Origin of the sequence: Bacillus sp. MUM 116 (assembly GCF_001866655.1) — a bacterium.
GTDB lineage: Bacteria > Bacillota > Bacilli > Bacillales > Cytobacillaceae > Neobacillus.
This window is the reverse complement of the sequence record NZ_MLYR01000021.1, coordinates 57,672-115,342: the sequence shown is the minus strand read 5'-3', so window position 1 is coordinate 115,342 and position 57,671 is coordinate 57,672. Positions and strand designations below refer to the sequence as shown.

57 protein-coding genes (2 of these 57 cut by a window edge) are annotated in these 57,671 nt (G+C 44.0%); 4 read left to right on the top strand and 53 right to left on the bottom strand.

What is annotated here, in order from left to right; translation table 11 throughout:
• Window positions 1-61: the beginning of a mechanosensitive ion channel gene (locus BIV60_RS06580; RefSeq protein ID WP_071354953.1), read on the bottom strand. Its footprint begins 1,430 nt before the window's first position; 61 of the gene's 1,491 nt are visible here — the first part of the coding sequence; its start codon is at window positions 59-61; its stop codon lies off the left edge, out of view.
• 140 nt (window positions 62-201) lie between these two features.
• On the opposite strand from BIV60_RS06580, the gene BIV60_RS06575 reads away from it, so the two are divergent.
• Window positions 202-372 (top strand): CsbD family protein, encoded by a 171-nt coding sequence (locus tag BIV60_RS06575; protein WP_071354929.1) that lies wholly within the window; start codon window positions 202-204, stop codon window positions 370-372.
• Between the two features lie 310 nt (window positions 373-682).
• On the opposite strand, the gene nuoN is transcribed toward BIV60_RS06575, so the two are convergent.
• From nuoN to BIV60_RS06520, 11 genes are all read right to left on the bottom strand, one after another.
• Window positions 683-2,194 carry an NADH-quinone oxidoreductase subunit NuoN gene (nuoN, locus tag BIV60_RS06570; protein ID WP_071354928.1) on the bottom strand — a complete coding sequence of 504 codons (1,512 nt, stop codon included), beginning with the start codon at window positions 2,192-2,194 and terminating at the stop codon, window positions 683-685.
• A 6-nt stretch (window positions 2,195-2,200) separates the two neighbouring features.
• Window positions 2,201-3,712: an NADH-quinone oxidoreductase subunit M gene (locus tag BIV60_RS06565; protein WP_071354927.1), complete on the bottom strand. Its 1,512-nt coding sequence runs from the start codon at window positions 3,710-3,712 to the stop codon at window positions 2,201-2,203.
• The gene (nuoL, locus tag BIV60_RS06560) at window positions 3,709-5,580 is read right to left on the bottom strand and encodes an NADH-quinone oxidoreductase subunit L (protein WP_071354926.1); all 1,872 of its coding nucleotides are present in this window, start codon (window positions 5,578-5,580) and stop codon (window positions 3,709-3,711) included. The genes BIV60_RS06565 and nuoL overlap by 4 nt, the downstream gene beginning before the upstream one ends.
• A gap of 169 nt (window positions 5,581-5,749) precedes the next feature.
• Window positions 5,750-6,064, bottom strand: coding sequence for an NADH-quinone oxidoreductase subunit NuoK (gene nuoK / locus BIV60_RS06555; protein WP_071354925.1), 315 nt, complete (start codon window positions 6,062-6,064; stop codon window positions 5,750-5,752).
• Entirely contained in the window at window positions 6,061-6,579 is a 519-nt protein-coding gene (locus BIV60_RS06550; protein WP_071354924.1) for an NADH-quinone oxidoreductase subunit J, read from the bottom strand. The genes nuoK and BIV60_RS06550 overlap by 4 nt, the downstream gene beginning before the upstream one ends.
• Window positions 6,576-6,995, bottom strand: a complete 420-nt coding sequence (gene nuoI, locus BIV60_RS06545) for an NADH-quinone oxidoreductase subunit NuoI (RefSeq protein WP_071354923.1) — start codon at window positions 6,993-6,995, stop codon at window positions 6,576-6,578. Before nuoI ends, BIV60_RS06550 begins: the two co-directional genes overlap by 4 nt.
• 104 nt (window positions 6,996-7,099) lie before the next feature.
• Entirely contained in the window at window positions 7,100-8,104 is a 1,005-nt protein-coding gene (gene nuoH / locus BIV60_RS06540) for an NADH-quinone oxidoreductase subunit NuoH (protein ID WP_071354922.1), read from the bottom strand.
• Window positions 8,104-9,204 (bottom strand): NADH-quinone oxidoreductase subunit D, encoded by a 1,101-nt coding sequence (locus BIV60_RS06535; RefSeq protein ID WP_071354921.1) that lies wholly within the window; start codon window positions 9,202-9,204, stop codon window positions 8,104-8,106. Before BIV60_RS06535 ends, nuoH begins: the two co-directional genes overlap by 1 nt.
• A 3-nt stretch (window positions 9,205-9,207) precedes the next feature.
• On the bottom strand, window positions 9,208-10,443 hold the full coding sequence (locus tag BIV60_RS06530; protein WP_071354920.1) for an NADH-quinone oxidoreductase subunit C: 1,236 nt from the start codon (window positions 10,441-10,443) through the stop codon (window positions 9,208-9,210).
• Window positions 10,444-10,446: 3 nt separating this feature from the next.
• Entirely contained in the window at window positions 10,447-10,959 is a 513-nt protein-coding gene (locus BIV60_RS06525) for a NuoB/complex I 20 kDa subunit family protein (RefSeq protein ID WP_026572696.1), read from the bottom strand.
• On the bottom strand, window positions 10,950-11,324 hold the full coding sequence (locus BIV60_RS06520) for an NADH-quinone oxidoreductase subunit A (RefSeq protein ID WP_071354919.1): 375 nt from the start codon (window positions 11,322-11,324) through the stop codon (window positions 10,950-10,952). Before BIV60_RS06520 ends, BIV60_RS06525 begins: the two co-directional genes overlap by 10 nt.
• A gap of 380 nt (window positions 11,325-11,704) precedes the next feature.
• Between BIV60_RS06520 and BIV60_RS29070 the strand changes: the two genes are divergently transcribed.
• Complete coding sequence (locus tag BIV60_RS29070; RefSeq protein WP_141770414.1) at window positions 11,705-12,061, top strand: hypothetical protein; 357 nt, start codon at window positions 11,705-11,707, stop codon at window positions 12,059-12,061.
• Between the two features lie 53 nt (window positions 12,062-12,114).
• On the opposite strand, the gene BIV60_RS06515 is transcribed toward BIV60_RS29070, so the two are convergent.
• From BIV60_RS06515 to BIV60_RS06365, 31 genes are all read right to left on the bottom strand, one after another.
• Window positions 12,115-12,519: a F0F1 ATP synthase subunit epsilon gene (locus BIV60_RS06515; protein ID WP_071354918.1), complete on the bottom strand. Its 405-nt coding sequence runs from the start codon at window positions 12,517-12,519 to the stop codon at window positions 12,115-12,117.
• A 21-nt stretch (window positions 12,520-12,540) separates the two neighbouring features.
• Complete coding sequence (atpD, locus tag BIV60_RS06510) at window positions 12,541-13,941, bottom strand: F0F1 ATP synthase subunit beta (RefSeq protein ID WP_071354917.1); 1,401 nt, start codon at window positions 13,939-13,941, stop codon at window positions 12,541-12,543.
• Window positions 13,942-14,116: 175 nt separating this feature from the next.
• Window positions 14,117-14,974 carry an ATP synthase F1 subunit gamma gene (atpG, locus tag BIV60_RS06505; RefSeq protein WP_071354916.1) on the bottom strand — a complete coding sequence of 286 codons (858 nt, stop codon included), beginning with the start codon at window positions 14,972-14,974 and terminating at the stop codon, window positions 14,117-14,119.
• Between the two features lie 48 nt (window positions 14,975-15,022).
• Window positions 15,023-16,531, bottom strand: coding sequence for a F0F1 ATP synthase subunit alpha (gene atpA / locus BIV60_RS06500; RefSeq protein WP_071354915.1), 1,509 nt, complete (start codon window positions 16,529-16,531; stop codon window positions 15,023-15,025).
• 210 nt (window positions 16,532-16,741) lie between these two features.
• Window positions 16,742-17,278: a F0F1 ATP synthase subunit delta gene (locus BIV60_RS06495; RefSeq protein ID WP_071354914.1), complete on the bottom strand. Its 537-nt coding sequence runs from the start codon at window positions 17,276-17,278 to the stop codon at window positions 16,742-16,744.
• Window positions 17,275-17,802 (bottom strand): F0F1 ATP synthase subunit B, encoded by a 528-nt coding sequence (locus tag BIV60_RS06490; RefSeq protein WP_071354952.1) that lies wholly within the window; start codon window positions 17,800-17,802, stop codon window positions 17,275-17,277. Before BIV60_RS06490 ends, BIV60_RS06495 begins: the two co-directional genes overlap by 4 nt.
• A gap of 119 nt (window positions 17,803-17,921) precedes the next feature.
• A complete protein-coding gene (gene atpE / locus BIV60_RS06485) occupies window positions 17,922-18,134 on the bottom strand; it encodes a F0F1 ATP synthase subunit C (protein ID WP_026572680.1) in 213 nt (70 codons plus the stop codon).
• Between the two features lie 49 nt (window positions 18,135-18,183).
• On the bottom strand, window positions 18,184-18,897 hold the full coding sequence (atpB, locus tag BIV60_RS06480; RefSeq protein ID WP_071354913.1) for a F0F1 ATP synthase subunit A: 714 nt from the start codon (window positions 18,895-18,897) through the stop codon (window positions 18,184-18,186).
• Window positions 18,898-18,917: 20 nt separating this feature from the next.
• A complete protein-coding gene (locus BIV60_RS06475; protein WP_071354912.1) occupies window positions 18,918-19,295 on the bottom strand; it encodes an ATP synthase subunit I in 378 nt (125 codons plus the stop codon).
• Window positions 19,296-19,297: 2 nt separating this feature from the next.
• Window positions 19,298-19,522 (bottom strand): AtpZ/AtpI family protein, encoded by a 225-nt coding sequence (locus BIV60_RS06470; protein WP_071354911.1) that lies wholly within the window; start codon window positions 19,520-19,522, stop codon window positions 19,298-19,300.
• Window positions 19,523-19,883: 361 nt separating this feature from the next.
• Window positions 19,884-22,076, bottom strand: a complete 2,193-nt coding sequence (locus BIV60_RS06465) for a S8 family serine peptidase (RefSeq protein ID WP_071354910.1) — start codon at window positions 22,074-22,076, stop codon at window positions 19,884-19,886.
• A gap of 588 nt (window positions 22,077-22,664) precedes the next feature.
• The gene (gene upp, locus BIV60_RS06460) at window positions 22,665-23,294 is read right to left on the bottom strand and encodes a uracil phosphoribosyltransferase (protein ID WP_071354909.1); all 630 of its coding nucleotides are present in this window, start codon (window positions 23,292-23,294) and stop codon (window positions 22,665-22,667) included.
• A 119-nt stretch (window positions 23,295-23,413) separates the two neighbouring features.
• Window positions 23,414-24,655 carry a serine hydroxymethyltransferase gene (gene glyA / locus BIV60_RS06455; RefSeq protein ID WP_071354908.1) on the bottom strand — a complete coding sequence of 414 codons (1,242 nt, stop codon included), beginning with the start codon at window positions 24,653-24,655 and terminating at the stop codon, window positions 23,414-23,416.
• A gap of 147 nt (window positions 24,656-24,802) precedes the next feature.
• Window positions 24,803-25,369 carry a TIGR01440 family protein gene (locus BIV60_RS06450; RefSeq protein WP_071354907.1) on the bottom strand — a complete coding sequence of 189 codons (567 nt, stop codon included), beginning with the start codon at window positions 25,367-25,369 and terminating at the stop codon, window positions 24,803-24,805.
• A gap of 27 nt (window positions 25,370-25,396) precedes the next feature.
• On the bottom strand, window positions 25,397-25,843 hold the full coding sequence (gene rpiB, locus BIV60_RS06445) for a ribose 5-phosphate isomerase B (RefSeq protein WP_071354906.1): 447 nt from the start codon (window positions 25,841-25,843) through the stop codon (window positions 25,397-25,399).
• A 112-nt stretch (window positions 25,844-25,955) separates the two neighbouring features.
• The gene (locus BIV60_RS06440; RefSeq protein WP_071354905.1) at window positions 25,956-26,402 is read right to left on the bottom strand and encodes a low molecular weight protein arginine phosphatase; all 447 of its coding nucleotides are present in this window, start codon (window positions 26,400-26,402) and stop codon (window positions 25,956-25,958) included.
• Between the two features lie 47 nt (window positions 26,403-26,449).
• Window positions 26,450-27,007: a manganese efflux pump MntP gene (locus BIV60_RS06435; RefSeq protein ID WP_071354904.1), complete on the bottom strand. Its 558-nt coding sequence runs from the start codon at window positions 27,005-27,007 to the stop codon at window positions 26,450-26,452.
• A gap of 417 nt (window positions 27,008-27,424) precedes the next feature.
• Complete coding sequence (locus tag BIV60_RS06430) at window positions 27,425-28,480, bottom strand: L-threonylcarbamoyladenylate synthase (RefSeq protein ID WP_071354903.1); 1,056 nt, start codon at window positions 28,478-28,480, stop codon at window positions 27,425-27,427.
• A 185-nt stretch (window positions 28,481-28,665) separates the two neighbouring features.
• The gene (locus BIV60_RS06425; protein WP_071354902.1) at window positions 28,666-29,112 is read right to left on the bottom strand and encodes a GNAT family N-acetyltransferase; all 447 of its coding nucleotides are present in this window, start codon (window positions 29,110-29,112) and stop codon (window positions 28,666-28,668) included.
• A 224-nt stretch (window positions 29,113-29,336) separates the two neighbouring features.
• Window positions 29,337-30,368: a stage II sporulation protein R gene (gene spoIIR / locus BIV60_RS30850; protein ID WP_071354901.1), complete on the bottom strand. Its 1,032-nt coding sequence runs from the start codon at window positions 30,366-30,368 to the stop codon at window positions 29,337-29,339.
• 94 nt (window positions 30,369-30,462) lie between these two features.
• Entirely contained in the window at window positions 30,463-31,317 is an 855-nt protein-coding gene (gene prmC / locus BIV60_RS06415; protein WP_071354900.1) for a peptide chain release factor N(5)-glutamine methyltransferase, read from the bottom strand.
• Window positions 31,310-32,383 (bottom strand): peptide chain release factor 1, encoded by a 1,074-nt coding sequence (gene prfA, locus BIV60_RS06410; RefSeq protein WP_071354899.1) that lies wholly within the window; start codon window positions 32,381-32,383, stop codon window positions 31,310-31,312. Before prfA ends, prmC begins: the two co-directional genes overlap by 8 nt.
• Window positions 32,384-32,953: 570 nt before the next feature.
• A complete protein-coding gene (locus BIV60_RS06405; RefSeq protein WP_071354898.1) occupies window positions 32,954-33,400 on the bottom strand; it encodes a hypothetical protein in 447 nt (148 codons plus the stop codon).
• A 201-nt stretch (window positions 33,401-33,601) separates the two neighbouring features.
• Entirely contained in the window at window positions 33,602-34,216 is a 615-nt protein-coding gene (locus BIV60_RS06400) for a thymidine kinase (RefSeq protein WP_071354897.1), read from the bottom strand.
• Window positions 34,217-34,320: 104 nt separating this feature from the next.
• Window positions 34,321-34,536 (bottom strand): 50S ribosomal protein L31, encoded by a 216-nt coding sequence (rpmE, locus tag BIV60_RS06395; RefSeq protein ID WP_071354896.1) that lies wholly within the window; start codon window positions 34,534-34,536, stop codon window positions 34,321-34,323.
• Between the two features lie 410 nt (window positions 34,537-34,946).
• A complete protein-coding gene (gene rho / locus BIV60_RS06390; RefSeq protein ID WP_071354895.1) occupies window positions 34,947-36,212 on the bottom strand; it encodes a transcription termination factor Rho in 1,266 nt (421 codons plus the stop codon).
• Between the two features lie 285 nt (window positions 36,213-36,497).
• A complete protein-coding gene (gene glpX, locus BIV60_RS06385; protein ID WP_071354894.1) occupies window positions 36,498-37,460 on the bottom strand; it encodes a class II fructose-bisphosphatase in 963 nt (320 codons plus the stop codon).
• An 82-nt stretch (window positions 37,461-37,542) separates the two neighbouring features.
• On the bottom strand, window positions 37,543-38,829 hold the full coding sequence (locus BIV60_RS06380) for a UDP-N-acetylglucosamine 1-carboxyvinyltransferase (protein ID WP_071354893.1): 1,287 nt from the start codon (window positions 38,827-38,829) through the stop codon (window positions 37,543-37,545).
• A gap of 194 nt (window positions 38,830-39,023) precedes the next feature.
• Window positions 39,024-39,674 carry a fructose-6-phosphate aldolase gene (gene fsa / locus BIV60_RS06375; RefSeq protein ID WP_071354951.1) on the bottom strand — a complete coding sequence of 217 codons (651 nt, stop codon included), beginning with the start codon at window positions 39,672-39,674 and terminating at the stop codon, window positions 39,024-39,026.
• Window positions 39,675-39,822: 148 nt separating this feature from the next.
• Window positions 39,823-40,677, bottom strand: coding sequence for a class II fructose-bisphosphate aldolase (locus tag BIV60_RS06370; RefSeq protein WP_071354892.1), 855 nt, complete (start codon window positions 40,675-40,677; stop codon window positions 39,823-39,825).
• Between the two features lie 233 nt (window positions 40,678-40,910).
• Window positions 40,911-41,282, bottom strand: a complete 372-nt coding sequence (locus tag BIV60_RS06365; protein WP_071354891.1) for a response regulator — start codon at window positions 41,280-41,282, stop codon at window positions 40,911-40,913.
• Window positions 41,283-41,547: 265 nt separating this feature from the next.
• On the opposite strand from BIV60_RS06365, the gene BIV60_RS06360 reads away from it, so the two are divergent.
• The gene (locus tag BIV60_RS06360) at window positions 41,548-42,069 is read left to right on the top strand and encodes a DUF2529 domain-containing protein (protein ID WP_071354890.1); all 522 of its coding nucleotides are present in this window, start codon (window positions 41,548-41,550) and stop codon (window positions 42,067-42,069) included.
• Between the two features lie 258 nt (window positions 42,070-42,327).
• On the opposite strand, the gene BIV60_RS06355 is transcribed toward BIV60_RS06360, so the two are convergent.
• From BIV60_RS06355 to BIV60_RS06310, 10 genes are all read right to left on the bottom strand, one after another.
• The gene (locus BIV60_RS06355) at window positions 42,328-43,920 is read right to left on the bottom strand and encodes a CTP synthase (RefSeq protein ID WP_071354889.1); all 1,593 of its coding nucleotides are present in this window, start codon (window positions 43,918-43,920) and stop codon (window positions 42,328-42,330) included.
• Between the two features lie 250 nt (window positions 43,921-44,170).
• The gene (gene rpoE, locus BIV60_RS06350) at window positions 44,171-44,728 is read right to left on the bottom strand and encodes a DNA-directed RNA polymerase subunit delta (RefSeq protein ID WP_071354888.1); all 558 of its coding nucleotides are present in this window, start codon (window positions 44,726-44,728) and stop codon (window positions 44,171-44,173) included.
• A gap of 234 nt (window positions 44,729-44,962) precedes the next feature.
• A complete protein-coding gene (locus BIV60_RS06345) occupies window positions 44,963-45,172 on the bottom strand; it encodes a hypothetical protein (protein ID WP_071354887.1) in 210 nt (69 codons plus the stop codon).
• A 204-nt stretch (window positions 45,173-45,376) separates the two neighbouring features.
• Window positions 45,377-48,637: a fused isobutyryl-CoA mutase/GTPase IcmF gene (icmF, locus tag BIV60_RS06340; protein ID WP_071354886.1), complete on the bottom strand. Its 3,261-nt coding sequence runs from the start codon at window positions 48,635-48,637 to the stop codon at window positions 45,377-45,379.
• A gap of 11 nt (window positions 48,638-48,648) precedes the next feature.
• On the bottom strand, window positions 48,649-49,269 hold the full coding sequence (locus tag BIV60_RS06335; RefSeq protein WP_071354885.1) for a TetR/AcrR family transcriptional regulator: 621 nt from the start codon (window positions 49,267-49,269) through the stop codon (window positions 48,649-48,651).
• A gap of 129 nt (window positions 49,270-49,398) precedes the next feature.
• The gene (locus BIV60_RS06330) at window positions 49,399-50,538 is read right to left on the bottom strand and encodes an acyl-CoA dehydrogenase (protein WP_071354884.1); all 1,140 of its coding nucleotides are present in this window, start codon (window positions 50,536-50,538) and stop codon (window positions 49,399-49,401) included.
• Between the two features lie 211 nt (window positions 50,539-50,749).
• Entirely contained in the window at window positions 50,750-51,880 is a 1,131-nt protein-coding gene (locus BIV60_RS06325; RefSeq protein WP_071354883.1) for an acyl-CoA dehydrogenase, read from the bottom strand.
• A 99-nt stretch (window positions 51,881-51,979) separates the two neighbouring features.
• Window positions 51,980-52,831 carry a 3-hydroxybutyryl-CoA dehydrogenase gene (locus tag BIV60_RS06320; protein WP_071354882.1) on the bottom strand — a complete coding sequence of 284 codons (852 nt, stop codon included), beginning with the start codon at window positions 52,829-52,831 and terminating at the stop codon, window positions 51,980-51,982.
• Between the two features lie 139 nt (window positions 52,832-52,970).
• Window positions 52,971-54,158: an acetyl-CoA C-acetyltransferase gene (locus BIV60_RS06315; RefSeq protein WP_071354881.1), complete on the bottom strand. Its 1,188-nt coding sequence runs from the start codon at window positions 54,156-54,158 to the stop codon at window positions 52,971-52,973.
• Between the two features lie 435 nt (window positions 54,159-54,593).
• The gene (locus BIV60_RS06310) at window positions 54,594-56,705 is read right to left on the bottom strand and encodes a (Fe-S)-binding protein (protein ID WP_071354880.1); all 2,112 of its coding nucleotides are present in this window, start codon (window positions 56,703-56,705) and stop codon (window positions 54,594-54,596) included.
• Window positions 56,706-56,898: 193 nt separating this feature from the next.
• On the opposite strand from BIV60_RS06310, the gene cls reads away from it, so the two are divergent.
• On the top strand, window positions 56,899-57,671 hold the 5' portion of the coding sequence (cls, locus tag BIV60_RS06305) for a cardiolipin synthase (RefSeq protein WP_071354879.1). Its footprint extends 430 nt past the window's final position; 773 of the gene's 1,203 nt are visible here — the first part of the coding sequence; its start codon is at window positions 56,899-56,901; its stop codon lies beyond the right edge, outside the window.

The window sequence follows — 57,671 nt, the reverse complement described above, 5'->3', positions numbered from 1 at the left end:
ATAGATTCGGAATTTGTTGGAGGTAATAAGACCAGCCATTCATCATTTGATTCAGATTCATTTTTCCATCTCCTTTTCTCACGTTTGCTTGGTTATGTACTACCCGTGATGGATTGTTTTCAAACATAATCGAAAAAAGGTTTACCCCCTTTTCCAAGCGGGTACTACCTAATCGAAACCAATTATAAGGAGGCAGGTAATATGAATAACGAAAAACTAAAAGGCAGTCTGGATAAGGTAAAAGGGGAAGTAAAAGAGCAATGGGGAAAATTAACCGATGACCACTCAAAAGAAGCGGAAGGAAAAATGGATAAGGTAAAAGGGAAATTGAAAGAAGGCTATGGTAAGGTAAAAGATGAATTAAAGCGTTAAAGTGAGAAAGAGGCCCGCACACAAGCGGGCCTCTTTCCTTTTTTTACCTAGCAATCATGCTTAGACTTCGAGAATTGTCCAGCTCCAGCACCTCGCCCCTCGTGGGGAAAAATGAACAGCTTTTTTCCTAGGTTGCTTCGGCCTCGACGATGAAGTCAAAGAACGACTTCACCGAAGGGCCTAAAGCCTTGGCTACAGAAAGCTAACGCTTTCTGTACGTATTTAGTGCGACTAAGTCTCTGGCTTCGCTAACGCTTGCCAACCGACTAGTCTTACTATATCGGGGCTGATCAAGGCGCTTCCGCTTTTCTTACTGCAAAAAGTCTGCAAATTGATTAAAGTGGTTGTGCAGGAAGTCTAATGCCAAGTTTGGCGCAACTCCGAATAGCACTGATGCCACAACTGCGACAATTAAGACAACTAAGATTCCAAATGGAACATTGAACTTGCTTTCGTCAGCAGCTGGACGGAAGAACATTTGCGTCATGACACCGAAATAGTAGAAATAAGATACAACCGTCGTCGCAATCATGATTGACGCCAGCACATAGTGTGACTGTCCCGCAAACGTTCCGATAAAGATATTCAACTTACCGATAAAACCGGCTGTTCCAGGGAAACCAGCTAAAGAAACAAGCAAAATTCCCATCGCAACCGCTAATACCGGTGACCGGCGGTATAGTCCAGCGTAATCGGCAATCTTCTCTGTTCCTGTTTTTTCTGAAACCAATTGGATTACGGCAAAGGCGCCAAGGTTCATGAACAAATATGCTAATAGATAGAACCAGATGGCATCAAACATGATGAAGTTCATCGATGCAAAGGCCACAAGGATGTAACCGGCATGGGCAATACTTGAGTAAGCAAACATTCTTTTGATATTCGTTTGTTTCAAGGCAACGACGTTACCGATGATCATCGTAGCAGCAGCTATAAAGCTGATATAATCCTGCATTTTAAATAAAATCGGTGCAGAACCAGGGCCTTCCGACGCGGCGACGCCGAATACCGATAACAGAATGCGGATGACGATCACGAAACCGGCCGTTTTTGAAACAACGCTCAAAAACGCAGTAACTGGTGTTGGTGCTCCTTGATAAACGTCTGGTGCCCACATATGGTACGGAGCGGCAGCAAGCTTAAAGGATAAACCAACGAAAATCATCAAAAATGCCAGGCCAAGCAAATACACATGCTGGCTGTCGGCAAGACTTTGCAATTGTCCGGCGATGGAGAGCAGGTTCGTTGTACCGGTCAAACCGTACACATAGCTCATCCCGAACAAGGTAATCGCAGAAGAAATACTGCCGTTAATGACGTATTTCATCGCTGATTCATTCGAGCCGGCATGGCGTTTGCGAATCCCTGCTAATATATAAGAAGAAATCGAAAGCACTTCCAGCCCGACAAATAGGGTAATTAAGTCTCCGCTTGAAGTCATGAACATCGCACCAAGCAAAGCTGTTAAGAACAGATAATAAAACTCGCCTTGATATTGTTTCATGCCGTCCTTTGGTTCATAGCTGATGGCTAAGAACATAACGAGCATAGAACCAACAAGAAGAAGAACCTTAAAGGCCTTTCCAAAGCCGTCGAGACGGAAGGTATCTTGTAAAATAGAAACCGTTCCCTGGTCAATCATTCCAAGAACTGAAATCAACGCGGCAAAAATCCCGGCAATGCCAATCCAGCCTAGAATTCTGCGGTCCTGATTTTTTGGCATAAATAAATCCAGAAGGGTTAGGACGGCAGCAACCCCGACGATGATGAATTCCGGTGTCATAGCGCCCCAGTTAAATGATTCCAATGCTTTGATGTCCATCCTTCATCACCCTCCTATCCCAAGCAGTATAGTTTCAAGTGTGGCATGAAGTGGTGAGCTTAAAACACTTGGATATACACCGATTAACACGATTAAAAACGTTAAAACAACTACTGGTACAAGTTCCGCACCTTTTAAATCAACAACACCGGTGAATTCACGGTGTGCCTGGCCGTACGTAATGCCTAGCACGGCACGAAGTAAATAAACGGCGGTCATGATAATTCCGATTGTTCCAACGGCAGCGATGACCGGCATTTCTTTGAACAAGCCAAGGAACGCCATGAATTCGCTGACGAAACCAGACATACCTGGAAGTCCGAGTGAGGCTAGACCACCGGCAAGCAAGAATCCTGCAGCTCGCGGCATCCCCTTTGCCATCCCGCCAAGGTTTTCGATTAAAGATGTGTTTGTACGCTCGTAGAACACACCCACTAGGAAGAACAATAGAGCCGAAATCAAGCCGTGGGATACCACTTGGAAAATCGCTCCTTGAATGCCCGCTTCATTCATGGCAGCAAGACCGATTAATACAATACCCATGTGGGAAATCGAAGAATAGGCCAACACCATTTTGAAGTCGGATTGAATGAACGCCAAGAAGGCACCATATAAAAGATTGATAACCCCAAGGATGGCCAGCATAACAGCAAGCTTATCAAACTGTGCCGGAAAGATTCCCATTCCAAAACGGATTAAACCGTACGCACCGATTTTTAGTAGAATACCAGAGTGAATCATAACCACTGAAGGTGGTGCTTGTACGTGCACACGCAGCATCCAGCTATGCAATGGGAAAATCGGTAATTTTACCCCAAAGGCAATGAGCAAGGCAATAAACAAGCCCATCTTCAGGTCGCCCGAAATCGGACCTCCTTTGACATTGACAATATGCTGTAATTGCTCAATATTTGTTGTTCCCGTTTTGGAAAACAAGATCATGATAGCAATTAATAATACGGCTGATCCCAATCCGTTGTAGATTAAGAAACTGTATGCCGCTTTTTCTTTTTCAAAATAACCCCATTTTCCGATTAAGAAGAACGTTGGAATTAACGTTACCTCGAAGAAGATAAAGAACAAAATTAAGTTTTCTGCTGTAAACACGCCGAGCATGCCAATTTCTAAAAGAAGGAACAGCATGAAATAGCCTTTCCACTCTTTTTTCACAAATTGAGCCGCGCCAATCGCTGACAGCGTCGCAATTACGGCCGTTAAGACGACTAATAACAGCTGGAAACCGCCGATGGCAAGCTCGTATCTTACGGTTAACAGGTCTCTTGCCGCACCGGTCAAGTTCCCGAATTTAATCCATGGAACCGATACGGAAAAATCCGCCAGGTTTTTACCTGCTTGATAATGTAAATAAATGGCCAGTGCCAGAAGCAAGGCTGGCAAGGTTGCCAAGAAACCAACTGCTTTAATAGCCTTTTCCGCTGTCTTTGGCATGAAAGCTAAGACCACAATCCCTAGTAACGGGGAGAATACTAGGAGCGAAAGAACAGATGTCAGATTCATTTTAAGTACCCCCCTGTTAATGCGAAGATGACAGCGAGAACGGCAAGACCCACGAAGGCAACCGCGCCATAGGTTTGAACCTGTCCGGTTTGCATTTTTGAACCGGATGCCCCAAGTCCTTGAACAAACCCGACAACACCCTTCACAATTCCTTCGACAATGAATACGTCAATGAAACGTAAGAAGTAACTAATTCCGGTTACAACGGCAACCACTGTCATTTGATAAAACTCGTCGATGTAATATTTGTTTAACAAAATCGTATGCAGCGTATCACCGCTTCCACTCAACCAGTTACGTGATAGGGAACGTTTGCCGTAGATGAGCCATGCAAGGTAAATTCCAAGCAAGGAGACAACAGTTGCGGCAATCATGATCCACACTGGTGCTTTTACATGAGCATGTGCTGCCAATGCTTCGTTTCCATCTACTAACCAATCGCCAAAGAATTCACCGAACCATGGAGTGTTGACATAACCAGCAACGACCGCTAACACACCAAGAATGATCATTGGGATGGTCATATTCGATGCTGATTCATGAACATGCTTTTGCTCGCCTCGCGCTTCACCGGTAAACACCATGAAGAACAGGCGGAACATGTAGAAGGCTGTAAAGAATGCCGCTATTAACGCCAACACGAAAAGGATTGGATGGCCGCCTTCCCATGCGGATGCTAAAATTTCATCTTTACTGAAGAAACCTGATAAAAGCGGAAACCCGCTGATCGCAAGTGTTCCGATTAAGAATAATGGTCCAGTCAGACGAAGCTTTTTCCAAAGTCCGCCCATTTCCTCGATATTCTGCGTATGCACCGCATGGATGACACTGCCTGCTGCAAGGAACAAGAGTGCTTTAAAGAATGCATGCGTCATTAAGTGGAATACCCCGGCAACATAGCCGGCAGAACCAAGGGCAAGCATCATGTAGCCAAGCTGGCTGACCGTTGAATACGCTAAAACTCGTTTAATATCTGTTTGCACAAGACCAATGCTTGCGGCAAAAATCGCTGTAATCCCGCCGATGACGGCAATAACCATTAATGCTGTTTTACTCGCCAAGAACAATGGGAATAGTGCAGCAACCAAGTAGACCCCGGCTGCAACCATTGTGGCAGCGTGGATTAAAGCTGAAACTGGTGTCGGGCCTTCCATCGCATCAGGCAGCCACGTATGGAGCGGGAACTGACCTGATTTACCGACAGCTCCGATAAAGATTAAGATGGCTGTCAAGGTAATCATCGATTGTGGAACGGCACCGTTTCCGATGGCGGCGAAAATTTCACTATATTCAAAGCTTTTTGTTTCCCAGAATAGCAAGATCATTCCGATTAAAAGACCAACATCCCCGATACGGGTCATGATAAAGGCCTTTTTCGCAGCAGCCCTTGCCTCTTCTTTGTAAAAATAGAATCCGATTAAGAGGAAGGAACCGACCCCGACAAGCTCCCAGAAAATATAGGTTTGCAAAAGATTTGGTGAAATCACGAGACCAAGCATTGCAAACGTAAAGAGCCCTAAATAGGCATAGAATACGTGGAACCGCTCATCGCCATGCATGTACCCTTTGGAGTACGTATGTACTAAGCAACTTACGAGCGATACAATTACTAGCATTAATGCATTTAATTGGTTCACTTCAAAGCCCGCTGTTAAATGAAGATCTCCTATCGTCAGCCAGTCTGCCTTCGTTACATAGGTTGGCTCTGTGAAGCGTTCAAAGAGCACTAACACCGAATAAACAAGCGATGCCAATGTGAGCAGAATTCCCACATATGCACTCGCTTCCTTCAGGCGCTTCCCGAATAGAAGCAGGAGCAAAAACGATAATAGCGGGAAAAGCGGTATGAGCCATGCATTTTCCATCAATATCACGATCCCCTTTTTTAAACGCGCTACCGCTGTTTGATTGTTAAATTGCGCGTCAGATTGGGCCCGCTAAATATAGCAGGTCATGTAAAGGTGCGGCCCTGCCGTTCACCCTACTAGAGCAGGTTGAAAAATTCTACCTGCGCTATTCATCACAAAATGTTTAAAACTAATTTTTCAATTTATTCATTTCGTCAATATTCACCGTCTTCTTGTTGTTGTAAAGCGAAATGAGGATGGCTAATCCGACCGCTGCTTCTGCTGCGGCTACGCAAATCGCAAATAGGGCAAAGATTTGTCCGGTGATGGACGGTGTTAAGCCATATTTACTGAAGGTAACCAGGTTAATATTAACCGCATTCAGCATTAATTCAATCGAGATTAGGACAATCACGGTGTTGCGTTTTGTTAAGGCACCGTACAAGCCGATGCAGAACAGAATCAGCGCAAGGGCCAGGAAGGCTGAAGCAGGAATTGAACTCATTCGTCGTCCGCCTCCTTCTTGTCTTTTTTCGCTAAAACAATTGCCCCGACCAGTGCCACCAATAATAAAACAGAGGTTAATTCAAACGGAATCACCCATTTGGAGTAAAGAGCTTTACCGATTTGCATCGTGTTATTTTCATGCAAAGTGGTCGGAACTTGTTCAATGTTAAAGTTATAGATGCCAATGTAGACGGTAAAGGCAAATCCGATAACTCCCAAGAACAAGAGAAACTTTCGGAGTCTGCCCGTTTTCGGTTCACTTTCGTCATCATGCTTCGTTAACATGATTCCAAAAAGCATGATGATGGTAATCGCACCTGAATATATCAGGATTTGCACAGCTGCGACGAATTCTGCCGAAAGCAAGACATAGATGCCGGCAATGGCCACGAAAGTGAAGATGAGGGCAACAACCATGTGCACGACCTTATTCAGGTTTAAAAGGAGCACACCGCCGATGACCGCCACCAAGGCAAGACCCATAAATGCGAGAAACTCGCCTGAAAATGTCATGGTTTATTCACCTGCCGTATGTTTTCGTCGTTCTCATCCAACCATTCGAGGTTTTTAAATAACGCGTCCCTGCTGTATTCCGCAAGTTCGAAGTTATTGGTCATAATAATCGCTTCGGTCGGACAGACCTCTGTACATAAATCGCAAAGGATGCAAATCTCGAAATTAATATCGTACGTATCGATGATTTTCCCTTTTTTCGTTGGATCCGGATGTTTTTTACCGACTAAATCAATACATTCGGTCGGGCAAATGTTCATGCACTGGTTACAAACGATGCATTTTTCCGGATAAAATTTTTGAATGCCGCGGAACCGGTCTGGCAGTGGCAGCGGCTTTTTCGGATAGTCATACGTGACCTTTTCTTTTGTTAACTGTTTTAGGGTATATTTCAAGCCTTTTGCTAATCCAAGCACGTTTTTCACCCCTCTTACTATTTTAAAGTTTGACTTGCAGTCTCTCGTGTGGAAGTCAAGGTATCAGACATCGTAAGTCGCGTCAATAAGAACTAAGTTCCTTTTTAAAAAAATAAGGTTTTGATTAAGGCGGTTAGGAAGATGTTTGCCAAGGATATTGGCAGTAATACTTTCCAGCCCATTTCCATTAAGTGGTCAGCGCGCAAACGCGGGAATGCGACGCGGAACCAGATGTAGATGAATAGGACAACCGCGAATTTTAATGAGAACCATATCGCACCCGGGATAAATCCGAGGAAGTGGAATGGTGGCAGCCACCCGCCAAGGAAAATAACCACGATTAGGGATGTCATGGCGAATAGGTATACATACTCGGCAAGCATAAAGAATGCCCAGCGGAACCCGGAGTATTCGACATGATATCCGGCAACTAGTTCTGATTCGGATTCCGGAAGGTCAAATGGTGTCCGGTTTAATTCTGCGACGGATGCTATTAAAAACACGATAAACGCAATTGGCTGCAATAGAATGAACCAGCCATGGCTTTGTTGATGCACGATATCGTTTAAGTTTAAGCTGCCGGTGATCAGGATGATTCCGAGTACCGACATTACAAGCGGAACTTCGTATGAAATCATTTGCGCAGCCGCACGCATGGCTCCAAGGAGTGCGTATTTGTTGTTGGATGCCCAGCCTCCGGTTACGACGCCGAGTGTAGTTAATCCGGAAACGGCGATATAGTAAAGCAATCCAACACCGATATCGGCAAATTGAAATTTGTCAGTAAACGGAATGGTTGCGAGCACCATGAATGATGGTGCAAAAGCAATCACCGGTGCCAGGATAAATAATGGCCGGTCCGCAAGTTTTGGAATAATATCTTCTTTTAATAAAAGCTTCAAGACGTCAGCAACGGTTTGCAAGAGTCCAAAGCGGCCGCCGACTTGGTTTGGACCGTGGCGGAGCTGCATGTACCCCATAACCTTACGTTCTGCCAAGATTCCGTAGGTAACGAACCCGAGAACGACTAAAAGTAAAATGACTCCAAGTAAAAAGAAAATCAGAAAGTTGTATAATCCAGGACTTGATTGGAGCAAATTGTTGATCATTAGCCGTCAACCTCCCCAAGGACAATATCTATGCCCCCTAAAATCGCGATGAGGTTTGCGATATTTTCTCCCTTTAATAGTTTTGAGAGAATTTGCAGATTGTAGAAGGATGGCCTTCTGAACTTGAGACGATACGGCTCTTTTTTACCATCACTGCTAATATAAACGCCAATCTCTCCGCGTGGTGCTTCGATTCTGACAAATGCTTCGCCTTTTGGCGCTTTGATGATTTTAGGCACTTTTGCAAGAATTTCTCCTTCTTGAGGGAATTGCTCGCAGGCCTGTTCGACAATTTTCAATGATTCTTCAATTTCCTTCAGGCGGAGCTGGTAGCGTGCCCAGACATCGCCGCCTTCAAGGGTCGGAACATCAAAATCAAAACGGTCGTAAATCGAATAGGGTTCGTCCTTGCGCAGATCCCATTTCACGCCGGTACAGCGAAGGTTTACGCCGCTGAGCGAGTAATTCAGTGCATCATCTTTTGTGTATGTTCCAACGCCTTTGACACGGCTTAGGAAAATTTCATTTCCGGTCACAAGGTCATGATAGCCTTTTACCTGTTCCCGCATGTAAGGGACAAAGTCTTTAACCCTCTCTACCCAGCCTTCCGGCGCATCCCATTTGACGCCGCCGACACGCATATAGTTAAACGTTAAGCGGGCCCCGGATAATTCATTTAGGAAATTCAGAATCATTTCCCGGTCGCGGAAAGCGTATAGGAATGGACTGACGGCCCCCATATCGAGGAGGAATGTGCCCCACCACAGGATGTGGCTGGAAATCCGTCCTAGTTCCATTGCCAGAATCCTTAAGTATTCAGCCCGGTCCGGTACATTAATTCCCATCATCGTTTCGACTGCATGGCAGAGAACATAGTTGTTCGTCATCGCCGCTACATAGTCCAAGCGGTCTGTATAGGGAATGATTTGGGTGTATTGCAGGTTTTCAGCTAATTTTTCGGTTCCGCGGTGCAAGTAGCCGATGACAGGGTTTGCCTCGGTGATGATTTCCCCGTCGATTTTTACGACAAGCCGGAATACTCCGTGCGTACTTGGATGCTGAGGACCTACGTTTAACATCATTTCTTCTGTTCTGATCATTGGCTATACCTCCACATCGTACGGCTCATAATCTTTTCTAAGTGGATGGCCAACCCAATCTTCTCCGAGCATGATCCGGCGTAAATTCGGATGTCCTGTAAACTTAATTCCGAGCAAATCATAAGCTTCACATTCTGGCCATTCCGCACCGGCCCAGAGTGGTGTTACGGACTCGATTGTTGGTTCATCTCGGTCAATTTTCACTTTCATAGCGACGGATTGACGGTTTTTATATGAATAAAGGTGAGCATAAACTTCCATATGTGTTTCATAATCGGTTCCATGAATCTCGGATAAATAATCGAACCCTAACAATTCATTGTATTTTAAAAACTGCGCCAGTTTATAGTAGGATTCACGCTTTACCACGAGGGTTGGAACATCTTTAGACAATTTATTAATATAAGAATCTTCTAAAACATCGGAGCCCAGATTCTCTTCAATGGCTTTTCGATACTTATCCAAGAATGGCTGATTTGGTGATGATTCTTCTGCAGCCGGTACTGGTGCAGCATCGCCTGTTTTTCCTGCTGCTTTCGCCTTCGCGGCTGCAGCTGCGGCGGCCTTTGCTTTAGCGGCTGCAATCGCCTTTGCTTTTTCATCATCACCCGTCGGGGCTTCTGCTCCGCCAGCTAACTCAGCTGCTTTTCGCTTCGCTGCTGCCGCAGCCTTGGCTTTTGCCACTGCCGCGGCTTTTTTCTTCGCTAGATCGTCTGTATCGCTTGCCGCTATGTCTTCTGCTGGCTCTTCTGCGATTCCTTCTCTTTGCTTTTTCGCGAGCGCTGCGGCTTTCGCTTTTGCAGCTGCTGCCGCTTTTTTCTTCGCTAGATCGTCTGTATCGCTTGCCGCTATGTCTTCTGCTGGCTCTTCTGCGATTCCTTCTCTTTGCTTTTTCGCGAGCGCTGCAGCTTTCGCTTTTGCTGCCGCTGCTGCTTTTTTCTTCGCTAGATCGTCTGTATCGCTTGCCGCTATGTCTTCTGCTGGCTCTTCTGCGATTCCTTCTCTTTGCTTTTTCGCGAGCGCTGCGGCTTTCGCTTTTGCTGCCGCTGCCGCTTTTTTCTTCGTTAGATCGTCAGCATCGCTTGCTGGTGTTGGCTCAGCTGGTTTTGCCTCCGGCTTAGATTCTTCCTTTGCTGGGGCTTCACCTGCGGCCTTTGCCTGCTTTTTCGCTAGTGCCGCGGCCTTCGCCTTTTCAGCGGCTTCTCGTTTTAATTGTTCGAGATCCTTTTCCCCGCTCATTGATTACATCACCTTCTTCCCAGTCTTCGCTTCGTAACGAATCTTTTCCTTTAACTTATTGATTCCATAAATTAAAGCAGCAGGGTTTGGAGGGCATCCTGGAATGTATACATCGACCGGGACAATTTGGTCTACACCTTTTACAACGGAATAAGATTTAACGTACGGTCCACCTGCTGTCGCACATGAACCCATCGCAATCACCCATTTTGGTTCCGGCATTTGGTCATATAAACGGCGAAGAATCGGTGCCATCTTTTTTGTCACAGTCCCCGATACAATCATACAGTCCGATTGCCTCGGTGATGTCCGGAAGAATGATCCAAAACGGTCTAAGTCGTAGTGGGAGGAACCTACGGCCATCATTTCAATCGCACAACAAGCCAGACCAAATGTCAGCGGGTAGATTGAATTGCTTCTGGCCCACGCTTTCACTTGCTCCAGTGTTGTCATAAACACATTCCTTTGTAATTCTTCCATTTCCTGAGGCGATACGTTGTCAAGTTTTAGGTCCATTTTAACACCTTCTTCTTCCAAGCATAGACTAGGCCAATTAGAAGCATAATAACGAAAATTAACATTTCGATTAATGCGAAAATGCCCAGTTTATCATAGGCGACAGCCCATGGATATAAAAACACGGTTTCTACATCAAAAATAACAAACATTAGGGCAAAAATATAATAGCGGACATTGAACTGTACACGTGAATCGTGAAATGGCTCAACACCGCTCTCATATGTGGTATTCTTTGCATCACTTGGTGCATGAGGACGCAAAAGCTTACCCAAATATAGTGCCACTACTGGCAGCAATACCCCGAGACATAGAAACACAAAAACAATCAGATAGTTATTCTGATATACATTTAGAAGTTCCATGCCTATCCCCTCCAATGTTGAAAATTTTCTTACTAGTAAATATTTGTAACCGAATACATTATAGCATTGATATATACTGGTGTCGACAAGCCCTTGGATTTAAAATGGAAATATCAAAAAATTAATTTCATTCTAATAATTCTATTGTACTCTTGGTACATCATGCTATTAAGCTCCGATTATTCGACAACAACACCTATTTAACTACAAAACCACCAGACTGTCAGTGAGGTTTGTCATTAATTGTTCAACTTCTTCTGTAAAAATCTAAGCTTGTAATACATTTCACTAATACAATCATATTCTTGTTCGATGATTTCATGCCCTTAATAGTAGAAATGGGTAGAAAGGGGGTGGTGAAATTCGGGAGTTAGGAGTGAGTGTATAATCTGGCCGGGGTTCGTTTATCTTCCGGCTTTTTGATTTTACCTTCCAGTTTTGCTGATTTACCCTCCACTTTAGGTAAAATACCTTCCTCTTTAAATAAATTAAAGCTAAAATTCCAGAATTCCCTCTTGCTCAGGCGGCTTACTATATCAAAGTTTCCATTTTTAGTAATTTCCGTTCGTCATGAACCCTCGCTTTTAAGTTTACCCTCCGGTTTTTTCCTTTTACTTTCCACTTTCAAGAGTTTACATTCCGGTTCCTCCCTTTTACCTTCCACTTTCCCTTATATACCCACCGCTTTCATCAAAATACCCACAAATTCCCCGCCAACCACCACTAACACCCCATAAACACACCAAAAAAACCCCTCCAAAAAGGAGGGGTTCTTATCTAAATAACAATATTATCTTTTTTCCGATACGGCGAGGCGGTTGATGGCACGTTGAAGAGCTAGTTCAGCACGTTTGAAATCTAAATGTTCCTGCTGTGCTTGTTGAAGACGCTGTTCAGCGCGTTCCTTCGCCCTTAGGGCACGATCAACATCAATATCGGCTGCGTTTTCCGCTGCTTGAGCTAAAATCGTTACTTGATCCGGACGAACTTCTAAAAATCCGCCGCTGACCGCAACAAGCTCCGTTGAGCCGCCTTTTTTCAGACGAACAGAACCGATTTCAAGCGGAGCAACCAATGGAATGTGGCCAGGTAAAATGCCGAGTTCGCCACTTTTAGCTTTTGTACTAACCATTTCCACTTCTGATTCATACACCGGGCCATCGGGAGTAACAACATTGACTTTAATCGTCTTCATTTTTTACCCTCCTGGCTGGAATTAGACCTCTACGCCCATGCGTTTAGCAGACTCAACCACTTCTTCGATGCGGCCGACAAGACGGAATGCATCTTCTGGAAGGTGGTCATATTTACCGTCAAGGATTTCTTTGAATCCTTTAACTGTTTCTTTAACCGGCACATAAGATCCAGGTTGGCCAGTGAACTGTTCTGCAACGTGGAAGTTTTGTGATAAGAAGAACTGGACACGACGCGCACGAGCTACGATCAACTTATCATCATCAGAAAGTTCGTCCATACCCAAGATCGCGATGATATCCTGTAATTCACGGTAACGCTGCAATGTTTGCTGTACTTGACGAGCTACATTGTAGTGCTCTTCGCCAACGATTTCAGGTGACAATGCACGAGAAGTCGATGCAAGCGGGTCCACCGCAGGGTAGATACCCATTTCAGAAAGCTTACGCTCAAGGTTTGTCGTTGCATCCAAGTGAGCGAAAGTTGTAGCCGGAGCCGGGTCAGTATAGTCATCGGCTGGTACGTAAATCGCTTGGATCGAAGTAACGGAACCTTTTGTTGTTGAAGTGATACGTTCTTGTAATTTACCCATTTCAGTCGCAAGTGTCGGCTGGTAACCAACGGCAGATGGCATACGGCCAAGTAGCGCAGAAACCTCAGAACCTGCTTGCGTGAAACGGAAAATGTTATCGATGAACAATAACACGTCTTGTCCTTGCTCATCACGGAAATATTCAGCCATTGTCAAACCAGTCAAGGCAACACGCATACGTGCACCAGGAGGCTCGTTCATTTGTCCGAATACCATCGCCGTTTGCTTGATAACGCCGGAATCCGTCATTTCATGGAAAAGGTCGTTCCCTTCACGAGTACGCTCCCCTACACCAGCGAAAACGGAAATACCGCTGTGCTCTTGGGCGATGTTATTGATTAATTCCTGGATTAATACGGTTTTACCTACACCGGCACCACCGAATAGACCGATCTTACCACCCTTAATATATGGAGCAAGAAGGTCAACTACCTTAATACCAGTCTCTAAGATTTCAACCTCAGTTGAAAGATTTTCATAAGTTGGAGCTTCGCGGTGAATCGGATCACGGCGGGCACCTGCCGGAATTTCATCCTTAAGGTCAATTACTTCACCCAATACGTTAAATACACGGCCAAGAGTTGGTTCCCCAACTGGTACAGAAATCGGTGCACCACTATCCAATACTTCCAAACCACGGGTTAACCCGTCAGTGGAAGCCATTGCAATCGTACGAACTGTATCATCACCTAAATGAAGGGCTACTTCAAGGGTTAGGTTGACTGATTCAGAATTAATTTTCAATGCATTATAGATCTCAGGCAATTGACCGTTTTCAAACTTAACGTCAACAACCGGACCCATAACCTGAACAATGCGTCCCTTGTTCATCATTTTCCCTCCTTACTTACTTTTTTGATTCAAAGCCCCTTTTTTTAAAAAGGAACCTAATGAATCACACCGAACTTTTATTTCGGCCTGAAACTTGTTCACAGCAACAAATCAAGATCCATCAGTGAAAACAAGTCACAGACACGAAATAAAGTTCATTTTTAAAAAATACGTGCTATTCTAATGCCGCCGCACCGCCGACGATTTCGGTTATTTCTTGGGTAATCGCTGCCTGGCGGGCACGGTTATACATAAGTGTATAGTTGCGAATTAATTCTTTTGCATTATCGGTTGCATTCTTCATTGCCGTCATCCGGGCAGCATGCTCACTGGCTTTGCTGTCTAACAGCGCGCCATAGATTAGGCTCTCGGCATATTGCGGCAGGAGAACTTCAAGAATTTCTTCGGCAGACGGCTCGAATTCATACGAAATCAGCTTGCCAGTCGGTTTAATTTCCGAAAGCGGCAACAGCTTCTTTTCGGTTACTTCTTGCGAAATTGCACTTATATAATGATTGTAATATAGGTAAATTTCATCAAATGTACCATCAGCAAACATGCCAACTGTGCTTGATGCAATATCTTTAATGTCTGCAAATGAAGGTTGGTCTGAAACACCAATGATTTCAAGTGCTACATTAATGCCGCGTTTCACGAAGAAGTCACGGGCAACACGACCGATCGCAATAATCGCAAATTCGTCATTGGACTTATGATTTTGTTGGATGGTTTGGTTTACACGTCTTAAGACGTTACTGTTAAACGCACCCGCAAGACCACGGTCAGATGACATTACGATATAGCCTGTCTTCTTAACAGGACGTGCCTGCAGCATTGGGTGATTTATCCCTTTACTGCCAATCGCAATCGCTGCGGTTACCTCTTGGATTTTTTCCATATAAGGGACGAATGATTTTGCATTCATCACCCCGCGGTTCCATTTCGCAGCAGAGGTCATTTCCATTGCTTTGGTAATTTGACTCGTCTTTTTCGTCGAATTTATACGAGTTTTTATATCGCGTAATGATGCCATTTTAAGTTCTCACCACCCTCATTAAAAGTGTTCAATGTTAGCCATTAATTACTCGGAAACTGCAAACGTCTTTTTGAAGGCGTTGATCGCAGATGCCCAATCGTCATCAGAAGGAAGATCCTTCGTTTTCGTAATATGGTCTAACAACTCTTTCTTGTTGTGGTCTAACCATGTTAAGAATTCAGCTTCGAAACGGCGGATATCTTGTAATGGGATATCATCCAAGAAGCCGCGTGTTAATGCATATAGAATCGCTACTTGTTTTTCAACAGAAAGCGGCTTGTTCAAGTCTTGTTTTAGCACCTCAACGGTACGTGCACCACGATTCAGCTTCGCTTGGGTCGCTTTATCAAGGTCAGAACCGAATTGAGCAAATGCTTCTAACTCACGGTATGAAGCAAGGTCAAGACGCAGTGTACCTGCAACCTTCTTCATCGCTTTGATCTGTGCCGAACCACCTACACGGGATACGGATAGACCTGCGTTGATCGCTGGGCGAACACCGGAGAAAAATAGGTCTGATTGTAAGAAAATTTGTCCATCCGTGATGGAAATAACGTTTGTTGGGATATAAGCAGAAACGTCACCTGCTTGTGTTTCGATAAATGGTAATGCAGTGATTGAACCTGCGCCAAGGCTATCGTTCAATTTCGCTGCACGCTCGAGTAAACGGCTGTGCAAGTAGAATACATCCCCTGGATATGCTTCACGGCCTGGAGGACGGCGAAGTAACAAGGAAAGCTCACGGTATGCAGATGCTTGCTTTGTTAAGTCATCATATACGATTAATACGTGCTTACCGGCAAACATAAATTCTTCACCCATAGAAACACCCGCATATGGTGCCAAGAACAGCATTGGAGCTGGCTGTGATGCAGATGCAGACACAACGATTGTGTAATCTAATGCGCCATTTTTACGAAGGGTTTCAACCGCACCGCGTACTGTTGATTCCTTTTGTCCAATCGCAACATAGATACAGATCATGTTTTGGCCTTTTTGGTTCAAGATGGTATCAATAGCAACAGATGTTTTACCTGTTTGACGGTCACCGATGATTAACTCACGCTGGCCACGTCCGATTGGCACAAGTGCGTCAATCGCTTTAATACCTGTCTGTAATGGCTCATGAACCGATTTACGCGCCATAACGCCTGTTGCAACTTGCTCAATAGGGCGAGTTTTTGTTGTATTGATAGGACCCATACCATCGATTGGTTGTCCTAATGAGTTTACTACACGTCCGATTAGCTCTTCTCCAACCGGAACCTCCATGATGCGGCCTGTACGGCGAACCTCGTTACCTTCACGAATATCGGTAAAAGGTCCAAGGATGATAATACCGACGTTATTTTCTTCAAGGTTTTGTGCCATACCCAAAACGCCGTTTGAAAATTCAACAAGTTCTCCAGCCATGACGTTGTCAAGACCGTGAACACGAGCGATACCGTCACCAACGGTGATAACCGTACCAACATCTGTTACTTGAATTTCCGCCTGATAGTTTTCAATTTGCTTTTTTATCAGGGCACTGATTTCTTCAGCTTTGATGCTCATGAGTTTCACCCCTATCTACGAACTTTACATATTTTCTTCTCAACATTCGACTTTGAGAAATGTCCAGCTCCAGCTCCCAGCGACTAGTGTACTTCGCTCTTCTCCCTACGATAAGTCAACATCGAATCGCTATCGCTCTTCGTGTTTCCTTTATCTCAGTCAAACCGCTCCAGTCCATACGTCGCTAAACGGTCGCTTCCGCTTTTCGTTTTAGCTTAACAATTTACGTTGCAGACGATCGAGCTTGCCGCGCAAGCTGCCGTCATATATACGATTTCCGATGCGGAGCTTCACGCCGCCGAGCAATTCGGAATCTACGATATTTTCAATTCTTAGAGACTTCTTGCCAACTTTTGCTGCAAAAGTTGCCGAAATCGCCTCACGCTCTGCATCTGAAAGCGGGCGCACGCTATACACTTCTGCTTCTGCTACACCTGATGCTTCATATGCAAGCTCAATAAATTCATTGACCACTTCTACGACTTCATTTTCGCGATGGCGGTCCAATAGAATCATTAGTGTGTTGACAACATATACATTAATAGAAGCAAAAGCATCTCTCAAAATGGCCTTTTTGTTTTCTTTTGAAATCTTTAAAGAACCAAGGACTGCTTTTACATCCTTATTTGTTTGTAAAACTTCTTTAACTACACGTAAATCTTCTTCTACTTGACTTAGAATCTGTTGTTCTTTGGCAATTTGAAAAAGCGCAGACGCATAGCGTTTCGCTACGATGGAGTTACTCATCGGCGTTCTCCTGCCTCTTTAATATATTCGTTGATGAGTTGATCCTGATCTTGGGTATTCAACTCTTTCTCAATAACCTTAGAGGCGATTAATACAGACAAGGAAGCAACTTGTTCGCGGATGGCCGCCATTGCCTTCTCTTTTTGCTGATCAATTTCAAGCTTCGCAGCTTCTTTGACGCGTTCAGCTTCAGTGCGGGCTAGCGCAATGATTTCCTCACGCTGAACATCGCCTTGCTTTTTCGCATTTTCAATTAAGCTTTGAGCTTCTGCACGTGCTTCTTTTAAAAGGCTTCTTTGTTCTTCCAAAAGTTTTTGAGCCTCAAGACGGCTTCCTTCTGCCGCATTGATTTCACCTGCTATATGGTCTTCGCGCTGTTTCATGATGCCCATTAATGGACCCCACGCGAGTTTCTTAAGCAATGCTAACAAGATGATGAAAATAACTAATTGGAAAAGAATATCTCCTCCATTGAAACGGGCTGCTTCTGCAGCACCTAGGACAAATAGATTGCCTGATAACACCACGGGTTCACTCCCTTCAAGAGTCGTTCGCTACTCAAAAAAGTATGTTCTCTATTGCACAAACTAAATGGCGAAGTTTTCGTTTTTTCCTCTCCGCCACTTGTTTTTCTCTTTGCTAATTATCGGCCTAAAACCATGAACGCGATAACAACGCCGATGATCGGTAATGCTTCAACTAACGCAACCCCGATGAACATTGTTGTTTGTAATAAACCACGAGCTTCTGGTTGACGAGCGATACCTTCAACTGTACGTCCAACGATTAAACCGTTACCAATACCTGCGCCTACTGCTGCCAAACCGATTGCAATTGCTGCTGCTATAAGATTCATTATAAAGTTCCTCCTTAAAAATGTATGAATAAATTAGTTTTTAAATATATTAATGGTCGTGACTCACTTTGTGAGACAAGTAAACCATTGTTAACATGGTAAAAATGTATGCCTGGATCGTTCCGACGAATACGGAGAAACCTTGCCAAACAAGGGTTAATGGTACGGCTGCTATCATACCAGCTACTCCGGTCCAAGCCAAGCCTCCCGCTAAAAGCGATAGAAGCAACTCACCTGCGTAAATGTTCCCATAAAGACGCAGACCAAGTGTTAATGTGTTTGCGAATTCTTCAATAATTTTCAACGGGAACAAGAATCCCATCGGGCTGAAGAATCCTTTTCCATATCCGGCTGCACCTTTTAGCTTTACACCATAATAATGGGAAAGCGCTACGACCATTACCGCAAGCGATAAGGTTACAGCAGGGTCAGCGGTTGGTGATTTCCACCAAAGCTTGCCATCAATGACGATTGAGAATGGAAGACCAATCATGTTGGATACAAAGATATACATAATGAGAGTAATACCCAAGATGTGGAATCTTCCGCCATCCTTCCAATCCATCGTACTGTTGATGATTCCTTTAACAAAGTCCATCACCCATTCGAAAAAGTTTTGCATGCCTGTCGGCTTCATTGCAAGCTTCCGGGTTGATAGAGTGGCAATAATCAAAACAATGACACTCGCAACGAGAATCATTAAATCGTTTGCCAGGTTAAAGGTTAGTCCCCCAAATGTTACAAATGGAGCTTCATGATGCATCTATGTTCACCTCACTTCCCTTATCTTTTATGAAAATGCAATGCATGATAAAAATAATCTATCATAATGACAATATAGGATGTCATTAGTCCCAAAACCACACTGACTACATTGAAGTAGTCTGGCCATCTCATGGCAATAATCACTGCAATCGCCGCTGTCGCCATTCTTTGAAGCGAACCGAGCGATTTCATTTTTTTCCCCTTATCAAGGGCCTTGTCGAACTTCTCTGTTTTCTTGACTAATAACCAGATATTCAGAAAACTAAAGCATGTCCCAAGAATTAATCCTAAAAATACAGTTTGATAGGAGGTAAATCCCCATCCAAGCACGAATATAGATAACAAATACAAATTCCATTTTCGCTGCCTGCTAAACATCTCTCTAAAATCCGGCATAATCATTTATCTCCCGAGAAAAAGTGGCGAATTGAAACCAGCATTGTATAGGTTCCCGCCGCTAATCCAATTAACAATCCGATAATTAAGAAAATTGGCTCGGTACCCCACTGCCGATCTAACCATCTGCCTGAAAAAATACCAATGAGAATGGAACCGACTAACTGGGAGACAATTGCGGACATTAAAGCCATAGCTTGAAATGGATTGCGGTTGTTTTGACGCATTTTTATCGCATCCTCGCCATAAGAGAATGTGAACTTGGTAAAGCGGCAAATGACGAGGTCATTAACACTTTCATGAATGTGAAAACCTTATCATTTACACCCTTTGTTAGCATACAATAGCGCCTATGTAAAGTCAATGAGTTTCCACGAAATATTCACTTGCAATTTTCAGCCTTTCGCGATATATTAAGATACTAAAAATTATCAGAAAATTAATAACCACTTTACCTATTTTCCCTTCAAAGGTTTTTTGAAAAAACAAGCTTTGGATGGCGGTCCCTCTCCCCCGTTAAAGGAGTACACGATTAAGTAATACGGGTTGGGTGTAAAAAGGTTTCAATTTCTTCTAAAAAATTTACTGCTATTTCTTTTCAATTTTTACCATCGTTTCGATGAAATCCTCTTTCCCTGCCTTCTTTGCAAATACCTTTGCCAGATATACCCCATCCTCTGGAAGCTTTTCACTGTCGATTTTTTTCTGGATTAATCCCTTTTTGACATTTTCAATCGTATCTAAAAAGCCCATAAAGCGATAATCACCGGGATTGAATAAGGCAATGCCGAACTCCTCCGCTCCGCCCGGGAGGTATACTTCGTACAGATATTGTCCAGGGGCGTCCCCTTCCCCAAATGAAAATCCCATCACCCTTGGGTAGTTTGGTTCTTCAAGTACATAGATATAGGGAATATGGATGGGTGTAGAGCCTGCATTTATTGTGATATAACCATCATGAATTTTCCTTTTAAAGTTTTGCGGGTCAACCATGAGTTCGATGGCCACTTCCTTCATTTCCTTTGGCTTTAATGTAAATGAAAGTGGGATTTTCCATGTTAAGCCTTCTGTTCGCTCCGGGATGTCAAAGGAGTACCTTTTTGTGATGTTACTTGTATTTTCAACGTGCAAAGCGGTTTTATGAATAGCCTGTTCTTCTGTGAACTTTCCAAAATGAAGCGAGCTTGGAGTTACGAGCGATTCTGCTTCGATCGCCTCAACCACTTGAATTCTTCCTGCACCTTGTTCATATGTGTGATAGGGTTTGTTTTCTGTTTGAAATAAAGGTTTAGCCGTGTTCATTAGCGCCGCTTTGATTTGCGGTGGCTTCCAGTCCGGGTGGGCCTGTTTGATTAATGCACAGGCGCCGGCTACATGTGGTGCCGCCATACTGGTTCCTTGCAAAGAAAGATAGCCGCCGGGAATGGTTGAATTTATCGCCACGCCTGGTGCCACGATGTCAGGCTTCACTTCCCATGTCCCCGTTACCGGTCCGCGTGAACTAAATTCTGCCATCCTGTCTTTTTCTTCGTTTTGAATGATTCGGGCGACGGTCTTGTTTTTTAAAAGCCGTTCACCGTTACGCTTCGAGACGGACCCGACCGGAATCGGAATCAGCGTTTCTAAATTCCCAATAAAATTCCCGCTCATATTGTTGTAGATCAGGACGGCCTTGGCTCCTGCTGCTTGGGCATTTTTTGCCTTTTCGGTAAAGGTTAGGCGTCCGCGCTTGATGAGGACGATTTTACCTTCAACGTTTTTTAGCTCCTCTTTTTTGCCCATTCCGCCATAGACAATACTATACGAGCGGTCCAATTCCCATTTTTCCGATCCCTCCATCGGCTGAATTTGGATTTTTTCCCGAGTTTCTTCTATTAATAAGGACGGTATTTTCAAGGTAGGTGTCGAGGCCCCGACGGAAATTGCCTTTGACGCGGTTCCAGGTGAACCGACTGTCCAAATATCGGGACCGGCATTTCCGTTTGCCGCTACTGCAACAATACCTTTGTCGACAGCGCGGTTGAGTGCAAGGCTAATAGGCAGGTCCGGACCATTGACATCGTTGCCAAGTGAAAGGTTCATAATATCGACTTTGTCCTTAATGGCCTGGTCGATGGCGGCGATAACTTGCTCTGTCGTACCGCCGCCACCTGGGCCTAGTGCCCGATAAGCGATAATTTTTGCATCTGGGGCAACGCCGCGGATTTTTCCGTTAGCAGCAATAATGCCCGCGACATGGGTGCCGTGGATGGTCGCTTTGCCGGTGGCACGGGTTTCCATCGGGTCACGGTCGTTGTCAACCAGATCGTGTCCCCCACCATAGTTTCTTCGAAGGTCCGGGTGAGTGTAATCGACACCGGTATCAATGACACCGACAGTGATTCCTTTTCCAGTGAGGCGTTGATTTTTCGGCGAAAATAATCCCCGGACCTCTTCTCCGCCAATGATTTTGACGCTCTCCTCGGTCTGCGCTTGATAGCTGGTAACGGGGGAGATCGTTAAAATTAGGTTGTTTTCCGCAAGTTTTGCGATGGTTTGCCGGCTACCCTCGATGGAAAACCCTATGATGGCTTCCGTGAAAATGCGCCGTAGTTTGATGTCTTTGTATGGTGAAAGCAGTTGTTTGATTTGTTGTATCGTTTGCACTTGTTTTGTAATGACGATTGCGACAGTTTGCTGGTTCGGGATGGACGGTGTGATGAGTTTCCGGCTCTGGGATTGGGTTGGTGTGGGTAGTGTAATGGTGATGGCTAGGATGATGATGAGAATAAGTTTCTTCATGATGCGAATTTCCCCTTTTTCTATAGAGTTTTCTTTGGGTGGGGGGATTATGCAGAGGGATTTGGGGTTGGGGGTAGGTTTATCCACCGATTTTCGAATTTCACCCTCCACTTGCCTGCTATCCCCTAAAACAACATCATCACCTGGTAACTTTTGTCACTCCTGGTCATTGATTTTTAATGATACTTGGTCTTTATAGACCCTTTTAAAATCATCGTAACTGGAGTTTACCCACCGGTTTTAAGCATTTACCCTCTACTTTGGTAGATTTACCCACCGCTTTTGTCTTTTTACCCTCCACTTGACTGCCATATCCTAAAACAACATCTTTTCCCGGTAATATTTATCACTCCTGAACATTGATTTTTGATGACACTTGGTCTTTATGGACCCTTTTAGAACCTGAACTGGAGTTTACCCTCTGGTTTTAGGAATTTACTCTCTACTTTGGTAGATTTACCTACCACTTTTGCCTTTTTACCCTCCACTTTTACAAAAATACCCTCCTCATCTCTCCATTCCCACCACTCCCCTACAAGACAACAAAAAAGAGATCTTTTTCAAATAAAGATCTCTCCAAACCATAAATTATTTCGTCCCGAACAATCGGTCACCGGCATCGCCTAGTCCCGGTACAATGTAGCCGTGGTCATTGAGCTTTTCATCCAATGCCGCAATATAAATATCTACATCCGGATGAACCGATTTCACTGCTTCAACGCCTTCCGGTGCCGCAATTAAGCACATAAATTTGATATTTTTCGCGCCGCGCTTTTTCAAAGAATTGATTGCTTCATTAGCAGATCCGCCTGTAGCCAGCATTGGATCGACAACAATGAAATCACGCTCTTCCACATCACTTGGAAGTTTTGCATAGTATTCAACGGGTTTAAGTGTTTGCGGATCACGGTAAAGACCAATATGGCCTACTTTCGCAGCTGGAATTAATTTCAAAATCCCATCAACCATTCCGATCCCTGCACGCAAAATCGGCACAAGACCGATTTTCTTCCCGGAAAGAACCTTTGATTTTGTCGGACAAACCGGTGTTTCAATCGTAATATCTTCAAGCGGCATATCCCTCGTGATCTCAAAAGCCATAAGTGTCGCCACTTCGTCTACCAATTCCCTGAACTCTTTCGTCCCAGTGTTTTTATCACGAATATATGTAAGTTTATGCTGAATGAGTGGGTGGTCGAAGACGTAAACCTTTGCCACAAAAATCGCCCCTTTAATAAAAATTTAACTTTAAACACTTCGTCTAATTTTACAGAAAAACAACCGTGAGGGCAAATAAAAATCGGCCTTTTTTTACAAAAAGGCCGATTCCAAAAAACTTAATATTCAGGGTATAATACAAACTTGCTTGTTAAAGCTTCGACACGCTTGCTTGCTTCTTCAAGCTTCGCTTCGTCTTCGTGGTTTTTCAATGTAAACGCAATTATGGACGCAATTTCATCCATATCCTCTAAACCAAAGCCGCGGCTTGTTACAGCTGCCGTACCGATACGGACCCCGCTTGTTACAAATGGGCTGTTTTGGTCATATGGAATCGTATTTTTATTAACGGTAATACCTACTTCATCAAGGACATGCTCTGCTACTTTACCAGTTAAGCCAAGAGTTGTTACATCCACTAAAAGCAAATGGTTGTCCGTTCCGCCGGAAACAAGCTTTAAGCCTTCTTTTTGAAGACCTTCTGCCAAACGTTTTGCATTGGCAATGATGTTTCCTGCATATTCTTTAAAGCTATCCTGCAATGCTTCGCCAAAAGCAACAGCTTTTGCCGCGATCACATGCATTAATGGACCGCCTTGGATTCCAGGGAAAATCGACTTATCGATTTTTTTCGCAAACTCTTCACGGCAAAGAATCATCCCGCCACGAGGGCCTCTTAATGTTTTATGTGTAGTAGTCGTAACAAAATCTGCATATGGTACAGGATTTGGATGAAGACCTGCCGCAACAAGACCTGCGATATGAGCCATATCAACCATTAAATAGGCGCCCACTTCATCAGCGATTTCGCGGAACTTTTTAAAGTCAATTTCGCGAGGATACGCGCTGGCACCCGCAACAATCAATTTCGGCTTATGTTGGCGAGCTTTTTCCAAAACATCGTCATAATTGATGAGGTGTGTTTCTTCATCCACACCGTATTCAACGAAATTATATTGAACACCACTGAAGTTTACCGGACTTCCGTGTGTTAAGTGACCGCCGTGGGATAGGTTCATACCTAAAACCGTATCGCCTTGCTCAAGATTCGTGAAGTAAACCGCCATGTTTGCTTGAGCGCCGGAATGTGGTTGTACGTTTGCATGCTCAGCACCGAAGATTGCTTTCGCACGGTCACGTGCTAAATCTTCTACGATATCAACATATTCACAGCCGCCATAATAGCGTTTTGCCGGATATCCTTCTGCATATTTATTGGTTAAAACAGACCCCTGTGCTTCCATAACCGCTTCGCTTACAAAGTTTTCTGACGCAATTAATTCAATCTTCGCGCGCTGACGTCCTAATTCTTGCTGAATTGCCTGAAATACTTGTTCGTCCTGCTGTGATAAGTGCTTCATAAAGATCCCCCTTTGTGTGTTAAAATCCGCTGTCGTTCAAAATCAACCCCATTTTAACACACTTTTTATGATTATCGAAAAAGAAAGAATATTAGAATTTTTGAAATTGCTTTCAAGAAAAGTGCAAGCCCTATCTTAAACGGCCCGCTAGCTGCAGCTCAAATTCTCGTTGCTTTTCTCATACACAGCTCGTTCTCCACCGATGAGTTTCGGACGAGTCCGTGCAAGCGTAACATGGGCATATCCCACCGTTTTCTGCTTCACGCGGACCGGCACAGCCACATGTTTTAAATGCATGCCGATGAAGGTTTGTCCGATATCAATTCCCGCGTCCGCCTTGATAAATTCCACGACGACCGGGTCCGTCATTTTTTCAAAAGCATACGTGGCCATCGCTCCGCCCGCTTTGCGTACAGGAACCACCGAAACCTCATCCAAATGAAGTTCCTCCGCCGTTGCTCTTTCCACAACCAGTGCACGGTTTAAATGCTCACAGCATTGAAATGCTAATTGAATACCTGTTTCATCTTGAAGCTTTTTCAACTGACGAAAAATCATCGCGGCCACATCAAACGTGCCAGATGTACCGATTTTTTCGCCCATCACTTCACTTGTACTGCAGCCGACCACCAAAAGCTGCCCAGGTTTTAACCCTGCTTGTTCGTTAAACTCAGACAGAACCGTCTCTAATTCCTGTTCCCATTCTTGTATCATGAATCTCGCCTCTTATTCTGGGATTTCTTAAAGATGCTTATTTTCAATTTCAGTAATTTTATTCACGCGATTTGCATGGCGTCCGCCTTCAAACTCGCCAGTCAGCCAAATTTGCGCGATTTCTCTTGCAAGACCCGGGCCGATGACGCGCTCGCCCATCGTTAAAATATTACTGTCATTGTGGGCACGTGTTGCCTTTGCGCTGAATGTATCGTGAACAAGTGCCGCGCGGATGCCTTTTACTTTGTTCGCTGCAATACACATGCCAATTCCGGTGCCGCAAATCAAAATGCCACGGTCAAACTCGCCGTTTGCCACTTTTTCCGCTACCGGCAGGGCATAGTCCGGATAATCCACAGAAGTTTCGCAATCACAGCCAAAATCCTGATATTCGATGCCCAATTCGTCCATTAACTGCGCGATTTCCTTACGAATATTCACGCCGCCATGATCTGATGCCAATGCTACCTTCATAAAAAACCCTCCACAATTTAATTTACTCTGCCTTCATTTTGACATACCCGGGGGAAAAGATAAAGTTCTTACCATCATAAAAAAAAGGCCTCCAACTGCTGGAGAACCAAACTCAATCTTTCTTCGTTATTTTTTCAATGAGCCTATCAATAAGTATTTCAAGTTCCTGAAAAGTTTCACGATAGATAGAGACATTTCCGCCAAACGGATCGCTCACATCATGTGAAACGGTTTCCCCGGCGAATTCCTTCAGTGTAAAAAGTTTGGGAGCTGCTTCCGGATAGTAATTCAAAATCGCGTCCTTATGAGAATTCGTCATCGTCAAAATCAGTTCCGCCCAGCCAATTGCTCCCCCGTTCAACAAACTGGATTGATGATTATGTACAATTTTATTTTCCTCTAAAACCTGTTTAGCATGTGCCGAAGCCCCATTGCCGTTCACAGCAAAAACCCCCGCAGACCGGACTTCGATGCCTTCCAGGTTTTTATTTTTCAAAATTGCTTCGGCCATTGGACTCCTACATGTATTTCCCGTACAAACAAATAAGATGCGCTTCATGTTATTTGCCCCCTTTCTTCCTATATTTTAGCAAATTTCAGCCAGTATCACCAAAAAAGTGGGAGCAGTTTCACGCCGAATGCCAGGAGGATTGTGCCGCCGAGCGCTTCACTATAGGCGCCAATCCATCCCTGGACTTTTCTGCCAAGCAGCAGGCCCGCCCAGGTTTGCAAGGTTGCCACAATCCCAAAGCATATAATAACCAGGATGGTTTTCGCCCCATATATTCCCAGCGTAAGTCCAAGTGAAAAACTGTCGAGGCTCACACTCAGGGCAAATACAAGTAAACCCAACCCCACTGGAGTAATTATTTTTTCATCGCCCTTTTTAAAGCTGCCCCAGATCATCTGCACACCGAGAATTATGAGCAGCAGTCCGCCAATTAAGGACGCAAAGGTCCCAAATTTTGCTGATAAAAATTTTCCAGCCAAGATTCCAACAAGTGGCATCCAGACATGGAAAAATCCGATGGTCAGGCCAATTTTAAAAATTTGCCGCAGCTTGAGGTTGTACATCCCCATGCCTAGGCCTACTGAAAAGGCATCCATGCCTAGCGCGAGTGCCATTATGATGAGTGTAATGATTTCTCCAATCATTGCTGACATTCTTTCTCCGCCCCCTTGGACTTGCTATTTCAACATATGCACGTCCACTGCGGTTTAGAAGTCAGACCTGAGAATTTGGGGAGTGGGGGGGTGGAGGTGTGGGATTTTATTTTCCACTTTTTTGAGATATTTGCCACTTTGCTTATTTTATTTGCCATTTTTCTCTTTTACGTCTAAAATGCGGTCCAAAAGCATTTTTTCACCAGATGTTCTGATCCAAATCACATATTATCTCTTAAAACCCGTAGTTTTAATGTCCTCTTTCAACGGTTCTTTCATTTATTTCCCTTTTCTACCACTTTATTTGCCGCTTTTCCTTGTTTATTTGCCACTTCGGCTATCGTATTTGCCATTCTCACCAATTTATCATCCAAACTAAAAAGCACCCGGTCCCCCCCAGGTGCCTTAAATCAACAACTATTCCGAAATCACTTTACCCCCGGCCGCCTTCTCCAGCCGGTTCATAATTGCCAAACCAACGCCGTTTTTCGGGAACATCTCGCTAAAAATCACATCGACCTTTTCCAAATTAAATCGCCGCAATGTATCATAAAGCTCCGTTGCAACCGTTTCGAGCTCCGCCCTTTGTCCACAGGCAATCACAACATCCGCCGAAAACTCACCCACATACTCCTCCGTCGTAAGAACACCAACACGCAAGCCCTCCTGCTGATGCTCAGCGACTAACTTCTGAAGAAACGAACGGCTGCCATCTACTAAATAAAGCGGTGCATTCGGTGCATAATGACGGTATTTCATCCCAGGCGACTTCGGCTTCAATGCCCCATCCCCAGCACCGCCTAAAAGCGCCGGATCAATCAGGACCTTGCCAACCACTTCCTCAAGCTGCTCCTTCGTCACACCGCCCGGGCGCAAAATAACCGGCACCGCTTCCGTACAATCCACAACCGTCGACTCCACGCCGACACCAGTCGGACCCGCGTCAAGCACTCCGGCAATTTTCCCCTGCAAATCCTCAATCACATGCTCGGCATGAGTCGGACTCGGTTTCCCTGAACTGTTTGCGCTCGGCGCAGCAATCGGCAAACCACATTCCTTAAGCAGCGCAAGTGCGACGGGATGATCCGGCATTCTCACCCCAACTGAATCCAAACCGGCAGTTGCCTTTTCTGACAACACGCCATCCTTCTTTTTAAAAATAATCGTCAGCGGCCCCGGCCAAAACGCCTCCATTAGAAGCTCTGCCGTTTCCGGAATTTCCGCCACAAATCGACACAACTGCTCCCGATCTGCAATATGAATAATTAACGGGTTATCCCCAGGTCTGCCTTTTGCTGCAAAAATCTTGGCCACCGCCACATCGCTTTCTGCATTTCCACCAAGTCCATAAACCGTTTCTGTCGGGAGGGCAACCACTTCATTTTCCCGTAAAAAGTGAGCCGCATCCACAATATGTGGATTATTCCCTAAGATATCCACATAGTTATCCACTTTCCATACTTTTGTGTTCATAGTTATCCACCTTTATTGAAAAACAAAATTTCTATCGAAATTTGGCGAATCTAGGCACCTAGACTCATATTTTTCACATTTCACTTTTGAAAGTATAAAAGAAGCTGTGGAAAAATACAAGTTTTATCCACAAAATGTGAATAACTAAGCGGAAAAAGTGGATAACTTTGCCCCAATATCCACAATTACAATGAAAATTTCAGAAAAATCGAGTTATCCACATTTGAAATATTCCGAATATGTTCAGAACTGTTCATTTGAGAAGGTAATTCCGCCCTCTCTGTCTCCTGAAATCCTAGCAAATTGAAAAATGGCAGGGCGGCATGCTTATTGGTTGCTAAAAATAAACTCTCCATTCCTTTCTCTTTTGCCAGCTTCATCATTTGTTCCACCAGAATAAAGATTTCTTTTTCTGCCTGGCCCGGCGTAACCACCAATGAACGCAACAAACCAAAACCTTCATATGCCTCGATTCCAAGCGTGCCCTTTAATTGCCCATCCACATCCTCCAACAGCAAAAAATATTCCACCGTTTCATCGGTTATTCCATCGGTTCCAAGGTTTGCCTTAATCAAAAACTCTCTCAATTTCTCCAAATCCTGCTTATTTGCCGTGCGAATCAATGCTTGCATCCAGCTCCACCCCATTTTTTAAGATTCTACTCTATGAATATGAAAAACTAGGATAAATAGAACTGTTTTAAGTCTATTAATTTTAAGCAAATAAAGGTGGTGTGAGCCGAGGTGGCAATACTTTTAAACGTTTTTAACAGCTAAACTATTTTAATAACTAAAGGTTTGCGAAGCCCCGCCCCTTTTCAGTTAACAAAAAAGAACCCTTTCCTTTGAAAGAGTTCTTACTCAAAAAGCTTTTTCCACAATTCAACTACAAAAAATTTCACTTGAACCGGATCTTCATCACGAGAAGTGTAAACAGGCGCTTGTTTCGTAGAGGCCGGTTGCTCCTGATTGTTTGCCTCCACAGACTGTTGCTCTGCATGACGAGTAGTTGCAACTGACTTTGTATCCGCATCACTAGTTGCTGTAATAGACCTTTCTTCCACATCACTAGTAGCCGTAACAGACCTTTCTTTCTCATCACTAGCAGCTGTAACAGACCTTTCTTTCTCATCACTAGCAGCTGTAACAGACCTTTCTTTCTCATCACTAGCAGCCGTAACAGAACGTTCCTCATCCTTACTAGCTGGCTTTTCCTTCCCTCCACTAGTAGATGTTGCAGATCTTTCCTCTGTATCCACAGATTCTTGTCCCTCATTACTGCCACTTGCCACAGCCTTTTTCTCTTTTTCAGTATCAACAGCTTCCTCTGAATCCTTCTGCACATCCGATTCCGATTTTACCTTTTCATCAAACCCGTCGCTCACCGCAACCCCATTCGAAAAATCTAGAAAGCATAATGGCGGATACAGCACACACCACCAATTCGCGCCTTTTCCTTCACCAAGCGTAATCAAAATCGCTTGATACGCACCCGCAGGATACAAAAATTCACCATATAACTTTGTTGGAAACTGAACCTTCCCGAACTCCACATGCACTGCCTGCTTGGAACCCTTTTCCGCAACCGTTTTTTCCGCAATCGCCTGAATCTCCGGCAGCTTCGACTTAATCACCGTTTTCGCCTTCTCAATCGAAGTTAAATCCTTCACCCAAAGAGTGATTTTCGCATTCACCGCATCACGCACATCACGCTTCAACTGCTGATCTGCCGGTGTGTCGCTGTTCGCCAGAATCCTTAAGCGGATTGCTTCCCCCGGAATCACCACTGACTCCTTCGCAATCGCTTCATTTTTCGGTATATATAAACTTAAAATCGTTCCAAACGATAAAATTAACAGGTACGCCCAAACTAATGTTTTACTACGCATTCTTTAGCACCGTCCCTTCGATATCCTCATTGTGGACAGAAACTAAGAATCTTAAACTAGTATTTTTTCATATTTTTAAAAAGAGCCCCGGGACCTACTCCCCGAAGCCTATTTCCGCAAACACCATCCGGTCCTTGCCATTAATATCATTGACTATCTCCACTTTTACCTCTTTAAAGGCTTTTTGAAAAAGCTCCGCTACCGCTTCGCCCTGACCGGCCCCAATTTCAAAACCAACGAGCGCGACCGGCGCTAATACGTGCTGAAGCTCCACCATAAAGCGGCGGTAAAAATCCAAGCCGTCCTCCCCGGCAAACAACGCCCGGTGCGGTTCATGCTCTGTTACCACCTCTGACATCGTAACTATATCCCCAACAGGAATATACGGCGGATTGGATATCACGACATCCAGTTTTTCCTGAAAAGGCTCAAGCAGATCTCCCTGATAAAATTCAATGTCCGCCCCAAGCTGGCGGGCATTCTCTTTTGCCACCTGGAGTGATTCCTCGGCAATATCAGAGGCCATTACGTGTAACGATGGTTCCTCAAGCTTAAGCGTAATCGCAATCGCACCGCTGCCCGTCCCGATATCTGCTAGTTTTTTCAGCCCTTGAGGAAGCCTTTTTACTCTTTTCAGCGTTTCATACACAAGCTCCTCGGTTTCCGGCCTTGGAATCAGCACTGCTTCATTAACGATAAAGGTTCGGCCATAAAACTCCTCCGAGCCGATGATATATTGAATCGGCGTGCCTTTGGCATGTTTGTAAACGGATTTTTCAAATTGGTCCCAAATGGTTGGGTCCAAGTCCTCTCTGACATTGGCAAACAGCTGGGCCCGCGACATCCCGGTAAAATGACGCATCAGCAGCTCACCAGCATTCTCGTCCCGGCTTGATTTTTTTAAAAAAGAAGAAGCCCATTGAAGAGCTTCGTAAATTTTTTTACTCATTTGATGCACTTTCCAATCTCTTAGCCTGATCTTCTAAGATTAATGCATCGATGATTTCGTCTATCTTGCCTTCTAAAATTTGATCGAGCTTTTGAATGGTTAAACCGATACGGTGGTCGGTCACGCGATTTTGCGGGAAGTTGTAGGTACGAATCCGCTCGGAACGGTCCCCGGTACCGACAGCTGATTTACGAACTTGATCGTATTCTGCCTGTGCTTCCTGCTGGAACTTGTCATACACACGTGCACGCAATACCTTCATCGCTTTGTCTTTATTTTTATGCTGGGATTTCTCATCCTGACATGATACAACGATCCCCGTTGGAATGTGGGTTAAACGAACAGCTGACATCGTCGTGTTAACGCTCTGTCCTCCGGCACCGCTCGATGCAAAGGCATCAAAGCGGATATCCTTATCGTGGATTTCTACTTCGACTTCTTCTGCTTCCGGTAAGCAGGCAACGGTTGCTGTTGACGTATGAATCCGGCCGCCTGACTCGGTTTCCGGTACACGCTGCACACGGTGTGCGCCATTTTCAAATTTCAATTTGGAATAAGCGCCGGTGCCGTTGATCATAAAGGTAATTTCCTTGTAGCCGCCAAGACCAGTCGGACTCGCATCGATAACCTCCGTTTTCCAGCCCTGTGATTCAGCAAAACGGCTGTACATACGATAAAGAGTTCCTGCGAATAATGCCGCCTCATCCCCGCCGGCAGCACCACGGATTTCAAAGATAACGTTTTTGTCATCGTTCGGATCCTTTGGAATGAGAAGAATTTTTAAACGGGCTTCGAACTCTTCAATTTGAGGTTCAAGCTCGCTAATTTCTTCTTTAACCATTTCACGCATGTCAGCATCGAGCTTATCCTCAAGCATCACTTTCGCATCTTGAAGCTGTTCCTTCGCTTCTTTATATTGACGATAGGTTTGTACAGTTTCTTGTATATCAGATTGTTCTTTTGAATATTCACGAAGTTTTTTTGAATCATTAATAATTTCCGGATCGCTCAAAAGTTCGTTCAACCTTTCGTAGCGATCTTCAACGGATTGAAGACGATCAAACACAGTTACTTCACCTCAAATTTTAGTCCATAACATTATAATTATAGTATAGGTGAATTGTACGCGTCAAAACCAAATATTGTGGGGGAAATTTTGATTGAGCCGAGTTTTTAGTTTTTTTGATGGTTATTGACGACACTTTGCTAAAGTTTCTAGTTCATTTTCGTCTCTATCGGGCTTATTGGAGACACTTTGACTTGATTTCCAACTGATTTTGTCCCATATCATGCTTATTGGAGACACTTTTTCTCAATTTCCAACTGATTTTGTCCCCTATCATGCTTATTGGAGACACTTTTTCTCAATTTCCAACTGATTTTGTCCCCTATCATGCTTATTGGAGACACTTTTCCTCAATTTCCAACTGATTTTGTCCCCTATCATGCTTATTGGAGACACTTTTCCTCAATTTCCAACTGATTTTGTCCCCTATCATGCTTATTGGAGACACCTTTCCTCAATTTCCAACTGATTTTGCCTCATATCAAATATTCTGAAAAAATTTCACAAATTACCACTAACTTTTGTCCCTTCCTTCCCCAAACCAAAAAACATGCCCTGAAACAGAGCATGTTATCTGCGGTCTTCCTGTACCCGAACCTCAATATTGTAGCGGGGCAGGGCTTGAACTAGTTTCTTATGGAGACGTGCTTCCGCGTCCTCCCGCTGTTGGTCGCTAAGCATCCCTTTTTTATAAACATTGACCCACATCCGGTCTCCATTGATCCAAACCGAATCCGTTGTAAATTCATGCGTATCGCGAATAACCTTCTTCGCTTTGTTCACATCAATCCCTGTATCCTGACCGCCGCCTGTTCCGCGGGTGCTGGTCCCCTCCAGGTTAAGAAAATTCGGATTCTGGTTTTGAACATCCTGTCCGACCAGAGGCTTTTTATACTTAATTGACATTTGATTCGGAGCACTGCGATCCTTGCGCAAATCATAATCTGCAGCTTGATCTCCGCATCCGCCCACCAAAAACATGGAAAGCAATAATGAAGGAACAATAAACTTTTTCAAATGTTTACACCTCCATTACTATCATTCCCCAGACCCGTCCTACTTCTCAAGAGAATTCTTTCCAAAATTCATTTAGCTTATTAAATCGTGTATAATTACACTTTCCCATAAACTTCATGATTTTATCCGCGAATCAAGAACAGATGCCTTTTTAAACAAAAAACTGCCAAAAAGATCAGTCCTCTTGGCAGTTTTTTATCTTTACATTTTTGATACTGGTTCTTCCTGTTCACGAAAGGCGTTTTTTGGGACTTCGTGATGATGGCGGCAGCGTGGTTCGTAGGCTTCGGATGCACCGACCATAATGATGGGATCATGGTAGGATGCTGGCCGGCCGTCGATTAGTCGCTGGGTTCGGCTTGAGGGGGAACCGCAAACAGTGCAAACAGCTTGCAGTTTTGTCACGTGTTCAGCGATGGCCATTAGAGCGGGAACTTGTCCGAAAGGTTCACCGCGGAAATCCATGTCAAGGCCGGCGACAACGACACGGTGGCCGCTGTCAGCTAACTGCTGAACAATGCGAACAATTCCTTCATCAAAGAATTGAACTTCATCTATAGCAATAATATCGATGTCTGCTTCAATATGGTGCAGAATTTCGATGGAATGAGAAATGGGCTTCGCAATAAAAGAAGAGCCATTATGGGAGACTACAGACTGCTCGCTGTAGCGATTATCAATTTTGGGTTTAAAAACAGCTATTTTTTGCTTGGCAAATTGAGCGCGTTTTACTCGACGGATCAATTCCTCTGACTTTCCGGAAAACATACTGCCACAGATAACCTCAACCCATCCGCTTTGTTTCATTACATACATAAAACGGTCTCTCCTTCCTTAAAGCAAAACCTAATAAAAATCTATATTTTTTCAATAAAAAACAGGCAAGTAAAGTTGCTCTTGCCTGTTTTGGGCGTTCATAATTACTGTTGTTGTTGTGACTTAATGCCGTATTTTTTGTTGAAACGATCAACACGTCCGCCAGCTTCAGCGAATTTTTGACGACCAGTGTAGAATGGATGGCATTCAGAACAAGTTTCAACACGGATTTCGTTTTTCACTGATCCAGTTTCAAAAGTGTTTCCGCATGCGCATGTCACCTTAACTGTTTTATAATTTGGATGAATTCCTGTTTTCATTTTTTTCAGCTCCTTCCGCCCTGAATCTTTCGAAACAGAGTTATCATAAGTGCTTGTCTAAACAGGCACTAAAATACTAAAAACACACTGTACATATTATAACAACGAGAGATCACTTTTGCAAGCAAGGGATGATGGCTGGTAAGAAAATATAAACTTTTCCAAGTTTATACTTTCTTCCTGTGCATAAGTGCAACTAGGCCTCATGAACCGCCCTTACGGCTGAGTTTTCTTTACGAGATAAGAAGGTATAAAATTCAGCTTCGAGAATTGTCCAGCGCAAGCGTCCTGCCCCTCGAGGTCACAAGCCAATCCGCCCAAAAGGTTAAAGAACAACCTTTCGGCCGGCTTGTCTTGTGCTATGCCTGAGGCTGATCAAGGCGCTTGCGCTTTTCTTTAGAAAAATCAACCTACGAACGGCGTGCTTTCAGTTCCTCGCCAAGCTGGGCAAAGAATTCCTCGTTTGTTTTTGTCTGTCTTAATTTTTTCAAGAAGCGTTCGGCAAAATCCGGGGAATCCGACATTGATTTGCGAATTGCCCATAATTTATCCAAGTGTTCTTTTGGAAGAAGAAGCTCTTCTTTCCTTGTTCCGGAACGGCGAATATCGAGTGCAGGGAAAATCCGGCGCTCGGCAAGCGCACGATCAAGATGCAGTTCCATATTACCAGTACCTTTAAATTCTTCATAAATGACGTCATCCATACGTGACCCGGTATCAACCAACGCCGTAGCCAAAATTGTTAAGCTTCCGCCCTCTTCAATATTACGGGCTGCACCAAAGAAACGCTTCGGACGATGGAAAGCTGCCGGATCAATACCACCGGACAAGGTTCTTCCGCTTGGAGGAATGACCAGGTTGTAAGCACGGGCGAGACGCGTAATACTGTCCATTAAAATCACAACATCGCGTTTGTGCTCAACCAAACGCATCGCGCGGTCTAACACAAGCTCGGCCACTTTAATGTGGTTTTCCGGAACCTCATCAAATGTGGAGCTGACCACATCGCCGGCAACTGAACGTTCAATATCGGTTACCTCTTCCGGACGCTCATCAATGAGCAAAACAATTAATTCGACTTCAGGATGATTGGTCGTAATGCTGTTGGCGATTTCTTTTAACAGCATTGTTTTACCGGCCTTTGGCGGTGCTACGATTAAGCCCCTTTGACCAAAGCCGACTGGTGCCACTAAATCCATGATTCTGGTTGAAAGAAATTTTGGGGTTGTTTCAAGTTTCATCTGTCTATTTGGATACAGAGGAGTTAAGGCTGGAAAATAAACGCGTTCCTTCGCGGATTCCGGGTCTTCCCCATTTACTGCTTCTACATGCAATAACCCGTAATAACGTTCATTTTCTTTTGGAGGTCGAACCTTACCTGAAACTTTATCACCATTACGAAGATCGAAACGGCGGATTTGCGATGCTGAGATGTAAATATCCTCTGAGCTCGGCGAATAATTGATCGGCCGGAGGAATCCAAATCCTTCTGACTGGATAATTTCCAGTACACCTTCCATGAAAAAATAACCCTGCTGTTCGGCACGAGATTTTAGGATGGCAAAAATTAATTCTTTTTTCGTTAATTTGCTGTAGTAGGTCACTTTATATTCGCGTGCAAGCTCATAAAGCTCCTTCAGCTTCATGTTTTCTAAACTTGAAATTGTTACGTCCATTTGTACACCACTCTTTGATATTTTCATCCGCAGGTTATATTAATATTAATAAAATCGGCGGGGTATTATTATAATTTTCTTCTCACCAATTGAGTTATATGAGATTGGAGGATAAGAAAGCAATGAAGAAATGAATAGAGTTGTAGAAAGTTTTTCTGTCTAAAACAATTTCTATTTTACCCCCTTTACAAAAAATTAATCAACTATTATTTAAGTTGGGAAATTTTGGAGGGTATTTTTATAAAAGAGACTAGACCAAAAAGGTCCAGTCTCCCTATCATTTTTCTATTTAATAACTAAATGCGGTTTCTTTTTCAAGCTGTGCCGGCCATCAATAAACCGCACTGTACCTGATTTTGCCCGCATGACAACGGAATGGGTAGAACCGTAAGAACCCTTAAATTGAACGCCGCGCAATAATTCTCCATCGGTTACACCGGTGGCAGCAAAAATGGCATCATCACCCTTAACAAGGTCTTCCATGCGAAGAACTTTGTTTAAATCAAGCCCCATTTTTTTGCAACGTTCGATTTCCGCATCGTTTTGCGGAACCAATTTCCCCATCAATTCGCCGCCAAGGCATTTTAAGGCAACCGCAGAGATTACCCCTTCAGGCGCGCCGCCAGAACCAAATAGAATGTCGACACCTGTGTTATCAAAAGCCGTATTGATGGCTCCTGCCACATCACCGTCGTTAATCAATTTGATTCGGGCACCGGCTTCACGAAGCTGGTGAATAATATGCTCATGGCGCGGACGATTTAAAACCGTTGCCACCACGTCTTCAATATCCTTATTTTTTGCTTTCGCCACTGCTTTTAAATTATCAAGAACAGAAGCATTAATATCAACAAGGCCAACTGCTTCCGGTCCTACGGCAATTTTCTCCATGTACATATCCGGTGCATGAAGAAGGTTTCCGTGATCAGCAACCGCAAGAACAGCCAGAGCGTTCCAGCCGCCAGATGCTAAAATATTGGTGCCTTCAAGCGGGTCGACTGCGATATCGACACGAGGTCCATATCCGTTCCCCAGTTTTTCACCAATATAAAGCATTGGCGCTTCGTCCATTTCGCCTTCCCCAATGACAACGGTTCCTTTCATTGGTACGGTGTCAAATACATCACGCATTGCGGTAGTTGCCGCACCGTCTGCTTCATCCTTTTTACCTCGACCCATCCAGCGTGCAGATGCAAGTGCCGCTGCTTCCGTAACACGGACTAGTTCCATCGATAAACTTCTTTCCATCAGTTCCATCCCCCATTCTCTCACTTGAGAGCTCCCAAAGTTGTATAAAGTTCTAGTATGGCTTGTCCAAATACTCAAAAATTTACGTATTTTTTAGATGTTCCAGTTCTTCCTGCGTTAATGCTTCACGCCAAACCGTTGCGCCAAGACCGTTTAATTTTTCAACCAGGTTACTGTAGCCACGGTCGATGTGCTCGAGTCCAGTCACTTCGGTAATCCCTTCTGCCATCAGGCCGGCAATGAAAAGGGCAGCGCCTGCTCTCAGATCACTTGCCTTTACTTTAGCCCCTTGAAGCTGAACAGGACCGTTGATGATGGCCGAACGTCCTTCCACCTTAATATTGGCGTTCATTCTTCTTAACTCATCAATATGTTTAAAACGGGCACCATAAATAGTATCCGTTACAACGCTTGATCCGGTAGCTTTTGTTAAAAACGTCGTAAACGGCTGCTGCAAATCAGTTGGAAACCCGGGATAAACAAGTGTTTTAATATCAACCGTCTTCAAGTTAGAACCACCCGAGACAAACACTTGGTCATCTCCTGTTTCAATTTGCAGACCCGTCTCCCGAAGTTTTGCAATCAATGATTCGAGGTGCTGTGGAATCACATTATCAATGAGAACTCCGTCACCAACGGCAGCGGCTAAAATCATATAGGTTCCCGCCTCAATCCGGTCAGGGATAATTGTATGACGGCAGCCATGGAGACTTTCAACGCCGTCAATTCGGATGACATCGGTTCCGGCACCCTTAATTTTCGCACCCATGTTGGTTAACAAGGTAGCGACATCAATGATCTCCGGCTCTTTTGCCGCATTCTCAATGATGGTTCTTCCCTTTGCCCGGACAGCAGCGAGCATGATATTAATCGTAGCACCAACACTGACAACATCTAGGTAAATCCGTGCCCCGCGGAGCTCGTCCGCCCGTAAATAAATAGCCCCTTGTTCATTCGTGACACTGGCGCCCAATGCTTCGAACCCTTTAATATGTTGATCAATCGGGCGAGGGCCTAAATGGCAGCCGCCTGGAAGACCAATGACTGCTTTTTTAAAGCGGCCTAGCATCGCACCCATTAAATAATAGGATGCCCGAAGCCTTTTAACTTTCCCGTTTGGCAGTGGCATCGAAATCATTTTCGATGGATCAATGGTCATTTCTTCCTCAGACAACTGAACCTTTCCGCCAATTTCTTCGAGCAAGTCTTTTAGAATTTCTACATCCGAAATATGTGGCAATCCTTCAATGGTTACTGGTGATTCTGCCAAAATAGTCGCTGGAATAAGGGCAACAGCACTGTTTTTGGCTCCACTAATCCTAACGGTACCGCGAAGTGGGTAACCGCCCGCAATCTTAAGCTTTTCCATTTTCGACTCCCTTCTAAGCCTTTCGCACGTCTTTGCACGGGTCGACAAGTTTTATTTTACGCCAAATTATGACCTTAGGTATATTTTTCCAATATCAATAGACATTTTCCGACAGCTTGTCTATCCTCTAGTTTACACGAAAATTCTATTTTCATGTATTAATATTAAAAAAAGTTATTGGAAATTTTTCCAACTTACGCGTTGTTACGAGCATTCCAGTCTTTTAAAAATCCTTCAATCCCTTTATCGGTTAATGGATGTTTAAACAAATCTATCAATACTTTATATGGAATTGTTGCAATATGCGCCCCTCTTAAGGCTGCTTCTGTTACATGGATTGGATTGCGGATCGATGCTGCAATAATTTCTGATTCAATCCCATGAACAGCAAAAATTTCAGCGACTTGGGAAATTAAGTCTAAACCATTTTGACCGATATCATCTAGTCTTCCAAGGAATGGAGATACATAAGTAGCGCCTGCTCTTGCCGCAAGAAGAGCCTGGTTAGCATTGAAGATCAATGTGACATTTGTTTTAATACCTGCTTTTGAAAAAGCATGGCATGCTTTTAAGCCATCCGGTGTCATAGGAACTTTAATAGTAACATTCGGAGCAATTGCAGCTAATTCTTTTCCTTCACGAATCATTTCCTCTGCGTCCAGGGCAATAACCTCCGCACTAACAGAACCTGGAACAAGCTCAGCAATTTCCTTAATTCGATCTTGGAAAGAGATATTTCCTTCTCTCGCTACAAGGGTTGGGTTTGTCGTTACCCCAGAAAGTAAACCAAGTTCATGTACTTCACGAATTTCTTCTAAATTAGCCGTATCAATAAAAAATTTCACAGCGCTTCCCTCCAATTTTTCGATAATTTTCGGCAAAATTTCCAGTTTTTGTCGAACACACTGAAACCGCCCTCTTTGGGAAGGGCGGTTTCGCTTTCATTGACAATCGTACACTATTTCACTAGCCTATTTCAAGTGGAGTACCTGATTAAGCTTTTTGAGATGAACCGAATTCACGCATTTTGCCAATAACGGTTTCTTTGATGGCATCGCGAGCTGGTCCTAAATATTTACGTGGGTCATATTCATTTGGTTTTGCAGCCAATACTTCGCGAACGACTTTCGCAGAAGCAATTTGGTTTTCTGTATTTACATTGATTTTCGCTGTTCCTAGCGAAATTGATTTTTGAATATCTTTTGTTGGGATTCCAGTACCACCATGAAGAACTAACGGTACACCAGTAAGGTTGCCGATTTCCTCCATTTCCTTGAATCCAAGGTTGGGTTCCCCTTTGTAAGGGCCATGAACAGAACCTAAAGCAGGAGCAAGGCAATCAATACCTGTACGTTTAACTAATTCGACACACTCATTTGCATCTGCATAAATAATGCTGCCGGAAACATCATCTTCCTGTCCGCCTACTGTTCCAAGCTCAGCTTCAACGGAAACACCTTTTGAATGAGCATACTCAACCACTTTAGAAGTTGTTGCAACGTTTTCTTCAAATGGATCGTGTGAAGCGTCGATCATGACGGAAGTGAAGCCTGCATCGATTGCTTCTTTACATTTGTCAAAGCTTGAACCGTGATCAAGGTGAATGGCAACTGGAACGGTGATATTGTAATCTTCCAATAAACCTTCTACCATTTTTACAACGGTTTTGAATCCACCGATATAACGTCCCGCACCTTCAGAAACACCAAGAATAACCGGTGATTTTTCTGCTTCAGCGGCTTGAAGAATAGCTTGGGTAAATTCTAGGTTATTGATGTTAAATTGCCCAACAGCATAGCCTTCTGCATTTGCTTTTTTGAGCATTTCGGTCATAGAAACTAAAGGCATTTTTCTTCCTCCTTAATATGAGCTGGCATCTTTTCAAACAGACTTTCCATATAAAGGTTTTCCCTCTGTTTTCAGGATTATGTATGGTGTGAAAAGATTTAAAAACCAGAAAAAGTTCATAAATATCATATCAAAAACTAGGAGGAAATGCCATCAATCTATCCGAATTTTTAAAACTGTAATAATGAAAGCGCAAACATTACTAGTACAGTTTTTTCAGTATAATAATAGGGTTATTTCGCTTTTTGCGGCATGTGTTTCTTCACTGCGGCCCGGATGTCATCAATATCAAACGGCTTCGCGAAGTGAGTGATGGCCCCAAGATCTTTCGCCTCTTGAATCATGTCCAATTCCCCATAAGCGGTCATGATAATGACGCGAATTTCCGGGTCAATCACTTTCATTCTTTTTAAAATTTCAATTCCGTCCATTCCTGGGATTTTCATATCTAAGAGAACGAGATCTGGGTCATGCTTTTTTACAATATCAAGGGCTTGAATGCCATTAGCTGCCTGATAAGTTTGATACCCTTCCTTTTGGAATACCTCATTTAGTAAAATTCGAATTCCAAATTGATCGTCGACGATTAATATTTTCTCTTTCATAACTCCACCTCTTCCCATTTGATGTGTTTCATGGCCGATAGGAGAGTATAACTTTCCTATCAGGCATAAGTGCAACTACGCCTCATGAACCGCCCTTAGGGGCTCACCAGTCGGCGAGTTTTCTTTATTAAATATTATATCTCAGTCAATTCGATTAGTAATTCTACATTTATTTTGAAATTCCTGCTAATTTAAACTCCGATTTCCGTTATTTCTGCATTTTTGCAAAAAAGAATATAATAAAGGAGCGAGAAGGAGGGTTTCTATGTTAAAAATGTTCACAACCCAATTAACGGGTTTGTTTAAAAGAATTGATGAAAAAGAAGAGTTTTCTTTTGAGGATGGAGCGCGCTTGCTGGCCCAGGCACCTGTCGGCGATGGTACGATTTATCTTGCCGGTTTTCGCGAGATGAAGGCGGTGGAATTTGAAGCCTTGGAGGGTGCGGAACCGTTTAAGGTTGCAAAAGTGTTGAGTGATTTGTCTTTATTAACCGAAGCGGATCGTGTTTTAATTTTTACAAGAACTTCCGTGGATTCAGAGGCCGTTTCACTAGCTTACGAGCTTCAGGAGAAAGGAATTCCGTTTGTCGCGGTTTCAAGTGTTGGCGATGAAGCTGGACCACTCGTGGAATTGGCGGATGTTCATATCGATTTGAGGCTGAAAAAGGGGCTGCTTCCGGATGAATTTGGCGGACGCTACGGATATCCGTCTTCAATGGCCGGATTGTTCGTCTATTTCGGCTTGAAATTTACGATTGAAGAGATTTTGGGGGAATATGAGGAGTAGGTTTTTGGAGAATCTTTTGAAGTGGAAAGAATTTTGAGGAAACCGGAAAGTAATGCAAATCCTTTTAAAAAAACAGCATCCAAATGTCCCAAATTTATCTTAAATTAGCGAGGAAAGATACCTGAGCCAGGCTTTTGCCTGGCTTTTTTTATTTTTGCACAAATACAAGTGAATTCGAAAGTATTATTGCGAAACTGGAAAGTAAACGCCAAAACTCCCCAAAAAAAGACCACTCCCCAAGGAATGGCCTTAAAAAAATTATTTCAACGTCGCACGAATAAAGTCGCGGAATAGCGGCTGTGGACGATTTGGTCTTGAAATGAACTCTGGGTGGAACTGGGATGCCACGAACCATGGGTGATCCTTCAATTCGATAATCTCGACTAAACGGCCATCTGGGCTTGTTCCAGAGAAAATAAGACCTGCCTCTTCCATCTCTTGACGGAATTGATTATTAAACTCATAACGATGACGGTGGCGCTCATAAATTACTTTCTCCTCATAAGCACTAAACGCCTTCGTTCCTTCCGCAAGACGTGCAGGATATAAGCCAAGACGCAATGTGCCGCCTAAATCCTCAACATCCTTTTGCTCAGGAAGTAAGTCAATAATTGGATAATTGGTTTCTGGAACAAACTCAGCAGAGTGTGCATCCTTATGACCAAGAACATTGCGGGCAAACTCAACAGTTGCCAGCTGCATACCTAAACAAATGCCAAGGAATGGTTTCTTATTTTCACGCGCATAGCGAGTCGCTTCAATTTTCCCTTCAATCCCGCGATCACCGAAGCCACCAGGAACAAGAACACCGTCGACATCACTTAATAACTCATCCACATTTCCAGCGTTTACATGCTCAGCATTGATCCACTTAATTTCCACATCGGCATCAAATGCATAGCCGGCATGGCGCATTGCTTCAACAACAGATATATAGGCATCTTGAAGTTCAACATATTTACCAACCAAACCAATTCGAGTCTTGCTTGATAAATGGAGAACCTTATCCACTAATGCAGTCCACTCTGTCATATCCGCTTCCGGAGTCACCAATTTCAAGTGATCGCAGACGATTTGATCCATGTTTTGCTCTTGAAGCGCAAGCGGTACAGAGTAAAGGGTATCCGCATCACGGCACTCAATGACTGCTTTAGAATCAATATCACAGAACAAAGCAATTTTGTCCTTCATATCTTGTGATACCGGCATTTCGGTACGAACCACAATGATATTTGGCTGAATACCAAGGCTGCGAAGCTCTTTAACGCTGTGCTGTGTTGGTTTGGTTTTCATTTCACCAGCGGCTTTGATGTATGGGATTAACGTACAATGAACATAGAGAACATTGTCACGGCCAACATCATTTTTTATTTGACGGATCGCTTCAAGGAATGGAAGTGACTCAATATCCCCTACCGTTCCACCGATTTCGGTGATAACTACGTCCGCATTCGTTTCGTTGCCGGCGCGGAATACGCGGTCTTTAATTTCATTGGTAATGTGTGGAATAACCTGTACCGTTCCGCCTAAATAATCGCCACGGCGCTCTTTACGCAATACGCTGGAATAAATTTTACCAGTTGTTACGTTGCTATACTTGTTTAAGTTAATATCGATAAAACGCTCATAGTGACCTAAGTCTAAATCTGTTTCCGCACCGTCATCCGTTACGAACACTTCACCATGCTGATACGGACTCATCGTTCCCGGGTCAACATTGATGTATGGATCAAACTTTTGAATTGTTACGTTCAATCCGCGGTTTTTTAATAATCGTCCCAAAGATGCTGCGGTAATCCCTTTTCCAAGCGAGGAAACTACGCCGCCTGTTACAAAAATATACTTTGTCATTATTGATTCCCCCTCATATTTACAGTTTGTACATTATCCAGATAGTTTAAGGCTTTTTTTTAAAAAAATTCAGCCTCACCCTAAGATGATAGGTTGACGGGGAAGTGAAACGATTTTACCCCTAAAAACAACAAAAAAGCGCTCCACTTACGCAATGTAAGGGAGCGCATATCATCAAAAAATTGATTCGTTCCTTTTTTAAGGAGCCCAAAAAAGATAATACAAGGGTGGAGATAAAAAGTCAAGACTATTACACTTCTTCTTCTTCTTCTTCCTCTAACTCATCGTCGAGTTCCTCGTCCAACTCTTCTTCATCAAGGGCAAATTCTTCATCATCCTCAATGACATCGTCATCTTCATCGATTTCATCGACGTCATCAAAGACATCCTCTTCATCGTCAAGAACGTCCTCTTCATCATCGGCATAATCGTCGAGATCATCGAAATCCTCTTCATCGACCTCATCGTAATCGTCAAGTTCTTCCTCGTCGACCACTTTCTTCGCCTTTTTCTTCTTCGGTTTAACAGCCGTAACGACTTCTTCTTCCTGCGTATCAACTGGATACCAAACGCGAAGTCCCCAGCGGTTTTCCCCTAGTGATAGAAAACGGCCATCAATATTAATATCCGTATAAAATTGCGCAAGCTTGGACCGCATTTCCTCTTCCGAAACCCCAGCAGCAGCAGAAATTTCTTTTACCAATTCATGAAATGAAATTGGTTGTTTGCTGTTGTTCAAAAATTCATAAGCCATTTCAATGAGGGAAAGCTCTTTTAATTCCTCTTTTGAGTATTGTGCTAAACTCAATATTGGCACTTCCTTTCTCTATTTAACACTCTAATAGAGTGATTAACGGGCATTTGTATTGTCTAGCTCCAGCGCCTAGGACTCGAGGTCACAAGTGGGTCCGCCTGAGAAGGTTAAAGAACAACCCTCACGCTCGGCTTGTCTTGTGCTTATCGCCCCTGGACAAGGCGCTTCCGATTTCTACAAAATAACATATTCTTCATTATAAACAAATTATTGGGGTTTATGCTAGTTCTATCTACTGTTTTGCTTGATTTTTTGCCTTTTGTGGTGCTCTTGGTTCCCTTCTTTATTGATGCGGAGCTTTTTTGTTTCTTTGATTGACACAACCATAAAGAAAATCGCCAGCAGCAAAAAGGAAACCACCCCCAACTGGAGCTGGTAGAGATAATATAACGGCCAGGCAAAAACAATTAAAACTCCAATTATAAAAGTAATCTTCATTTGTATCACCATCCAAGGAGTCTTAATTTAAACACTACTATGATTATATAAGAAAATCCTCTATTTTGAAAAAAACTTTTTTACATAAATAGACAACGGCCCCCAAAGAAACCATTGTCTACCAAAAAACCTATATATTGTATCGAACGTCGATTACTGTCCAGCGCTTGTCGGGGCTGGTCATGGCGCTTCTGCTTTTCTGTTTTACATATTTCTTCTATACTGCCCGCCAACTTCATATAGCGCTTTTGTAATCTGTCCGAGGCTTGCGGCTTTTACCGTCTCCATTAATTCTGCAAAAATGTTGCCATTGTTGACTGCTGCTGCTTTTAAGGCCTTTAAAGCCTGTTCTGCCTGATCCGAATGGGCCGCCTGGAACGCGCGCAAATTGTGAATCTGCAGCTCTTTTTCTTCCTCCGTTGCCCGGGCCAGCTCCATATTATCTACATCTTCTTCGGATGGCGGGTTGGGGTTCAAATAGGTATTGACGCCGATGATTGGCAATTCACCTGTATGCTTTTTCATTTCGTAATACATCGACTCATCCTGAATTTTTCCGCGCTGATACTGCGTTTCCATCGCGCCAAGTACCCCGCCGCGGTCATTAATCCGCTCAAATTCCTGTAAAACAGCTTCTTCTACAAGATCTGTCAGCTCTTCGACGATAAACGAACCTTGAAGCGGATTCTCATTCTTTGTTAAACCATGCTCCTTTGTAATGATCATTTGAATCGCCATCGCTCTTCTTACTGATTCCTCAGTTGGTGTAGTAATCGCTTCATCATAGGCATTTGTATGCAGTGAATTACAGTTATCTTGAAGGGCCATTAATGCTTGAAGTGTTGTCCGGATATCATTGAAATCAATTTCCTGTGCGTGCAGCGAACGCCCTGATGTTTGAACATGATACTTCAGCTTTTGACTACGCTCATTTGCACCGTATTTATCGTGCATAACGGTTGCCCAAATGCGGCGGGCCACACGGCCAAGCACGGTATACTCCAGATCCAGGCCATTCGAAAAGAAGAACGAAAGATTTGGCGCGAAATCATCAATCTTCATCCCCCGACTTAAATAATATTCCACATAGGTGAAACCATTTGAGAGTGTGAAAGCCAATTGCGAAATTGGGTTTGCACCGGCTTCAGCAATATGATAGCCGGAAATCGATACAGAATAATAGTTGCGTACCTGATTATCGATGAAATACTGCTGGATATCGCCCATCATCCTTAAGGCAAATTCTGTTGAGAAAATACAGGTGTTTTGCCCCTGATCTTCTTTTAAAATATCGGCCTGAACGGTACCACGGACGGTTTTTAACGTATACGCTCTCACCTCGGCAAATTCCTCTGGTGTGAGTACCTGACCAAGCTCTGCCTCTTTTTTCTGAACCTGCTGGTCAATGGCCGTATTCATATACATCGCCAAAATAATCGGTGCTGGACCATTGATGGTCATCGATACCGATGTTGATGGATGACAGAGGTCAAAGCCTGCGTACAGTTTTTTCATATCATCCAACGTACAAACACTGACACCGCTTGTGCCAATCTTCCCATAAATGTCAGGGCGGTAATCCGGATCCTCCCCATAAAGGGTTACCGAATCAAACGCTGTACTTAAGCGTTTTGCCGTGTCATCCTTTGATAGGTAGTGAAAACGGCGGTTCGTCCTCTCCGGCGTTCCTTCCCCGGCGAATTGCCGCTTTGGATCCTCGCCTTCCCGCTTGAACGGGAATACCCCTGCCGTATATGGGAATGAGCCCGGTACATTTTCTCGGTACACCCAGCGGAGGATTTCCCCGTAATCTTTATATTTTGGCAATGCCACCTTGGGAATATCGAGTCCGGAAAGGCTTTTTGTTTTTAAAACCGTGATGATTTCCTTATCGCGGATTCTCATCACAAATTGATCCTTTGAATAGGCTTCCTTCGTCCCGGCCCAGCCCGTCAAGATTTTTTTCGATTCGACCGTTAGCTTTCCTTCCGTTTCATTCTTAATCGCTTCTAAGGAAGCAACGATTTCACTGCTGTCCTCCCGTTCCTTAACAGCTGCAATCGCCCCTTCAAGCTGGAACAGCTTCCGTGCCATATCAGCCTGTTCTTCCGCTTTTTTATGGTAACGGCGTACCGTATCGGAAATTTCCCGTAAATAATAGCGGCGGTCGGTTGGGATGATCACACTTTGTTTTTCCACCTTTGCCTCTTTGCTAAAAGAAGTCACCCAATCAGCAGCCATTTTCTCATTTATTTTTTCAATTAATGCAGAAAAAAGAGCGTTTGTACCTGGGTCATTAAACTGACTGGCAATCGTTCCATACACTGGCATTTCGGATGGATCTTTTTCAAACAACATATGGCTGCGCTGGTATTGCTTTTGCACATGGCGCTTTGCATCCTCTGAGCCTTTTCGTTCAAATTTATTGATAACAATAAGGTCGGCAAAATCAATCATATCAATTTTTTCAAGCTGGGATGGAGCTCCGAACTCGCTTGTCATGACGTACATGGAAAGATCACAAACATCGGTAATCTCCGCGTCACCTTGGCCGATGCCGCTTGTTTCGACAATTACAAGATCAAATCCGGCCGCTTTTACGACCGACACAGCATCCTTAATCGCCAATGACAATTCCGTTTTCGATGACCTGGTTGCAAGGCTGCGCATATAGATATTCGGTGAAAAAATAGCATTCATCCGAATCCTATCACCTAACAACGCCCCGCCTGTCTTTTGTTTGGTAGGGTCAACAGATAAAACCGCTACCCGTTTATCCGGAAGTTCATTAATAAAACGGCGAATCAATTCATCTGTCAGCGAGCTTTTTCCGGCGCCGCCTGTACCGGTAATCCCGACTACCGGAATGGACTTCGTTAATGATTTCACTTGATCGAGCACCAGTTCTGCCGCTGCTGCGACTTCTTTATTATCATCGACGTGAAGCTCTGCAAGTGTAATTAGCTTGGCAATTGCGTTATCCTCTCCAGTTTGTAACTTTTCAATCTGCTCTGCCGCATTGGTCGTCACGGTTGGAAAATCGCACTCTTCAAGCATGCGGTTGATCATCCCTTGAAGTCCCATCTTCCGGCCGTCTTCCGGAGAAAAAATCCAGGCAATCCCATACTCATGAAGCTCTTTAATTTCTTTTGGAATGATGACGCCGCCACCGCCGCCGTAAATGCGAATGTTCGGGGCACCTTTTTCCTTCAGTAAATCGTACATGTATTTAAAATATTCCACATGGCCGCCTTGATAAGACGAAATCGCAATACCCTGAACGTCCTCTTGGATCGCAGCGTTGACGACCTCTTCCACTGAACGATTGTGCCCAAGATGGATGACCTCGGCCCCGCTCGACTGAAGGATTCTTCTCATAATATTGATTGAAGCATCGTGTCCATCGAAAAGACTGGATGCTGTGACAAACCGGATATGATGTTTTGGCTTATAAATCTCCATCATGCTCCCCCTTTTTACTTGATTCCTGATAAAATCAACTCTGTTTGCAATTCAATATATTCATCAATGGTATATAATTTCTGTACACTCCAACGGCGGAAGCTCCACATATGCCCGTCAACAATAATGTTATGGGAAATTAGCTTTAATTGTTTTTCCGATAATTCCAGTTCACCATTTTCGACACAAAGGGTTAACAGCTTTTCAAACATCCCTGCCATTTCCTTTTCTTTATTCAGAACATATGGCAGGGCATCCTTTGTTAACGATTTTACCTCCTGATACATGACGAGAAATTCATCTTGCATCTCGTCTACCACCCGAAAGTAATTGGCAATCCCCTGTTTTAAATTCGCTAATGTTCCCTGCTTATTATCAAGGTCCTTCTGCAGACGCTCACTAACATGCTCGTAAATGCTATCACATACAAGGTAAAGGACATCCTCCTTCGAGCGGATATATTCATAAAGTGTTCCAATGCTAAACCCTGCCGCCTTGGCAATTTCCCTTGTAGTTGTCCGGTGAAACCCCTTTTCTATAAAAAGGGTAACTGCCCCTTTAATCATTTGATCACGTCTTTTTTCAACCAGCCGCTCATCCTTGACCGAAGCCTGTACTTCTCTCTTTTTCGTCACGTTAAAAACCGCCTTTTGTTCACAGCTCCCTTAGGAAAGGCCTGTTTTTGGACTGCTTTTCCTTAGGGCTACGTCAAATTCCTTTTTATTTGTCTAGCTCCAGCGCCTAAGCAAGGCGCTTCCGCTTTTCTATTTCGTCAACATCCTTGAGATTACAAGGCGCTGAATTTCTTGTGTTCCTTCATAGATTTGCGTGATTTTTGCATCGCGCATAAACCGTTCAACGGGATAATCCTTTGTATAACCATATCCGCCAAACACTTGAACCGCTTCCGTTGTTACCTTCATGGCGGTGTCACCAGCCATTAATTTAGACATCGCCGACTCTTTCCCATACGGTAAGCCGTTTGACTCAAGCCATGCTGCTTGATAGGTTAATAGTCTTGAAGCCTCAATTGCTGTTGCCATATCGGCAAGCTTGAAGCTGATTCCTTGGTTCGCCGCAATCGGTTTGCCAAATTGATGACGTTCCTTTGCATAATCCACCGCAGCATCGAGTGCACCTTGAGCAATTCCAACCGCTTGAGCCGCGATGCCATTGCGGCCGCCGTCAAGCGTCATCATAGCTATTTTAAAGCCTTCACCTTCTTGGCCAAGTCTGTTTTCGATCGGTACTTTACAATCTTCAAAAATAATTTCTGTTGTTGGTGACGAACGAATGCCGAGTTTCTTTTCTTTTTTACCAACCGAAAAGCCTGGGAATTCTTTTTCGATAATAAACGCTGTGGTTCCTTTTTGTCTGCTCGCTGGGTCCGTTAACGCAAATACGACATAGGTATCAGCAATTCCGCCGTTCGTGATGAAAATTTTGGAGCCATTTAGGACATAATGATCGCCTTCCAAACGGGCTGTTGTTCTCATTCCGCCTGAATCGGAACCGCTGCCAGGCTCAGTTAGGCCATAGGCGCCAATTTTTGATCCTTCTGCCATTGGGCGCAAGTATTTTTGCTTTTGCTCTTCTGATCCGAACTTGTAAATCGGCCAGCCGGCAAGCGAGGTGTGGGCAGAAAGTGTTACCCCGATGGAAGCGTCAACGCGGGAAAGTTCTTCGACTGCGATGCAGTAAGCAAAGTAATCGCTTCCAATTCCGCCGTACTCTTCCGCCCATGGAATTCCTGTCAGACCAAGCTCCGCCATTTTGTCAAAAATTTTACGGTCAAAGGTTTCATTCTCGTCACGCTCGGCCGCAGTCGGTGCAACCTCATTGCGGGCGAAGTCCCTAACCATTTTGCGAATCATTTCATGTTCTTCGGATAATTGAAAGTTCATTCCCTGAGTCCTCCTTGGATTTTCAACTGCAAAATTTCGTGCGATTTTTACTGGAGTGTGGCTGGCGGGTCAAAATATCAACACAGTTTGGACCGATACCAACAAATTTTGGGTGGATATTGACATTTTCCACAGATATCAACAATTTCAAATTTTATCTAAAAACTTGGATCAAAAATCAACAATCTCCGACCAGATAATCTACAAACGATTAAAGATTCTTACTCACAACAATCCTTTGAATCTCGCTCGTTCCTTCATAAATCTCAGTAATTTTGGCATCGCGAAAATACCGTTCAACCGGGTAATCCTCGGTATAGCCGTAACCGCCAAACACTTGGATCGCCTCTGTTGTCACTTCCATCGCCGTCCGAGAAGCAAATAATTTAGCAACCGACGATTCAAAGGCACATTTCACGCCGCGTTGCCGTAAGTAAGCTGCCCGATAGATTAATAGTTTTGCCGCCTCGACACTTGTTGCCATATCGGCGAGCTTAAAAGCAACCCCTTGCAGGGCCGCGATCGGTTTCCCAAACTGCTGGCGCTGCTTCGCGTAGTCGGTTGCCGCCTCCAATGCTGCCTCAGCAATCCCGAGTGCCTGGGTGGCAATTCCGATGCGGCCAACCTCCAAGTTTGCCATAGCAACGATAAAGCCTTCACCTTCTTCACCAAGACGGTTGGCAACCGGTACCCGCATGTCGTCAAACGTCAACTGAACTGTTCTCGAGCCGTGCAGTCCCATTTTCTTTTCGTCCTTACCGATGATTAGACCAGGTGTGTCTTTTTCCACAATAAATGCGGTAATGCCGCGAGTACCCTTTTCCGGATTGGTGGAAGCAAACACGATATAGACATCGGCTTCCCCGCCATTTGTGATAAATGCCTTGGTGCCGTTTATTTTATAATAATCGCCATCCCTTACCGCCCGCGATTTCAAACTCGCGGCATCTGACCCGGAGCTTGGTTCCGTTAAGCAAAACGCCCCTAAGTACTCGCCGCTTGCCAGCTTTGGAACAAACCGCTGTTTTTGTTCTTCTGTTCCAAAATATAAAATCGGATTCGTGCCCACTGAAGTATGAACGGAAAGAATCACTCCGACTGTGGCACTTACCTTGGAAATTTCGTGGATTGCGATGATATAAGAAGTAAAGTCCATGCCTGCACCGCCGTATTTTTCTGGAACGGGGATACCCATCAGGCCGAGCTCACCCATTTTACGAAGGACTTCACGCGGGAACTCCCCCTGTTCCATTCTCTCGACAAAAGGAGCAATTTCATTGATCGCAAAATCCTTGACCATTTTTCGCATCATTTCTTGTTCTTCTGTAAATGTCAGGTTCATGTTTATTTCCCCTTTTGAGGATTTTGTTGTATTTTTCTTTCTATGTTAGAACCATTGCTATGGTGATTTACGTATAGAGCCTCCTAAACTCACTCTTCGTTATTCGTAGCTGTAAAAACCGCGTCCAGTTTTCTTGCCAAGCCAGCCTGCTTTTACATATTTACGGAGCAGCGGGCATGGACGGTATTTGTCATCGCCAAAGCCTTCATGTAAAGTTTCCATAATGTAAAGACATGTATCCAAGCCGATAAAATCAGCCAATGTTAACGGGCCCATCGGATGGTTCATCCCGAGCTTCATGACTTCGTCAATGGCTTCTTTCGTTGCCACACCTTCATACAATGTGTAAATCGCCTCATTGATCATCGGCATCAGGATTCGATTGGAAACAAATCCCGGATAGTCATTTACTTCAACAGGTACCTTGCTTAAGGTCTTCGTCATATCTTCAATCACCTGATAGACTTCGTCCGCTGTTGCCAGTCCACGGATGATTTCAACGAGCTTCATTACCGGCACCGGATTCATAAAATGCATGCCGATGACCTTTTCCGGACGCTTCGTAGCTGCCGCAATTTCCGTAATTGGCAGCGACGAGGTGTTGCTTGCCAAAATCACATGTTCCGGCGCGATTTCATCCAACTGGGCAAAAATTTTCGTCTTCACTTCCATGTTTTCAACGGCCGCTTCGATGACAAGTTCGACACCGCTTGCATCATTGAGATCAGTTGAAGGCGTCAGCCGTGCTAACACTTCCTGTTTTTGCACTTCGGTTAAACGACCTTTTTCAACGTTCCTTGATAAGTTTTTGTTGATCACCCCTAAGCCGTGCTCAACGAAATCCGGTTTCAAATCATTTAAAAATACCTGATATCCTGCTTGAGCACAAACTTGGGCAATTCCTGAGCCCATTTGCCCTGCACCAATGACCATTATCTTTTCTACTTTCATGATATTCCCTCCAAACGGGGCTACCCATCTCCGAACCAGCCCCTATTTATATAAAAGTCTCTGAATCTATCTTTTTATCTGCTGAAAAATGAGTTTTATCTGCGATGATGGATTCCCGGCACCAGAAACTAAACAAGGCTTAAGCCTTCGGAACCTCAATCATCACGGCATCACCCTGGCCGCCGCCGCTGCAAATCGCTGCGATACCAATTCCGCCGCCTCGGCGCTTCAATTCATGCATTAATGTAAGAATAATCCGTGCCCCGCTTGCCCCGATTGGATGTCCGAGGGCAACCGCGCCGCCATTGACGTTTACTTTTTCCGGATCCAAACCTGCAATTTGGCTGCTCGCTAAAGCAACAGCAGAAAAGGCTTCATTGATTTCAAACAAATCAATCTCTTCCAGGCCTTTTCCGGTTTTTCGTAAAATTTCATTGATGACAAGTCCCGGTGTTTTCGGGAAATCCTTTGCTTCCACTGCAATAGCTGCCTGCCCTATGATGACCGCTTCTGCTTTACGTCCTTCACGCTCGGCGCGCTCTTCACTCATCAGCACAAGGGCAGCCGCGCCGTCATTTACACCCGGTGCATTTCCTGCGGTAATCGTTCCTTCAAAGTTAAATACCGGGGCAAGCTTTGCCAATCTTTCTAATGAAGTATCCTTTCGCGGTGCTTCATCTTGCCCGACAACAATTGGCGCCACTTTTCGCTGCGGCACCTCTACGGCCACTATTTCCTCGGCAAACTTTCCGCTTTCGATTGCGGCAATCGCCCTTTCGTGACTGCGGTAAGCCCACTCATCCTGCGCCTCACGGCTGATTTCCATTTCCTTTGCTGTTCCGTTTCCGTACGTACCCATATGGACGCCGGTAAAGCTGCAGGTCAAACCGTCGTGTATCATCAAATCCTTTACAGAAGAGTCACCCATTTTAAAGCCCCACCTTGCTTTTGGCAGGAGATATGGTGCATTGCTCATCGATTCCATACCGCCAGCCACAATCACGTCTTCATCACCGGCACGAATGATTTGATCGGCTAAGGTGACACTGCGCATACCCGATGCACAGACTTTATTGATGGTTTCCGTTTTTACTTCCCACGGCATTCCTGCATATCTTGCTGCCTGACGTGATGGGATTTGTCCTTGACCTCCCTGTAAAACAGTCCCGAGAATGACTTCTTGAACTTCTTCAGGCTTTACACCAGCACGGTTTAAAGCTTCCTTTACGGCGATACCGCCAAGTTCTGACGCGGTAAAGCTGCTTAAGGCACCGCCCATTTTTCCAAAAGGTGTGCGGACTCCGCTTAAAATGACTGTTTTCCCCATTGTAAACACTCTCCCATTTCCTAATATTCAGACAGAAACTTCAGCATATTTCCAAAAAAGACGACTGAACGCTCGCTCGAAATATGCTGAAAAAAGAACGCAGACAAACAAAATCTGCAGATTGATGAAATAAAAATTGAGCTTGATGAAGATCTAAGATGAGTTTTTTATTTGTGGCCATTTTGATGGAGTTTTTATTCATGTACGGGCAATGAAAGCGTTTTATTGCCCTGCTTCCATTTTACAAAAAAATAAGCAAAAGTTGAATTGTTTTACACAAAATTCCTAAAATTTAATGAATTCCTAATAATACAATCAACCTCTGCTTTCTAAATTTGGAGCTGTCTTGATTTGCGCCCCAGGTGCAAGCGGTACTGGGAGATCCACAGAAGTCTCCCACCTTTTGCTCCAATCAATTTTAAGTTTTCAAACGACTTATGATGCTAGTGTCTTGCTCTCCCCACATACAGCTTTTTCAAGAAGCTCTGCCACATCGTAAGTCGCAACGGTTTCTTCCACTTCTTTTGCTTTTGTTCCGTCGGAAAGCATTGTTAAGCAGTATGGACATCCGGAGCTGATCACCGATGGATTCACGGCAAGGGCCTGCTCGGTTCTTGAGACGTTGATGCGGTGTCCGGTTTCTTCCTCCATCCACATTAACCCGCCGCCAGCGCCGCAGCACATTCCTTTTTCGCGGTTTCTTTCCATTTCCACAAGCTGAACGCCCGGGATCGCTTTTAAGATTTCTCGCGGCGCATCATACACCTCATTGTAACGGCCGAGATAGCATGAATCATGGAAGGTAATTTTCTCATTGACTGCATGTTTCGGAACGAGTCTTCCATCACGGACAAGTTCAAATAGAACTTCTGTATGGTGGTAAACTTCAGCAGTTAAGCTGAAATCAGGGTATTCGTTTTTGAAAATATTATAGGCGTGCGGGTCAATCGTTACGATTTTCTTGACCTCTGCCTTTTCAAATTCTTCGATATTTTTCGTTGCAAGATCCTGGAACAGGAATTCGTTACCAAGACGACGTGCCGTGTCACCGGAATTCTTCTCTTTGTTGCCGAGGATCGCAAATTTCACACCTGCTTCGTTCAATAATTTGGCGAACGAGAGGGCAATCTTTTGACTGCGGTTATCGTAAGAACCCATAGATCCTACCCAGAAGAGGTATTCGAATTCTTCGCCTGCCTTATTCATTTCTTTCACCGTTGGAACATGAACATCATCACGGACTTCACGCCAGTTTTCACGTTCTTTCCGGTTAAGTCCCCAAGGATTTCCTTGGCGCTCGATATTGGTCATTGCCCTCTGTGCATCTGCATCCATTTTTCCTTCTGTTAATACTAGATAACGGCGGAGGTCGATAATTTTATCAACGTGCTCGTTCATGACCGGACATTGATCTTCACAGTTACGGCAGGTTGTACATGCCCAGATTTCCTCTTCCGTGATGACATCGCCGATGAGGCTTGGGCTATAAACGCCCGCTGCTGCTGCTTCTTCCACACCTTTACCTGCTGCGGCAAGAGCGATTTGGTTACCTTTTGTATTGGCAAACGCGAACGTTGGCACCCACGGCTGCTTAGACGTTACCGCCGCCCCGTGAAAAGTCAAATGATCGCGCATTTTTACGATTAAATCCATCGGTGACAGCATTTTGCCTGTTCCGGTGGCCGGACACATATTCGTGCAGCGTCCGCATTCAACGCAGGCATAGAAGTCAATCATTTGCAGCTGCGTAAAGTCTTCAATTTTACCAACCCCAAATGATTCCTGGGATTCATCTTCAAAATCAATTTTCTTTAGCTTACCCGGCTTTTCCAAGCGGTTAAAATAAACATTCGCCGGACCGGCAATTAAGTGCGCGTGCTTCGACTGCGGTACATACACTAGGAAAGCTAATAGGAAAAGTAAGTGCATCCACCAGGAAAAGTAAAAAATGACAATAGAAGCTGTTTTACCAATTCCTGCAAAAATGATGCTTAGTAAGGAGGCTACAGGCTCGGTCCATGATGTTTCTTCCCCATGCCAGATGATGTCCATTCCATTTCCAAGCAGAACGAAAATCATCAAGCCGCCAATGAACAATAAGACAAGTCCAGATTTAAAGTTCCGCTTCAAGCGGACCAATTTTTCAATATAACGGCGGTAAAATGCCCAGAACACCGCTACTAAAATGACCAGTGTGACAATTTCCTGGAAAAAGGTAAACCCCGGATAAAGCGGCCCAAGCGGCAGATGCGAACCCGGTTTAATTCCTTTCCAAATAAAATCAATCGCACCGAATTGGACAAGAATAAATCCGTAAAAGAACATGACGTGGATGGCCCCGCTCTTTTTGTCCTTTAATAATTTTTTCTGGCCAAACACATTCACCCAGATTTTTTGCAGACGTGCCTTGACGTTGTTGTCAAATTCCACTTTTTTGCCCAGCTTAATAAATTCAATCCGCGTTTTTACAACATACACGAACAAGCTGAGAGCGTAAGCGGTTACAGCCAGAAATGCAATGAGGTTGACCCATAGAAGACCTGTCATACGAAACTCCCCTTTCTCACTTCCTGTTTAAGAAAATTTTAAACCTATTAAATTTTCAGAATCGTTACTCCCATTATATAATGAATGAGCATTCAGTCAAATGAATTTTTAACTTCTTTTTTTCATATACTCAAATTCATAGAAGCGTTTTCAATTGGCAACCATAGAAATATGATGAGGAGGGAAGATTCAGATGAAATTTGCACTCGTTTTAATCGGAGTATTACTTCTTATCATCATATGGCTAGTCCTTGATTTTAGGCTAGGAAGAAAGAAACATCTTTCGCAGGTTAAAAATCTCGAATCTCCCATGCTTCATGGCCAGCTTGATATCTTCCCGCATGGACCGGAACTGTTCGCCGATTATTTTAAAGAAATCAAAGCAGCCAAACAGCATGTTCACATTCTTTTTTATATAGTCAAAAATGATGCCTTTAGTCTTGAATTTTTACAATTATTAAAAGAAAAGGCGCGTGAAGGTGTTGAGGTTCGGCTTCTGCTTGACCGCATCGGCGGCATCTATTTGAAAAAATCTTCGATCAATGAACTCCGTGAGGCGGGCATCCACTTTTCCTATTCCAATCGGGTGAAGCTTCCCTATCTTTTTTACTCTGCTCAGGTACGAAATCACCGAAAAATTACGATTATTGATGGAAAAATCGGGTATCTTGGCGGATACAACATTGGCAGGGAATACATCAATGAGGATCCAAAACTCAGCCCATGGCGTGATTACCATTTAAAACTGCTCGGCGAGGGTGCGACCTTTTTACAAAGTGAGTTTTTGATTGATTGGCGGGAAAATACCGATGAGAATTTATTGGGCCGCTCTAACTATTTCCCTGACGTTCCAAAAGGATTAATTCGCCACCAATTCATGCCCACGGAGGCTGTGACGCTTGAGGGGAAGTATGTCCGTCTCATCCAAATGGCATCAGAATCCATGATTATCGGGACTCCCTATTT

Excerpts from the sequence above, each read along its gene's own strand:
- atpB (WP_071354913.1), bottom strand. The coding sequence starts at position 18,897 with ATGCATCATGAAGCTCCATTTGTAACATTTGGGGGACTAACCTTTAAC.
- BIV60_RS06425 (WP_071354902.1), bottom strand. The coding sequence starts at position 29,112 with ATGCAAGCATTGATTCGCACGGCAAATAAGCAGGATTTGGAGAAATTG.
- nuoN (WP_071354928.1), bottom strand. The coding sequence starts at position 2,194 with ATGGACATCAAAGCATTGGAATCATTTAACTGGGGCGCTATGACACCG.
- BIV60_RS06355 (WP_071354889.1), bottom strand. The coding sequence starts at position 43,920 with ATGACAAAGTATATTTTTGTAACAGGCGGCGTAGTTTCCTCGCTTGGA.
- BIV60_RS06525 (WP_026572696.1), bottom strand. The coding sequence starts at position 10,959 with ATGGACCTAAAACTTGACAACGTATCGCCTCAGGAAATGGAAGAATTA.
- atpE (WP_026572680.1), bottom strand. The coding sequence starts at position 18,134 with ATGAATCTTATAGCAGCAGCAATTGCAATCGGTTTGGCAGCAGTAGGC.
- rho (WP_071354895.1), bottom strand. The coding sequence starts at position 36,212 with ATGGACGTAACAATTTCAAGTTTAGAAAACATGAAGCTGAAGGAGCTT.
- BIV60_RS06450 (WP_071354907.1), bottom strand. The coding sequence starts at position 25,369 with ATGATACAAGAATGGGAACAGGAATTAGAGACGGTTCTGTCTGAGTTT.
- icmF (WP_071354886.1), bottom strand. The coding sequence starts at position 48,637 with ATGATGGAGATTTATAAGCCAAAACATCATATCCGGTTTGTCACAGCA.
- rpmE (WP_071354896.1), bottom strand. The coding sequence starts at position 34,536 with ATGAAAACAGGAATTCATCCAAATTATAAAACAGTTAAGGTGACATGC.
- BIV60_RS06530 (WP_071354920.1), bottom strand. The coding sequence starts at position 10,443 with ATGAGCGGGGAAAAGGATCTCGAACAATTAAAACGAGAAGCCGCTGAA.
- BIV60_RS06370 (WP_071354892.1), bottom strand. The coding sequence starts at position 40,677 with ATGCCTTTAGTTTCTATGACCGAAATGCTCAAAAAAGCAAATGCAGAA.
- nuoH (WP_071354922.1), bottom strand. The coding sequence starts at position 8,104 with ATGATCAACAATTTGCTCCAATCAAGTCCTGGATTATACAACTTTCTG.
- BIV60_RS06550 (WP_071354924.1), bottom strand. The coding sequence starts at position 6,579 with ATGACATTTTCAGGCGAGTTTCTCGCATTTATGGGTCTTGCCTTGGTG.
- atpG (WP_071354916.1), bottom strand. The coding sequence starts at position 14,974 with ATGGCATCATTACGCGATATAAAAACTCGTATAAATTCGACGAAAAAG.
- BIV60_RS06435 (WP_071354904.1), bottom strand. The coding sequence starts at position 27,007 with ATGTCAGCAATGATTGGAGAAATCATTACACTCATCATAATGGCACTC.
- atpA (WP_071354915.1), bottom strand. The coding sequence starts at position 16,531 with ATGAGCATCAAAGCTGAAGAAATCAGTGCCCTGATAAAAAAGCAAATT.
- rpiB (WP_071354906.1), bottom strand. The coding sequence starts at position 25,843 with ATGAAGGTAGCATTGGCATCAGATCATGGCGGCGTGAATATTCGTAAG.
- BIV60_RS06430 (WP_071354903.1), bottom strand. The coding sequence starts at position 28,480 with ATGAACACAAAAGTATGGAAAGTGGATAACTATGTGGATATCTTAGGG.
- BIV60_RS06360 (WP_071354890.1), top strand. The coding sequence starts at position 41,548 with ATGTTAAAAATGTTCACAACCCAATTAACGGGTTTGTTTAAAAGAATT.
- BIV60_RS06310 (WP_071354880.1), bottom strand. The coding sequence starts at position 56,705 with ATGACAGGTCTTCTATGGGTCAACCTCATTGCATTTCTGGCTGTAACC.
- BIV60_RS06330 (WP_071354884.1), bottom strand. The coding sequence starts at position 50,538 with ATGAACTTTCAATTATCCGAAGAACATGAAATGATTCGCAAAATGGTT.
- BIV60_RS06400 (WP_071354897.1), bottom strand. The coding sequence starts at position 34,216 with ATGTATGTAATGAAACAAAGCGGATGGGTTGAGGTTATCTGTGGCAGT.
- BIV60_RS06380 (WP_071354893.1), bottom strand. The coding sequence starts at position 38,829 with ATGGAAAAGCTTAAGATTGCGGGCGGTTACCCACTTCGCGGTACCGTT.
- BIV60_RS06565 (WP_071354927.1), bottom strand. The coding sequence starts at position 3,712 with ATGAATCTGACATCTGTTCTTTCGCTCCTAGTATTCTCCCCGTTACTA.
- BIV60_RS06470 (WP_071354911.1), bottom strand. The coding sequence starts at position 19,522 with ATGCGTCAAAACAACCGCAATCCATTTCAAGCTATGGCTTTAATGTCC.
- BIV60_RS06535 (WP_071354921.1), bottom strand. The coding sequence starts at position 9,204 with ATGATCAGAACAGAAGAAATGATGTTAAACGTAGGTCCTCAGCATCCA.
- BIV60_RS06575 (WP_071354929.1), top strand. The coding sequence starts at position 202 with ATGAATAACGAAAAACTAAAAGGCAGTCTGGATAAGGTAAAAGGGGAA.
- BIV60_RS06495 (WP_071354914.1), bottom strand. The coding sequence starts at position 17,278 with ATGAGTAACTCCATCGTAGCGAAACGCTATGCGTCTGCGCTTTTTCAA.
- BIV60_RS06320 (WP_071354882.1), bottom strand. The coding sequence starts at position 52,831 with ATGAAAGTAGAAAAGATAATGGTCATTGGTGCAGGGCAAATGGGCTCA.
- spoIIR (WP_071354901.1), bottom strand. The coding sequence starts at position 30,368 with ATGCGTAGTAAAACATTAGTTTGGGCGTACCTGTTAATTTTATCGTTT.
- glpX (WP_071354894.1), bottom strand. The coding sequence starts at position 37,460 with ATGGAAAGAAGTTTATCGATGGAACTAGTCCGTGTTACGGAAGCAGCG.
- BIV60_RS06515 (WP_071354918.1), bottom strand. The coding sequence starts at position 12,519 with ATGAAGACGATTAAAGTCAATGTTGTTACTCCCGATGGCCCGGTGTAT.
- BIV60_RS06475 (WP_071354912.1), bottom strand. The coding sequence starts at position 19,295 with ATGCCGGATTTTAGAGAGATGTTTAGCAGGCAGCGAAAATGGAATTTG.
- BIV60_RS06465 (WP_071354910.1), bottom strand. The coding sequence starts at position 22,076 with ATGAAGAAACTTATTCTCATCATCATCCTAGCCATCACCATTACACTA.
- BIV60_RS06440 (WP_071354905.1), bottom strand. The coding sequence starts at position 26,402 with ATGAAGCGCATCTTATTTGTTTGTACGGGAAATACATGTAGGAGTCCA.
- nuoK (WP_071354925.1), bottom strand. The coding sequence starts at position 6,064 with ATGAGTTCAATTCCTGCTTCAGCCTTCCTGGCCCTTGCGCTGATTCTG.
- atpD (WP_071354917.1), bottom strand. The coding sequence starts at position 13,941 with ATGAACAAGGGACGCATTGTTCAGGTTATGGGTCCGGTTGTTGACGTT.
- prmC (WP_071354900.1), bottom strand. The coding sequence starts at position 31,317 with ATGAGTAAAAAAATTTACGAAGCTCTTCAATGGGCTTCTTCTTTTTTA.
- BIV60_RS06345 (WP_071354887.1), bottom strand. The coding sequence starts at position 45,172 with ATGAAGATTACTTTTATAATTGGAGTTTTAATTGTTTTTGCCTGGCCG.
- BIV60_RS06365 (WP_071354891.1), bottom strand. The coding sequence starts at position 41,282 with ATGAAAGAGAAAATATTAATCGTCGACGATCAATTTGGAATTCGAATT.
- BIV60_RS06315 (WP_071354881.1), bottom strand. The coding sequence starts at position 54,158 with ATGGGGAAAACAGTCATTTTAAGCGGAGTCCGCACACCTTTTGGAAAA.
- BIV60_RS06325 (WP_071354883.1), bottom strand. The coding sequence starts at position 51,880 with ATGAACCTGACATTTACAGAAGAACAAGAAATGATGCGAAAAATGGTC.
- glyA (WP_071354908.1), bottom strand. The coding sequence starts at position 24,655 with ATGAAGCACTTATCACAGCAGGACGAACAAGTATTTCAGGCAATTCAG.
- BIV60_RS06520 (WP_071354919.1), bottom strand. The coding sequence starts at position 11,324 with ATGGAACTTCTAAATGTATATCAGAATAACTATCTGATTGTTTTTGTG.